We start from the raw sequence: 57,671 nt of genomic DNA on the forward strand, positions 1-57,671 counted from the left end.
CTCAGGGTTTTTTGTTATTTGGGATAAGGCGGGGAAGAGAGAAGAGGGAAGAGGAAACTGGGAGAAAAAAAGTAATAAGGTGATAACAAGGTAGTCATAAAAAGTAGGGTAATGAAGCAGCGTGAAGAGGTGCGGTAGGAAAATTGTTTTTTTATCGCTCTTTTTTTAGGTGATTTATTTTTAGCGATTTGCTTGACGATAAATGATGATCAGCCACTGAACGAGAAGTTACTTCTAGCACAACATTTCAAACAGAATTTTCTCTATAGATTTCATTGATAATATTTCATACCCCGACAAAAAGTCGGGGTATTACGTTTTAAATCAGCAAAGTAGCTGCTTTTATAGCAATTTCAATAGCTTTTTGTTCAGTTTTATGAATGGTTTGTTCGTTTGGAATTTCTTGTTGAGTACGGTTTACGATTACACCTGATACCATACCTGCACGCAGTCCCAAAGCTGAACACATTGTAAATAATGTTGCACTTTCCATTTCATAGTTCATGACATTCAATGCTTGCCATTGTTTTAATGAACCTTGATAATGGCGACAAACTTTTCCGCTATAGGTATCGTAACGTTCTTGTCCTGGATAGAAGGTGTCTGATGAGGCGGTAATGCCGATGTGAACACTATCTCTAGGTTCATTTGAAACAGCATGATGTAAAGCGGACATGCAATCAAAATGGGCAACAGCAGGATATTCTAGTGGAGCAAAATGACGGCTTGCACCATCAAGACGTACCGCTCCTGTGGTAATAAGAATATCTCCTACGTTGATGTGCGGTTGAATTGCACCCGTTGTACCGATTCTGAGGAAAGTTCGGATCCCCAGTTGTGCTAATTCTTCTACCGCAATAGAAACGGAAGGACCACCAATTCCAGTTGAGCAAACAACGACGGCTTTTTGACCTATATAACCCAACCAAGAAGTAAATTCTCGAGTTGAAGCTAAAAATTTCGGATTATCCAATAGACGAGCAATACGTTCTACCCTTTCAGGTGCACCTGGTACGATGGCTAACTCTGCTCCATCCAATAAGGCTTTTGTTAAGCCAAGATGAAAGACATCAGACATAAAATATTCCTTTTGTTTGTTGTAATATCTCTCAGTATAAAGCACCTCTGCAATTTCATCAATTCTTTCCTGTTGGTATAAAATATGGGAAGGTACAATATGAGTGTTAAGGTTGGACTCTAATCTTCTATAAGATTAGAATATTCCTTGAAATATAATTCCACCTGTTGGTAGAAAAATTGATTTTTTCACTGCTCTTTTTATTAGTATTTATTTTTAAAATATCGGTAAATGAGTATATCATTAGAGTATGTTTTTATATATTTTTCATATTATTTTGGACTATGGATATAAAATTACATTTAAATGCAACTACGACACCAAAAATTCGAGCTTATTTACAAAAATCAGATAAATCAGATCTTGAGTTAGCAGAACAGTTAGGCATTTCGGTTCAAACGGTACGTCGTTGGAGAAATAGGCAAGATGTTAATGATCGTTCTCATAGACCGAAAAAAATTAATAGAACTCTTTCTTTTGAACAGGAATATTTGATTTGCTACCTACGAAAATATTTCGCTTTATCTTTAGATGAACTTCTTGAAGCTGGAAGAAATCTAATCAATCAAAGAGTATCTCGAGCAGTTATTAGTCGTTGTTTAAAAAAATATGGTCTAAATATTGCTAATAAGAAAGATTTACCATCTCAAGTTGGTTGTACTTTTTTGGCAATGTTTCCCCTGCCTAAAGAGATTTCTAAAGAGGAAGATTATCTTTTTATTCTAATAGAGAAATTGACAGGATATATCAGTTGTGCTTGCTTGGACAGAAAACTACAGCGTCAACAAAGTATTATCAATTACTTTAAATCTAGTTTACCTTATGAAATTCAAGAAATTGAGTTAGCCGAAGATATTACTCATCATGCCATAGTACAGGCTTTTGCCAAAAAGACTAAAGTAGTTACGTCTACCTTAATTTTGCAAAGTGCGGTGAATTTTGAACAAGATTTTATACGGTTAGTATCAGGTTATTACACTGATAGCAGATTAGGATTTGATGCACAACTATTAAGATATGAAGAGTATCTGAATAAGCATCTTAAACGAAATCGCTTAAAAAAACTGTCCCCTTATGATTATCTTATGAAATATCGCCGGTAGGACAGTTAGTTTTTTTATTTTTTTCGATATAGCTCAATAAATTCTTTGATGATGTCCATTAACAAAACAGCATTCATTACATGATCTTGTGCATGCACCATAATAATAGTGACGGGTAGTTTCCCCTTACCTTCATCCTGTCCGATGAGTTCTGTTTGAGCGTGATGTGCTGCTAACAAAGCATCATCCGCCTGTTTAAGTAATCTATCTACTTCCTCAAACTGCTGTTTTTTAGCATGTTGTAGTGCTTCCATTAAAGCACTACGACATATTCCCGCTTGAAGAATTAAATTCATCAATTGCATTTCAAGTTGCTCACTCATTTTTCCTCCAATAAAGATAGTGCTTGTGCTAAAATTTTTTCTCCATCGGTCATGCCATAACTCATCATATCAATACAAGCGACAGGTTTGCCGAATTCTGCACCAATAGTTTGGCATTCTTGCAGCTTATAGGAAATTTGAGGACCTAATAGGACACAGTCAAAATCTTGTATTAATGAACGAAAGCTTTGCATACCCTTAGCTTCAATTTCAACGGGTAAACCCTGTGCTTCAGCTGCTTGTTTCATACGTTTAACTACTAAGCTGGTGGACATGCCTAAATCACAAATAAGTAAAATTCTTTTCATTTTTTCTCCCTATTTTGAAACATTATTTTTCAGAAATTGATAAAGTAGATGTAATGGTTTACCGCTTGAATAGATTCCTTGATCTCTAAATAAGGTTGTGCCGCTAATATCTAAATGAGCCCAAGTGCAGTCATTAACAAACCGACTAAGGAAATATCCTGCGGAAACACAAATCGCCGCATTATTTGGCGGAGTGTTGCAATAATCTGCAATATGGCTTTCCACTTGGCCGAGAAATCTATCATCACAAGGTAGTTGCCATATCGCCTCTTGTGTTTGTATTGCGGCTAAATTAAGTTGATGTAGAATTTCTGTATTATTTGTCATCACACCGGAAATATCATAACCAAGTGCTTTTACAACAGCTCCTGTTAAAGTTGCAACATCAATAATTACTGAGGGTTTTTGTTCAGCTGCGAATGATAATAAATCAGCTAAAATTAACCGCCCTTCTGCGTCTGTATTAATAATTTCAATAGTTTTTCCTGAATAAGATCGGACAATCTCTCCGGGGCGCATCGCTTTTTCATTTATCATATTTTCTGCTACACCGACAATAATACGTATGTTAATAGGCAATGAATTTTCTACAACGGTTTCAAGTAAGCCAATTAATAAGGCAGCACCACACATATCATATTTCATGGTTTTCATACCATTGCCTGTTTTTAACCATAATCCTCCTGTATCAAAAGTGATACCTTTACCAACGAAACAATAGGTCTGATTACAATCAGGGGAGCCTTGGTAATCGACTTGAATTAAAAAAGGGGGATGTAAACCGCTTTTACCTACCGCATATAGAGTATTCAAGCCGTAGTTTTGCAGATCTTCTGCATCTAAGCATCGTATGGAAAGTTGAGATTTATATGCATAACTGCTTAATTTTGTTGCAATATATTCAGGTGTCGCAATATCGCTGGGCAGATCTGAAATTTTCCTGGCTGTTAGCATACCTAATACTATTTTGCATAGTTCTAAATAATTATTCGATAGTTGCCGCTTTTGCTCCGGTGTTTCCACTATAACACCAAATTCAGGCGATGTGGCGGTCTCTTTAAAACCTAAATATTTTGGAAAGTAAGAAAGGTTGAGATAACTAATAATCAATTGTTCATTGATCTGCCGTTCTAATTTTACGGTTTCTTTTCCCCAATGTAATAAGATTCTTTGTGCATCTGAGTGTGCCATTTTTTCCATCAAAAAATGACGTATTTTCCCCATTAAGTGTGGGTTTTCAGCCACTTCTTTTTTAGAAAAAGGTAAGCTATATAAGCCGGCATTCGATATATTTCTGCCTATCTCGATTTTGCTTTCCATGTCCAGTATAGAAAGCAGAGGTTTCAAGCAGGGTTGTTGCTGTAAAAAATCTCGATCTTCTTTCCAAAAAAACAACAAAGCGTTTTTTATCTCTAATTGGGTTTGCCAATCATAAAGCGGAAATTCAATGTTCATTTTAACTCTCCATGAATGCGGTCAAGATAAGCTTGTAGCCAACTTTCTGAGGCCGGTTCATATTGTGTAATTCCATTTTCTCGTTTAGCCAGATAAATGATAGGGTTATATTGCTCTGTTGATACGACAAAGGAAAAATTATCAATATTAGTTGATACACCGAACTCTCCTTGCATATTCATACATACAACCGACAAATCTCCTGCTGTTCCGTAACGTTCTAATAATCGTATTTCTAATTCATTGATTGTCGTATCAGCAGCTTGTTGTGGTGTCATCCCCTCTTTCATTTTTCGTACAATTTCATAACTGGTGCAGCCTTTCATTAAGTCTTCCCCCAGACCTGTAGCTGTTGCCGCACCTATATGGGAATCAGCATAGAACCCTGAACCTGAGATAGGCGAATCTCCAACTCGCCCATGACGTTTCATAAATAACCCACTGGTAGAGGTACCCACACAAATATTATTATTTTTATCAAGTGCAATAATGCCCACTGTATCATGCCCGGAATATGGACTTAATCCACGACCGAGAGTCTCTTGATAGCGTTTTTCATAAAATGTTTTAACACGGGGCGTTAGCATATCTTTAGCAGGAAAGCCTTTCTTTAATGCCCATTTTTCAGCACCGTGACCTACCAAAAAACTATTAAAACGTTCATGACTTAATGCTTCGGCAACGAGAATTGGATTTGCGATATTACGCAAGCCGGCTACAGCTCCCAATGCCAGAGAAGTTCCATCCATAAAGGCAGCGTCCAATTCGACATCTCCCTCTTCATTGGGTAACCCGCCATAACCAACAGATTTATATAGAGGGTAATTTTCTACTTGTGTAACCGCAGTTAAAATTGCATCTCTTGCACTTCCTTTGTTTTTAAGTAATTCAACTGCCTGACAAAGTCCTTCAAATGCCATACGCCAAGTTGCAATCATCCCCCATCTTGAATTATTCATTTATACTTGTCCTTCTTTCATTCGATATTGCTTATCAATAATACGGAAGAATGGTAAATAAATCATTGCAGCAATGAATAAGTTGATTACTTGTATAAGTGCGCCGGAAATATGCCCAGTTACAATAAAACCACTTAAAACAGGCGGTAATGTCCAAGGGATATAAACTCCGGTTGTCGTCGCAACAATATCCAAATACATTGCAACATACTGTACTGTAGTAATAACTAAAGGTGCAAGATTGAATGGGATAAGCATAATTGGATTTAAAATAACGGGCAGACCAAATAAGACAGGTTCGTTGATGTTAAATACCGATGAGCCGGCAGCTAAACGTGACACTTTTTTAGCATGTTGGCTACGGGCAAAAATAAGCATTGCCAAGACTAAGGCGAGAGTTGAACCTGAACCTCCCATAAAGATCATATCAAAGAATTGTTCGGTAATCACATGAGGAGGTGTTAATCCATTTTGCATTGCTGCCAGGTTTTCAGCTTGATTATCTAACCAGAACGGTCGTAAGATTCCATTAACCATTGAACCTGAATTGATTCCTACTGACCATAAAATATCAATCATGAATACGGTCAGTAATGCACCGATATAAGAAGTACCAAAATGGCGAATTGGTGTAGCCAGCACGGTATATACAAATTCATGAATAGTATTATATTCAGTTTTCGAGAATAAAATCCGAATGCCTAATACTAAAATCATAATCAATAAAGCCGGTATGAGAGCTGAGAATGACTGTTGTACTGCCGGCGGTACGCCGTCAGGCATTTTGATCACAATATTTTTGCGAATGAGAAAGGCGAATAATTCGGTCCAAATGATTGCCCCAAGCATAGCAATAAATAACCCTTTTGATCCTAACCATTGTGTTGAAATAACTGAACCGATGTTTTCAACTTTAACAAAAGGAGTCAAAATAAGGAAAGCTGAGAGAGATAATATACCGGAGGAAAGTTTATCTATATTTAGACGTTCAGCGAGTCTATAGGCAACCAGAAAAGCAATAAATATAGACATTGTAGAAAAAACAGCATTAAAGGGAATTTCTATGATATTATCCCAACCCTTTCCAAAGGTTGCGCTCATGAAATCTTTATAGCTTTGAGATGGAAATGAACTAATTACCAGTAAAATAGAACCAACAATGATAAAAGGCATAAACGAAATATAAGCATCTCGAATTGCTCCTAAATGACGCTGTTGGGCTAATTTACCGGCAGTCGCCATCAATTTATTTTCAATTTGTTTAAACAAGGACATAATAACCTCCAGTAAGTAAGAAATTACAAAACTTATTGTAGGTGATTTTTGTTTGAAAAAAGTTGATAAAGATCACAAAATTAAAAAAGTATCATATGATTAATTTTATTTTAATGTAAATATTATTAGAATATATTTAATTTTTTAAATGTTTAATGATGTGATACATTTTTTGAGGTTTGTATGGATATAGAAATATGTATTGATAATATTGAGTCAGCATTAATTGCACAAAATTCAGGTGCGGATCGTTTAGAAGTATGTGGATGTTTAGCGTTAGGAGGGGTAACTCCTCCTTATAGCTTAATCAAAGAAGTATTGAGTTTATGTAAAATTCCTTGTTATGTAATGATTCGTCCCAGATCCGGAGATTTTTTATTTAATGCACATGAAATAAAAATGATGGAGCAGGACATCCACATTGCGAAACAGTTAGGAGCTCAAGGTGTTGTTATTGGAGCATTAACCGAAAACGGTGAAATTGATTTATCAATTTGCCATCGTCTAATAAGTGCGGCTGAAGGTTTGGGGGTTACTTTTCATCGTGCGTTTGATCTTTGTAGCGATCCTTATCATGGTTTAGAACAGCTTATTGAATTGGGGTGTGAGCGAGTTTTAACTTCAGGACAGCAAAGGACGGCATTTGAGGGGAGATATGTTTTAAAGACCTTGGTACAACAGGCAAAAGGACGAATTAAGATTATGGCTGGTGCCGGCGTTAATCCAAATAATGCCTTGGAATTGGTAAAAATCAGTAAAGTTGATGAATTACATTTATCAGCCAAAACTTTTCGTCAGAGTTCAATGAAAGGTAATTCCAGTGTGACGATGGGAAATAAAGCAGAAGATGATTACAAAATTTGGACAACAGATCGAAATCAAATTATTGCCATAAAGAAACTTTTCCAAGAATAGAGGGGCATAAATTTTATCTGGAGAGCGGTGAAAAAAACAAAATTTTCACCGCTCTTTTTTCATTATTCAACCAACTAATTTTGCCGTGAAAATATTACTAATAACCACAACATTTTTAGAGAAATAAGGTAGAATACGCCCCTATTTATTTTTATAAAGAGCTTTGTTTTATTTATGTTATTTGCAATTGGTCAGCGTTGGATAAGTGAAAGTGAGAATAGTCTTGGTTTGGGTATTATTACGGGACAAGATAATCGTACCGTTACCATTTCTTTTCCCGCCTCGGATGAAATGCGTATTTATGCTTTAGCAAGTGCCCCTTTAACTCGAGTATTGTTTCAAAAAGGTGATGAGATTACACACCAATTAGGTTGGAAAGCAAAAGTTGTTGATGTCATGATTCGCAATGAGTTGGCTTTTTATCTTGTGCAACGACTTGATAATAACGAAGAGATTGCCGTACAAGAAATGGAATTAGCTCACCAAATTTCTTTTAGTAAACCGCAGGATCGCTTATTTAGTACACAAATTGACCGCAATGAGCATTTTGTATTGCGTTACAAGGCACTAAAACACCAACAAGAACAATTTCAGTCCTCTTTAAGAGGATTAAGAGGAAATCGAGCCGGTCTGATTCCTCATCAATTACATATTGCACAAGAGGTAGGGCGACGTATCGCACCGAGGGTATTATTAGCCGATGAAGTCGGTTTGGGTAAAACGATTGAAGCGGGTATGATTTTACAGCAACAATTGCTTGCTGAAAAAGTTCAGCGAGTGCTAATTTTGGTGCCTGAAACTTTACAGCATCAGTGGCTTGTTGAAATGCTACGTCGTTTTAACTTGCATTTCTCTTTATTTGATGAAGAACGGTGTGCTGATTTTGATAATCCGGAAGATCATGTTGAAGCAAATCCTTTTGTTGCTGAAAACCTAATTATTTGTGCTTTAGATTGGCTTGTTCAACAACCGAAACGTGCAAAACAAGCCTTGGCGGGTGAGTTTGATTTATTGATTGTTGATGAGGCTCATCATCTCACTTGGTCGGAAGATTCGCCAAGCGTAGCTTATGAATTGGTTATGCAATTAAGTGCGGTGATTCCTGCCGTATTATTATTAACGGCGACACCAGAGCAATTGGGGCAACAAAGTCATTTTGCCCGTTTGCATTTATTGGATCCTAATCGTTTTTATAGTTATCGGGCTTTTGAAAAAGAACAGCAACAATATCAACCTGTTGCTAAAGCAGTACAAAGTCTGTTATCAGAGCATATTTTAACAGTTGAAGAACAAAATCATTTAGCAGAATTACTTAGCGAGCAAGATATCGAGCCAATGCTCAAAGTGATTAATTCTCAAGCTGATACGGAACAAAAGCAGGTTGCTCGAGGAGAATTAATGAGTAATCTAATTGATCGTCATGGAACCGGTCGCTTGTTATTTCGCAATACAAGACAAGGTGTGCAAGGGTTTCCTCATCGTATTTATCATCAAATCAAATTAGATTTACCAACACAATATCAAAATGCGATTAATGTGTTGAAGATGTTGGGGGAAATAAAAGATCCTGAGTTATTTTATCCTGAGCAAATTTTCCAAAAAATGAATGCGGATGCAACTTGGTGGCGTTTTGATCCTAGAGTGGATTGGTTAATTCATTTAGTTAAGAGTTTACGTGAAGAAAAAATCTTAGTGATTTGTCAAGATGCGATAACAGCCATACAATTGGAGCAGGCATTGCGAGAGAAGGAAGGAATTCGTAGTGCGGTATTTCATGAGAATATGTCGATTATTGAACGAGATCGTGCCTCTGCATATTTTGCACAGCAAGAAGAGGGTGCACAGGTATTACTAACTTCTTCAATCGGTTCGGAAGGTCGAAATTTTCAGTTTGCTTGTCATTTAGTGTTATTCCATTTGCCGAATAATCCCGATTTATTGGAACAATGTATTGGGCGGTTGGATCGTATAGGTCAACGTCGAGATATTCAAATTTATGTCCCTTGTTTTGCTGATACACCGCAAATTCGCTTGGCTCAATGGTACCATGAAGGTTTGAACGCATTTGAGGAAACCTGTCCAATGGGGGCTATTTTGCATGAAAAGTGCGGTGAAAAATTGACAGAATTTTTAACTTCGGACACAACGGACGATTTTCAGGCTTTTATTCAACAGACTCATCAGCAACAATTACAGCTAAAATCCGAATTGGAGCAAGGTCGAGATCGTTTATTGGAACTTAATTCCAATGGCGGTGAGCAGGCTCAACAATTAGCGAATGACATTGCGATACAAGACGGTTCAACAGAGCTCATTGATTTCACATTGAACTTATTCGATATTATTGGTGTTGAGCAAGAAGATCTTGGCGAAAAATCTATTGTCATTAGCCCGACAGGAACGATGCTTGTCCCTGATTTTCCGGGTTTAAAAGAAGAAGGGGTTACTGTTACTTTTGATCGTGATTTAGCGTTGGCTCGTGAAGATCTTGAGTTTCTTACTTGGGATCACCCAATTGTGCGTAATGGGATTGATTTAATCGTCAGTGGTGATATAGGTAAAAGTGCGGTAGCTTTATTGGTAAATAAACAATTACCTACCGGTACATTGCTACTTGAATTAGTTTATATAATTGAGAGCCAATCACCACGTGGATTACAGTTGACTCGCTTTTTACCTCCAACACCGCTACGTTTACTTCTTGATATTAAAGGGAATGATTTAAGTCATCAAATTTCTTTTCAGGGCTTGCAAAAACAACTGAAACCAATGGGTAAAAATATGGCAACAAAAGTCATTAAAATAATGCGTCCAGCGATTGAGCAATTAATTAAGCAAAGTGCAAAAAATGTAGTTGAGCAAGCTAAAATGATAATTGAACAAGCTAAACAACTGGCGGATCAATCATTGAGTGCGGAAATAAATCGATTATATGCGTTGCAGGCGGTCAATAAAAATATTCGTCCAGAGGAAATTGAACAGTTAGAAAATCAGCGTACGTTATCTCTTGAATTGCTTAATCAAGCAAATTGGCGTTTAGACAGTTTACGGGTAATTGTGAGTAATAAGGAATAACATGGCATTAATTGATTATCGTCCCCCTTTAGAACCTTATTTGGACATTGTATATCGTGATGATCATATTCTCGTGGTGAATAAACCGAGCGGCTTGCTTTCTGTATCCGGTAATCAACCGCAATATTATGATAGTGCAATGTCGAGGGTGAAAGAAAAATATGGGTTTTGTGAGCCGGCACATCGTCTAGATATGGCAACAAGCGGCATTTTGCTTTTTGCAATGAGTAAAATGGCAGATCGAGAGCTAAAACGCCAATTTCGTGAGCGTGAGCCTAAAAAACATTATCAAGCATTGATTTGGGGACATTTAGCACAAGATACCGGCTCAGTGAATTTGCCGTTGATTTGTGATTGGGAGAATCGCCCAAGACAAAAAATTTGTTTTGTTCATGGAAAAAGTGCGGTAACAAATTTTGAGGTTTTACAAAGATTCAAAAATAATATCACTCAAGTCAGATTAACGCCTATTACCGGAAGATCACATCAATTACGCTTACATATGCTTGCATTAGGACATCCAATTTTAGGCGATAAATTCTATGCACCCCCACAAGCAAAATCGCTTGCTCCACGTTTGTGTTTGCATGCGGAATTTTTACAAATAACTCACCCGCTGACAAAAGAAGTGATGCAATTTAGCACACCGGCGGATTTTCCGATTTGAGTTGCTAGCATAAATAATCAGCCCTTAATCTATATGATTACGGGCTGATTATTTGTGTTTATAAGGAACTATTGTCTATTTTTATAATACTCAATAGCTTGTGGCATTAATTTTAATAAATTCGCTTGGCGAGCATCATCGGTGGGGTGAGTTGAGATGAGCTTATCCAGCAAACCTTTTGAACCCCCGGAGGCTTTTTTCATTTTTTCCCACAATTGTGGTGCTGCTTTAGGATTGTAGCCTGATTTTGCCATCAGGAATAAGCCTACTTCATCCGCCTCTTCTTCGGCACTACGTGAATAAGGTTTATTTAAGCCCCAATCCGCAGCAAGTCCGACAATCAGTCCACTTGCGTCAGTGCCAAATTTTGTTGATAAAGCAACATGAGCAACTTGTGCAACTACATTAGTGAACGTACCCAAATTCGCTTTTTTCTTACCATGTTCTTTTAACGCATGTGCCATTTCATGCCCCATTACTGTAGCAATTTCATCATCAGTTAATTTTAAGTTGTCAACTAACCCCGTATAAAACACCATTTTGCCTCCCGGCATCGCCCAAGCATTCATTTCTTTTGATTTGATAACATTTAATTGCCATGTAAAAACTTGCCCGGTGTTGTTTTCTTTATCTGCATAAGGGCGCATTTTTTTAAAAATTTTATGTATACGTTTTGCCGTCGGTGAGCTTTTATCAACCACTCCTTTTGCTTCAGCTTGCCCGATTATCTGCACATAACTTGAGGCAGACTGTTGATTAATTGAAGATGAATCTGCACAAGCATTGAGCAGTAACACAGTAAATATGACAAAAATAATTTTTTTAATCGACATAATGATATTTAAACTATTAATAAAAAACCGCTCTTTGAGTAAGAGCGGTTTTTAGAGATTATTTTTTAGCGCGCTCGAATGATTCTAAAATTTCTTGGCGAGCCGATTCAACACCTTCCCAACCGTCAACTTTAACCCATTTACCTGCTTCCAATGCTTTATAGCTTTCAAAGAAGTGCTGGATTTGTGCTTTTAATAAAGCCGGTAGATCATCAACATCTTTAATATGATCATATTCTTTACTTAATTTTGTGTGTGGAACAGCTACAACTTTCGCATCGCCTCCCGCCTCATCTGTCATTTTTAATACACCAACTGGACGACAACGGATTACAGAACCCGGTTGTAACGGATATGGCGTTGGTACTAATACATCCACAGGATCACCATCAGAAGAAAGTGTATTATTTACATAACCATAGTTCGCCGGATAGAACATAGCGGTCGCCATAAAACGATCGACAAATAATGCCCCACTTTCTTTATCTACTTCGTACTTGATTGGATCTGAGTTTGCCGGAATTTCAATGACAACATAAATATCATCCGGTAACGCTTTACCGGCAGGTACATTTTCTAAACCCATTTTTCTTTTCCTTTTACATGTTATTGATGAATCAGATTGCGGAATTATAGCGTTATTTCTAGGGAATTGTCGAGTTATCAACAAAGAATCTTCTTACTGAAAAAAGTATTGTAAAAAAGTTTTGAACTATTATAATAGTGCAAAATTCAATTTTCAAAATGAGGATCTATTATGACAAAAAAAATCCCTTCTTTATTTGGTGGTGCAATGATTATTGCCGGAGGAACTATCGGTGCAGGAATGTTAGCCAATCCTACTTCAACTGCGGGTGTATGGTTTTTAGGTTCAACATTAATCTTAATTTATACTTGGTTTTGTATGACAACATCAGGATTGATGTTACTTGAGGCAAATCTACATTATCCTACGGGTGCCAGTTTTGATACTATTGTCAAAGATTTATTAGGGAAAGGTTGGAATTTGATTAATGGTGTGTCTGTCGCATTTGTACTTTATATTTTAACCTATGCTTATATCACTTCAGGCGGTGGGATTACGCAAGGTTTTTTTAATCAATTGTTAAGTAGTACAGAAAGTGCGGTAGATATTGGGCGTAGTTCCGGATCGCTTATCTTTTGTATTGTGCTGGCAGGGTTTGTATGGTTTTCCACGAAAGCTGTTGATCGTTTCAGTGTGGTATTAATTGCAGGAATGGTCATTTCCTTTTTCCTCTCTATAACCAATCTGGTCGGTTCGGTAAATACAGAAGTATTGCTAAATGCTGTACAAGGTGAACAACAATATTTGCCTTATGCGTTGGTGGCGTTACCTGTTTGTTTGGTTTCTTTTGGCTTTCATCAAAATGTTCCCAGTTTGGTGAAGTATTATGATCGCAATGCAAGTCAGGTTTTAAAAGCGATTTTCATAGGTACAGGCATTGCATTAGTGATTTATATCTTGTGGCAGTTGGCTATTCAGGGAAATTTACCAAGAGCTGAATTTATGCCAGTCATTGAAAAGGGCGGTGATATTTCAGCATTATTAGACGCATTAAGTAAATACTTACAAACAGATTATATAGCACTTACACTGAAATTTTTTGCTTATATGGCAATTGCAAGTTCATTCTTAGGTGTAACGTTAGGGTTATTTGATTATATCGCTGATTTATTTAAATTTGATGATAGTGTTGCTGGACGCACTAAAACAGCGTTAATTACGTTTTTACCGCCATTATTATTGAGCTTACAATTTCCTTACGGCTTTGTATTAGCCATTGGTTATGCTGGTTTAGCAGCAACAATCTGGGCGGTAATTGTACCGGCTTTATTAGCGAAAGCCAGTCGTAAGAAATTCAAAAGTAGCAGTTTTACCGCTTACGGTGGAAATTTTATGATATATTTCGTCATCGCATTTGGTTTATTAAATATCTTCGCACAACTTGCAATGCAGTTCGGTTTTTTACCGGAGTTTAGAGGCTAAATAGCTTGAAAAAGTAAGAAAAATAATTATCTTGTTAATGTATGCTTTATTTGGCACCCACTGTAGATACGTGGGTGCTTTTCTGTAAATTTTCCTAGTATTAGCTTTGATTTGTTTGCTATAGTAGGCACAATTTTTAGGGAGTATTGTAGGATAAAAATGGCAGAAAAAATCATTATTGCTGAACATCAGTTTATGCGTACGATTTCTCGTATTTCCCATGAGATTATCGAAAAACATCAGTCGCTTGATGATATTGTGATTGTTGGCATTAAACGCCGAGGTGCTGAACTTGCCGAGTTAATAAAGCGAAAAATTATAGAGTTCAGTGGAATTGAATTGCCCTCTATTGATTTAGATATCACTTTTTACCGTGATGATTTAGAGTATGTGGATCAACAGCACCAGTTGCCTGTTTATAGTGGAGCATCCAATTATATTAATATCCAGAATAAAACGGTGATTTTAGTTGATGATGTATTGTTTACTGGTCGTACCATTCGAGCCGCACTTGATGCTTTAGTTGATTTTGGTCGAGCGGCTAAAGTGGAATTAGTGATTTTTGTCGATCGTGGGCATAGAGAATTACCAATTCGTGCCGATTACGTCGGGAAAAATATTCCCACAAGTCGTAGTGAGCAAGTTCAGGTTCGCACAATGCAATTTGATGATCGTTATGAAGTTGCCTTGGTCACAAAATAACATTTGTGAACCTTTTGCAAAATTGCTACTCTAATGAACAAATTTACAAACGTCTTACAGAATGAAAAAGCGGAATAAAAAAATGAAAGTATTTAATTTCAAAGCAGTGTTGTTTTCAATAATTGGTCTACTTAGCATTACGATAACAGCACAGGCGGCTGAAAGGGTAGTGGCTACCGTTGATGGGAATCCTATTTTAGAAAGCCAAGTAAAAAAGGTGTTGGGAAAACGAGCAAATAATGAGGAAAATCGTCAAATAGCTTTGAATAGTATTATTGATGATTTACTAGTACAAAAAGCTATTCAAGAGTTAGGAATCAAGGTTGCTCCAGCACATGTAGATAGTGTTATCGAAAATATTGCCGCACAAAATGGATTAACCTTTGGACAGTTTCTTGATGTCTTAGATTATCAGGGCATTAATTATCAGGCGTATCGTCAACAGATTGCCTATCAGATTTTAATATCTGAAGTGCGTAATCAAGCCATTGGCAGTAGTGTGAATGTTACTCGTGAAGAAATTCAAGACTTAGGACTAAAACTATTTAAACAAGCGAAAAAACAAGGAAAAGAGAAAAAAGTAACCGCACCTGAATATAATGTACGGCATATTTTGTTAAAATTGAATCCTCTGCTGAATGATGCACAAGCCAAAGCAAAATTAACTCAAATTCGTGCAGATATTTTGGCGAATAAGATAACTTTTGCGGATGCCGCCTTGAAATATTCTAAAGATTATCTTTCCGGTGCAGATGGTGGAAGTTTAGGTTTTATGTTCCCTGAAGCCTATGTTCCAGAGTTTGCCAAGGTTATCAGAACATCTAAAAAAGGTGTGATTTCGACACCATTCAAAACAGAGTTTGGTTGGCATATTTTAGAAGTAACGGATATTCGCAATGCGGATATAACGAGAGAAGCTTATATGCAAGAAGCATATCAACAAATTGTGAATCAACAATTGCAAGAGGCATCAGGCGACTGGATAAAGGCTTTGCGTAAACGAGCACATATTCAATATTTTAATTAATTATGAGATCCCGACGCAAAGTCGGGATTTTTGTTTTATAATACCGCCAATTTTTTAGCATTCACACTTTCACTTATGAAGTCAAAAACACATTTAGGACATACTGCTCGTAAACGTTTTGGGCAAAATTTCTTGCATGACAATAATATTATTCAAAATATTGTGATGGCAATTTATCCACAAAAAGAACAATTTCTTGTTGAGATTGGTCCCGGTTTAGGTGCGTTGACTGAACCGGTTGCCGAAAAAGTAGAGCGTTTAACGGTTATTGAGTTGGATCGTGATCTTGCTGAACGTTTACGCCATCATCCATTTTTACATCAAAAATTAAATGTGATTGAATATGATGCAATGCAATTTAATTTTGAACAGCTTTATATTGATGAAAACTTGGCTGAGAAAAATCAGAAGTTACGTGTATTTGGTAACTTACCTTACAATATTTCAACACCTTTGATGTTTCATCTTTTCAAATATCATGCAATTATTCAAGATATGCACTTTATGTTGCAAAAAGAGGTCGTTAAACGTCTTTGTGCAGCACCAAACAGTAAAGCTTATGGTCGTTTAACTATCATGGCACAATATTTTTGCCAAGTATTACCGGTTTTAGAAGTTCCTCCGACCGCATTTAAACCTGCACCTAAAGTTGAATCGGCTGTTGTGCGTTTAATACCACATAAAGAATTACCTTATCCGGTGAAAGATTTGTACTGGTTAAATCGTGTGACTACACAAGCCTTTAACCAGCGTCGTAAAACTTTACGTAATGCTTTATCAACCTTATTTTCGGCGGAAAAATTAACCGCACTTGCAATTGATTTAGAGGCACGAGCCGAAAATTTATCTATTGCTGATTATGCAAGATTGGCAAATTATTTAGCGGATAATCCGCCAACAGAAGATCTGCAATCGGAGTAAAAATCCAAGACAAAACTGCAAGAGTTAAGATAATAATCAATGACAACATTATGGCAACTTATTTAGTCGGTGATTTACAAGGCTGTTATGACGAATTACAGCTTTTGTTAGAGACGGTTCAATTTAATCCTGTACAAGATAAACTTTATCTTGTTGGTGACTTAGTAGCACGAGGCGATAAATCCTTAGAATGTTTGCGTTTTGTAAAATCTTTAGGGGCGGCGGCACAAATGGTGTTGGGCAATCACGATTTGCATCTGATTTCAACCGCACTTGGTATTAAAAAAGTAAGTTTACAAGACCATGTCGAAGCGATTTTTACAGCACCGGATTTTGTTGAATTAATTGATTGGTTGCGACATCAGCCTTTGCTTGTCCATGATGAAAAATGTGATTTTGTCATGAGTCATGCGGGCATTTCGCCTGACTGGGATTTGGATACCGCAAAATCTTGTGCAAGAGAAGTTGAAAATGAATTACAACATGGTGATTACCATTATTTAATCAGCAATATGTATGATAACCAACCTGATCGTTGGTCTGCCGATCTGCAAGGTTTGCAACGTTTACGTTATAGTATCAATGTATTTACTCGAATGCGTTTTTGCTACAGGGATCATCGCTTAGATTTCGCTTGTAAAGCGTCAGTAGAAAAAGCACCGCAAGAACTTATCCCTTGGTTTAACTTGAATAATCCGTTGTTTAAAGTACAAAATTTGGTTTTCGGACATTGGGCAAGTTTAGTGGATACACCGACACCGGCGAATATTTATGCCCTTGATACAGGTTGTGTTTGGGGTAACCGTATGACGATGTTACGATGGGAAGATAAACAGTATTTTGTTCAAGGAGCATTGAAAGATTATTTTTAGAGTGGCAACAGTGCAATATTATGTCGTGTGCAATAATCTGAATAACAGAGAACTGTAGTGCGGTGCGGTTCATATAACAATATATGCTAAGTGTGCGGTTGTATTGTGAGTAACGATTTTTCCTTGTCGCCGCTCAAGAATTTCCCTGTTCATTTCTCCGGTTTTAGGCTATCCTATAGCACATTTTCTATATCCAATTTGCACCGCACTTTCCATTATGAATAAGTCTTTTAGTAAGGGGTTTAGCGGAAAAAGTGCGGTAATTTTTCATATAAAAGGTAATATTATGCAAGAACAATATCGTCCTGATCTTATCGAAGCAGACGTACAGAAATATTGGGCTGAAAAGAAAACATTCAAAGCCGTTAAAGATCCTTCCAAAGAAAAATATTATTGTCTTTCCATGTTTCCTTATCCTTCCGGTCGTTTACACATGGGGCATGTTCGTAACTATACCATTGGCGATGTTATCTCCCGTTATCAACGAATGAACGGTAAAAATGTTTTACAGCCTATGGGCTGGGATGCTTTTGGGTTGCCAGCAGAAGGTGCGGCAATTAAAAATAAAACCGCACCGGCAAAATGGACTTATGAAAATATCGAATACATGAAAAATCAGCTTAAAGTGTTGGGCTTCGGATTTGACTGGGATCGTGAAATTACCACTTGTAAACCTGAATATTATAAATGGGAGCAATGGTTTTTTACTGAGTTGTACAAAAAAGGATTGGTTTATAAAAAAACCTCAACAGTAAACTGGTGTCCGAATGATGAAACCGTTTTGGCAAATGAGCAAGTACATGAGGGGTGTTGTTGGCGTTGCGATACCCCTGTGGAGCAAAAAGAAATTCCGCAATGGTTTATTAAAATTACGGACTATGCTGAACAATTATTAAGTGATTTAGATCAGCTTCCTGAATGGCCGGATATGGTAAAAACTATGCAACGTAACTGGATAGGTCGCTCCGAAGGGGTTGAAATTACCTTTAACGTTGATCATTCAGATCAAACCTTAACAGTTTATACAACCCGCCCGGATACTTTCTATGGTGTTTCTTATTTAGCGGTTGCGGCGGCACATCCGTTAGCTGAAAGTGCGGCAAAAAATAATCCTGAATTGGCTGCTTTTATTCACGAGGCAAAAAATACCAAAGTGGCTGAAGCGGAACTTGCCACAATGGAGAAAAAAGGCATGGCAACAGGATTGTATGCCGTTCATCCGATGACAGGTAAACAGTTACCGATTTGGGTAGCAAATTTTGTGTTAATGCACTACGGTACAGGTGCGGTTATGGCAGTTCCTGCACATGATCAACGTGATTATGAATTTGCACAAAAATATCAATTGCCTTTATTCCCCGTGATTAAGCCGGCGGATAATTCTGCATGGGATTTTTCAAAACAGGCTTATACTGAGCATGGTATCACTATTAATTCTGCTGAGTTTGACGGTTTGGATTTTGAGGCAACCTTTAACGGTATTGCGGATAAACTTGAAAAAATCGGTGTAGGAAAACGTCAAGTAAACTATCGTTTACGTGACTGGGGAGTTTCCCGTCAACGTTATTGGGGAGCACCAATTCCAATGCTGACACTGGAAAATGGTGATGTCGTAGTTGCCCCATTACAGGACTTACCAATTGTTTTGCCGGAAGATGTAGTCATGGACGGAGTAAAAAGTCCGATTAAGGCTGATCCTGAATGGGCAAAAACCACTTATAACGGACAAGTAGCATTAAAAGAAACGGATACCTTTGATACTTTCATGGAATCTTCTTGGTACTATGCACGCTATACCTCTCCACAATATCAACAAGCGATGTTAGATGCAGATGAAGCGAATTATTGGCTACCGGTGGATCAATATATTGGTGGCATTGAACATGCAACCATGCACCTATTATATTTCCGTTTCTTTCACAAATTGTTGCGAGATGCCGGTTTCGTAACTTCTGATGAGCCAAGCAAAAAATTACTGTGTCAAGGTATGGTACTTGCAGACGCATTTTATTACACCAGCCCAACCAATGAGCGTATTTGGGTATCGCCGACAAAAGTAACGTTAGAGCGTGATGAGAAAGGTCGTATTATCAAAGCTGTTGATGATGAAGGTCACGAGCTTGTTCACAGCGGTATGACCAAAATGTCTAAGTCCAAAAATAATGGTATTGATCCGCAAGAAATGGTGGAGAAATACGGTGCAGATACAGTCCGTTTATTTATGATGTTTGCTTCACCGGCAGAAATGACACTCGAATGGCAAGAGTCAGGAGTAGAGGGGGCAAATCGTTTCTTACGCCGCCTATGGAATTTAGTTTTTGAATACAATCAAAATCCGGCACAAACCGCATTAGATCCTACCGCTCTTTCAGTCGAGCAAAAAGCATTGCGTCGTGATGTACATAAAACTATTGCAAAAGTGAGCGATGATATTGGTCGTCGCCAAACATTCAATACTGCAATTGCGGCAATCATGGAATTAATGAATAAACTCACCAAAGCATCATTATCCAATGAGCAAGATCGTGCAGTAATGGCAGAAGCATTGAATGCCGTTGTGCGTATGCTTTATCCGATTACACCACATATTTGTTTCCAACTTTGGCAAGACTTAGGTAACGAAAGTGCGATTGATTTTGCACCTTGGGTGATAGCCGATGCTGAAGCTATGGTTGAAGATGAAAAATTGGTTGTGATACAAGTAAATGGTAAAGTTCGTGCTAAAGTAACCGTTCCTGCTGATATGTCGGAAGATGAAATTAAACAAGTTGCTTTAGCAGAAGAAAATGTACAAAAATTCTTGAATGGTTTAACTGTAGTTAAGACCATTTATGTACCGGGTAAATTATTTAGCTTTGTAGCAAAATAAGAAAACATAACCGCACGTGAAAGTGCGGTTCAATTTAGGGGAGTTTTTATGTTCAAAAAAATTAAAATAGCATTACTGGGCGTTGGCATTTTGCTTATTAGTGCTTGTGGATTTCATTTTCAAAATGGTGAATTAATTCCATATGAATTAAGAACATTGGTACTGGAAAGCAACGACCCTCACAGTAAAATGTCAATTGCACTACGTCGTCAATTACAAGCTAACAATGTGAGTATCGTTGATAATCAAAATAATGTCACTGTTTTGCGTCTAAATAGCACAAAAAATACTGAGCAGGTAGCCTCAGTTTTCAAGCGAGGTTATGAAGCAGAGAAAATTTTAACCTTAGAAGTATGGGCAACAGTGAGTTTACCGAATAAACAAAGCTATCCGATTTTTGCTAATGTCAACCGCACTTTCTTTGATAATTCTCGTGCCGCATTAGCAAAATCAGCAGAGAAGGAGATTATTTGGAATGATATGCGTGAACAGGCAGCCCGCCAATTAATTGGCAAAATGATTGCATTACAAACGCAACTTCAAGGTAAATAATGAACCGCATCTTTTCCGAACAGCTCCAATTATCACTCAATAAACGGTTGTCCACTGTGTATTATTTGGTTGGACAAGATCCTTTATTGCTGACTGAGAGCCGAGATGCAATTGTACAGACTGCGATATTACAAGGGTTTGATGAAAAGTTAGAAATTACTGTAGATAATACCACTAACTGGCGTTCTATTTTGGAACAGGCTCAATCTATCGGGTTATTCTTTAAGCGTCAAATGCTGATTTTAACTTTACCTGAAAATCCGACCGCACTTATACAGCGGAATTTACAAGAACTGATAACGTTACTTCATACCGATATCTTACTGATTTTACAGATGGCGAAACTTACTAAGCCAATGGAAAAACAAACGTGGTTTGAATTAGCAGGACAAAAAGAGCCTCAAGCTGTGTTAGTGAATTGCCAAACACCGACTGTCGACCAATTGCCTCGTTGGATCAGTCAGCGTGCATACAGTATGAAATTAGAGATTGTGCCGGAGGCGATAAATCTGCTTTGTTATAGCTATGAGAACAATTTACTTGCTTTAAAGCAGGTTTTACAATTGCTTGATTTGCTTTATCCGGATCATAAATTGACCTTTAATCGAGTGAATTCGGTCATAGAGCAATCTTCCGTATTTACCGTATTTCAATGGATTGATACGTTGTTAGAGGGAAAATTAGAGCGGGCAGTGCGAATTTTACAAGGGTTAAAAGCAGAAGATGTACAACCGATAATTTTGTTACGTGCTTTACAACGAGAGCTACTCACGATTTTACAATTGACCCAACCACAACAGCATATCGCTAATATTGACATTCCGCTGGTGAGTTCACAATTAAAAGAACGGTTTGATCGCTTAAAAGTATGGCAAAATCGACGTCCTTTTTTTATCCAAGCGATACAACGTATGACTTACCGAAAGTTGTATATGATAATTCAGCAACTTGCTGATTTAGAAAGAAAAACCAAGGCGGATTTTAGTCATGATATTTGGAATGAATTAGATAATTTATCTGCAAAAATTTGCTGTTTTTAGTTGAATTCACAAAAAATTTAGGTTTATTCCATATCTCTACTAACGCTTTTTCTTGGATTCATCATTTTTTGTACAAAATATCCGTTATAATTCGTCAATTAAAAAAGTTAATACATAGGAAGAAAAATGATACGTTTTGAAAATGTGAGTAAAGCCTATTTGGGCGGTAATCCTGCTTTGCAAGGACTCAATTTTCATTTACCTATAGGGAGCATGACTTACGTTGTGGGGCATTCCGGTGCAGGGAAAAGTACCCTATTAAAGTTAATTATGGGCATGGAACGAGCAAATGGCGGTAAAATTTGGTTCAATGGGCATAATATTACACGTTTATCTAAATATGAAATTCCTTTTCTACGCCGTCAAATTGGCATGGTTCATCAGGATTATCGTTTAATCACGGAGTATACCATTGCTGAAAATGTTGCACTTCCTTTAATTATTAGTGGTATTCATCCTAAAGAGGCTGAAACTCGAGCATTGGCTGCTTTAGATCGTGTTGGTTTGCGTGAGCGTGCGAAACATTACCCTGTTTATTTATCGGGTGGTGAACAGCAACGAGTGGATATTGCTCGTGCTATTGTGCATAAACCTCAATTATTATTAGCCGATGAACCGACGGGAAATTTAGATATCAAATTATCGCTGGGTATTTTTAATTTATTTGAAGAACTTAATCAATTAGGCATGACGGTGTTAATTGCTACTCATGATTTAACACTTGTCCAGCAGAAACCGAAGCCTTGTTTGGTTTTGGAAAATGGTTATTTACGTTAAGGAAAGGTTATGGCTCATCGTCCTATTTATGCCTCTTGGTGCGTGCAGGTACATTATGTACTGAAAGCAGTGTTGGCAGGGTTAATCAAGAAAAAGTATTCAACTTTAATGACTATTTTAGTTATTGCGGTTTCGTTAACTATTCCAACCGTTAGCTATTTGTTGTGGAAAAATTTATATCATGCAACGACAAAATTTTCTCCTAAAACTGAATTCACGCTATTTTTGCATAAAAATCTATCGGAAACAGATGCCAATATTGTTGTAGAGAAAATACGTCAGCAAGAGGGCGTAGAAAGTTTAAATTATATTTCTCGAAAGGAAAGTTTAAACGAATTTCGTCATTTTTCCGGCTTTTCTGAAGGATTGGATATTCTGGATGATAACCCGCTTCCTGCTGTTGTAATGATTAAACTTACTCAAGAATACAATGAAAATACTAAACGCCATCAACTGCGTGAAAATCTTTTTAAGATTAAGGGAGTGGATGATATACGTTTAGATAATGAATGGTTAGAAAAATTGACCGCACTTTCTTGGCTAATCGCACATATTGCGATATTTTGTGCCGTATTGATGGTGTGTTCAGTATTTTTAGTAATTGGAAATAGTATCCGATCTGATGTATATAGCAGCCAAGCGAATATTGAAATTATGAAATTACTAGGTGCAACAGATCAGTTTATTTTACGTCCTTATCTTTACACCGGCATGATTTATGCAATATTAGGTGCGTTATTTGCCGGTATATTTAGTGCCGCACTCATTGGTTATTTTACAAGTGCGGTTAAATATGTCACTGATATTTTTGCAGTCAGTTTTACGTTGCAAGGAATTACTATCATTGAGTTATTGTTTTTATTTGTTTGCTGTACATTAATGGGCTATTTAAGTGCTTGGCTCTCAGCAAGTCGTTATATGAATTTGTTACATAAAAATATTAGATAAAAAGCAGAAAATTTAAAATTCTTCGCTTTTTTATTAAAAAAACTTGATTTTATCTTAAATGTTCTGTAATTAACTGAGATATTCTTTTTACAATTCAACACAACATTAACTAATAAGGGAGATTATATGAAAAATGTAGGTTTTATCGGTTGGCGTGGTATGGTTGGCTCTGTACTCATGGATCGCATGGTACAAGAAAATGACTTTACGAATATTAATCCAGTATTTTTTACCACTTCTCAGGTAGGACAAAAAGCCCCTGTTTTTGCGGGTAAAGATGCAGGTGAATTAAAAAATGCGTTTGATATTGCAGAGTTACAAAAACTCGACATTATCGTTACTTGTCAAGGCGGTGATTATACCAATGAAGTTTATCCGAAATTAAAAGCAACAGGTTGGAATGGCTATTGGGTTGATGCGGCATCGGCATTACGCATGAAAGATGATGCGATTATTGTATTAGATCCGGTAAACCAACATGTGATTAGTGAAGGCTTACAGAAAGGGATCAAAACCTTTGTTGGAGGAAATTGTACTGTTAGCTTAATGTTGATGGCAATTGGGGGGCTGTTTGAACGTGATTTAGTGGAATGGGTTTCTGTTGCAACTTATCAGGCTGCTTCCGGAGCAGGTGCAAAGAATATGCACGAGTTATTAGTACAAATGGGACAGCTGGAAGATAGTGTCAAGGACGAATTGGCAAATCCTGCCACATCAATTCTTGATATTGAACGTAAAGTTACCGCCAAAATGCGTGCAGAGGACTTCTCAACAACCAATTTTGGTGCTGCATTAGCAGGCAGCTTAATTCCTTGGATTGATAAATTATTACCGGAAACAGGACAAACTAAAGAAGAATGGAAAGGCTATGCAGAAACCAACAAAATCTTAGGACTAAGTAATAATCCAATTCCAGTTGACGGTTTATGTGTACGTATCGGTGCATTACGTTGCCACAGTCAAGCTTTCACGATCAAACTGAAAAAAGATTTACCTTTAGATGAAATTGAACAGATTATTGCAAGTCACAATGAATGGGTAAAAGTTATCCCTAATGATAAAGAAGTAACCTTGCGTGAATTAACGCCGGCGAAAGTAACAGGCACATTAAGTATTCCTGTAGGACGATTACGCAAATTAGCAATGGGACCTGAATACTTAGCGGCATTTACAGTTGGAGATCAATTATTATGGGGGGCAGCTGAACCGGTTCGCCGTATTTTGAAACAGTTAGTGGCTTAATTTAATAGCAGATTAGGGTATCGATATTAATATTGATACTCTTTTTAATGACGTTTGATTTTTGAAAAAGAGGTATAATTCATGAAAAAATTAACTAAATTTATATTTTTTATTGGTCTATTAAATGTTTTAACAACTGTTAAAGCTATTGATATTCAGGATCAAAAAGGCAAATTTTCTATTAGCTACATTCCTAATCGTATTGTAGCATTAGAATATTCTTATGTTGATGCCTTGGCTCAAATTGGCGTAAGTCCCATAGGTGTAGCTGATGATAATGATCCTAGTCGAATTTTGCAGCAAGTGAGAGATAAAGTTAAACCTTGGCAATCTGTAGGAACACGTGCTCAACCAAGTTTGGAAGCAATTGCAGCATTGAAACCAGACTTAATTATTGCTGATAATAATCGTCATTCATCAGTTTATGAGGAGCTGAAAAAAATTGCACCAACAGTAGTATTCAATTCCCGTAACGAAAATTATCAAGAAAATCTAGAAACTGCACAAAAAATCGGAGATCTTTTAGGCAAATCTGTTGAAATGCAAAATCGTATTAAGGCACACAACAAAAAAATAGAAGATATTGCTCAATTTTTTAAGAAAAAAGAGCAAAAAGTTGTTTTTGGCGTTTCAAGAGAGAACCAATTTAATCTCTACAATAATGAGTCTTATGCCGGCGGGCTATTGGAAACTTTGGGATTCAACGTCACGAAAGCGACATCACCTAACAAACCGAAGACAACTATTGGCTTAGAACAATTGGTTGCCGAAAAGCCTGATTTTATGATTTTGACGCATTATCGTGAAGAAAGTATTGCTCGAAAATGGGAAAATGAAGTGCTTTGGAAGATTATTCCAGCTGTGAAGTCTAATTTGATTTTAAATGTAGACAGTAACCTTTGGGCAAGAGCAAGAGGAATGGAAGCAGCAGAAATAATGGCACAACAAGTCCAAGACTTTATTTTACAAAACGAAAAATAATGACCGCACTTTTTCGCCGGATAATACTAATATTAGTTTTATTATTTCTATTTTTGGGGAGTTTGTTTCTATTTTATCCCATTACTTTCTCCCCATTTGAAATCCTACAAACTATTATTACCGGAGAAAATGAATTAGTAAAAACAGTTATTCAGTTACGCTTGCCTCGAACGCTGATTGCGACCATGATGGGAGCAAATCTTGCCGTTGCCGGTTATATACTACAATGTATTACACGAAATCCCCTTGCTTCTCCTACTTTGTTGAGCGTAAATGCTGGTGCCGGATTAGCTATGGTAATCGCAACTGCAATCCTGCCTACTTTTTTCTCAAATTACAGCATTACAATAGTAGCTTCAATTGGTGGAGGATTAAGTTGGCTATTGGTGGTAATAATCAGCGGTCAAAGAGCGGTTCAAGATCGTAATAGATTAATTTTAGCGGGACTTGCCGTTTCGTTATTTTGCACAGCCTTAACCAAATTGGTGATTTTGCTTGCTGAAGAGCATACAGCAAACATTGTAAATTGGTTAGCGGGAGGTATTTCACATACAAATTGGTTAGATTTACAAATAATTTTTCCTTTTTTTATTTTAAGTCTCCTATTTTGTCTATTCTATGCAAGAAAATTCAATTTACTGGCTTTAAACGATGAATCAGTACGATCCTTAGGTGTAAACCTTATCACTCTTCGCCGTGTAGGAACTTTAACCACACTTTTAATTGTCGGCTCAAGTGTTAGCGTTGCAGGCCCCATTTCATTTATTGGCTTGCTTGTACCGCACTTTGCTCGCTATATGGTTGGTTATGATTTGCGTAAATCATTGCCGATAGCGATGCTATTAGGGGCTTGTCTAATGTTAATCGCAGATATTTTATCTCGTGCGGCAGATTTTCCAAACGAAATTCCAGCAGGTGCAGTACTTGCTTTAATTGGTTCACCGATATTTATTTTGCTTGCTATAGGAAAACGTTGATGAAACAATTGGGAAAACGACTTTTCTTAAAAGTATCGCATAATTTCACTGTATTTATTTTGTTTTGTGCATTATGTTTGCTGTTTTTTATTAGTTTAAATTTAGGAACTTATTCACTCTCTTGGTTGCAAATTCAGCAGACTTTCGCAAATCCGCATAGTGAACATTATTTTACATTGGTAGAATATCGTCTTCCTCGAGCATTGCTTGCAATTTTAATTGGAGGTGCGTTAGCTGTTTCAGGTGTGTTGGTTCAAACTCTAGTGAAGAATCCTCTTTCCTCTCCTGATATTTTGGGGATTAATAATGCTGCTGGATTAGCGTCCATCATCTGTGTTATTTTTTTACCCAATTTAACATTTTATTGGTTACCATTATTTGCTTTTATTGGAGGATTGCTTTCATTTATTATTTTATGGTTACTGTGTGGATTGCATTTCCATCGAATAAAAATAGCTATTGTTGGCATCGCACTTTCAACATTTTGGGCAGCACTAAGTCACTATATAATGCTGTCTAATCCAATTAACATCAATTCGGCAATATTATGGCTTACCGGAAGTCTATGGGGTAGAAGTTGGTCTTATTTAACGGTAGCTTTCCCCTATCTAGTTACGTTACTTATCTTATCTCTTTTATTATGTCGTCAACTTGACGCATTAGCATTAGGTGAACCTAAAGCGATAACTTTAGGCATACCCACTACAAAAATTCAAATTATCGTACTATTCATTGCAGTGGCACTTTCATCAATTGCTGTTGCAATTTGTGGTCCAATTTCCTTTTTAGGTTTGATGTCGCCACATTTAGCGAGACATTTAGTTGGAGGTAAGCATCGTATTTTATTACCGACTGCATTTTTGATTGGTGCATTATTGCTGTTATTGTCGGACATCTTAGCAAGAGCATTTGCACCGCCATTAGAACTTCCAGCAGGTTTACTTACCGCAATATTAGGAGCACCTTATTTCTTCTATTTATTAATGAGAACAAAATCATGACATTGGTAACTCAAAATCTTCATTTAGCTTATCAAAAAAAAATTGTTGTGGAAAATTTAACCCTCACAATTCCACATAATAAGATCATCGCACTTATTGGTCCCAATGGTTGTGGCAAATCAACTTTATTAAAATCATTAGCTCGTCTGCATAAACCTAAAATAGGTAAAATTACTTACCAACAGACTGATATTTGGCAAAAAAATGCAAAAGATTATGCCCAAATATTGTCTTTTCTTCCTCAACAGCATTTTATTCCGGAAGGTATCCGTGTAAAAGAATTAGTTGCTTATGGTCGCACACCTTACCTTAATTTATGGGGTGGTTTAAGCTCAAAAGACAAGAAAATTATTGCTCAGGCGATGGAAATAACAAAAATAACATCGTTAGCGGATTGCTTTGTGACAGACCTTTCTGGAGGGCAACAACAGCGAGTATTTCTTGCAATGACGTTAACACAGAACACAGAAATAGTCTTACTTGATGAGCCTACAACTTATTTAGATCTTAGTTATCAAGCAGAATTAATGTTAATTATGCGGAAATTGCAACAACAAGGTAAAACATTGATCACGGTTTTGCATGATCTTAACCAAGCTTGTCGTTATTGTGATCATCTCATTGTTTTAAAACAAGGCAAATATGTTACACAAGGCTCCCCAAAAGAAGTAATGACCTCTGATTTATTGCAACAGGTTTTTGACTTAAATGCAGAAATTCACCTCGATCCTATCAGTAAAACGCCTATGTTTATTTTGAGGTAGGAAAAAGCTTTTAATATTTAATACCAACTTAGCTTAAAAATAGTGATAGATTACCTTTCGTAAAAAAGTGCGGTGTTTTAAAACATTGCAACAAACACCACCAATGACTTGCCTGTGTGCCGATAAGAATGGAGCATTCGAAAATCACAAAAAACATCTGCCCCAAAAAATGCCTTGATTGAATCAAGTTACAAGTCGGTTTTTTGGGCAGATCATTTCATCAACAAATCACAACTTTTTCTTCATCAGCATTCGCATGTTCGATTTTACCGATTACCCATGCTTTTTCGCCGACTTGTTGTAATAATGCCAATGCGGTTTCCACATCTTCCTGTGGGAGAGCGATAATCATGCCTACGCCACAGTTAAAGGTTCTATACATTTCATAGCGATCAATATTTCCTTGTTCTTGTAACCATTTGAAAATAGGATGCCATTCCCAACTCTTTTCATTAATTACCGCTTTAACGGAAGACGGTAAAACACGCGGAATATTTTCCCAAAAACCGCCGCCTGTTAAATGGCAAATAGCATGAACGTCAGTATGTTTAATTAATTGCAACACCGGTTTTACATAAATTTTTGTCGGTGCAAGAACTTGTTCAGCGAATGAATGCTCGGCTAATTGTGCTGTTGTCGGATCAATACCTGAAACTTCAATGACTTTGCGAATTAATGAATATCCATTTGAATGAGGACCGCTTGAAGCTAAGGCAAGTAATGCATCGCCTGCTTTAACGTTGGAACCGTCAATAATTTCCGATTTCTCAACTACACCCACACAAAAACCTGCCAAATCATAATCACCGGTATGATACATTCCCGGCATTTCTGCGGTTTCACCCCCTACTAAAGCACAACCGGCTTGCACACAACCATCAGCAATACCTTTGATGACATCTGCTGCAACGTCCACATCCAATTTACCTGTTGCATAATAGTCGAGAAAAAATAACGGTTCTGCACCTTGCACTACAAGATCATTGACACACATTGCGACCAAATCAACACCAATTGTGTCATGTTTTTTTAGGTCAATCGCAAGGCGTAACTTAGTCCCAACACCATCAGTTCCGGATACAAGAATAGGATCCTTATATTTACTTGGCAATGCACATAGTGCACCGAAGCCCCCTAACCCACCAATAACCTCGGGTCTGGTTGTACGTTTTACATCAGATTTAATACGTTCTACTAATGTATTCCCCGCATTAATATCTACACCTGCGTCTTTATAACTTAATGATTGTTTACTCACAATTGAATCCTAAAATTAGTATCGTTATTAAAATAAGCGATATTGTAACACGCTCAGGCAATCGTTTTCGATGAATTTTGTAAAGAAATTTTATCTTTTATTCAGCAAAGCGTGTTGAAAAATAACCGCACTTTTCCTCGTCTAAAAACGCAGAAATGATTATCTAACGAATTTTCCTGAAAATGATTTAATCCATTAGAAAATCATGCAAAATCTCTGCGGTAAATTCTTTCCGCAAATAAAATCCTAAAGGCAAAGTATCGATTATTTCGCCATTTTTACCGATTCCTTTGGTTAACGCTCGACTATTTGCCCCTTTGGGACGGAGTTGCAGGACCTCACCAATACGGGCTGTAATTTCTGTGAGCTTACCCAGCACAATATAATCCATCAATTCTTCCCAATCTTGACGCAGACGTTGTTCTTGAGAACTTGATGGCTGCCACAAAATTGGTACACCGACATGGCGTTCAGCAAGCGGAATTTGACGTTCACCCTCAATAGGAATCCAAAGCACTTTGGATAATTTATATCTGACATGAGAAGAGTGCCACGTTACACCGCTATTTTGGGCTAAAGGTGCCAAACTTACAAAAGTGGTTTCCAGAGGATAACCTTGTTGATTAACAGGAATTGTTTTTAGCTCAATACCTAAATGGCTAAAATCTTGTTCCGCTTTGCTTCCGGCAGTTGCACCCAGTGCGGTTTCAATAAGCATTCCGACCCAGCCTTTATCTCGCTTCAAATCGGGAGGCACAACCAAATTTAACTCTTCTGCTAATTCAGCAAAGGTTAAACCTGCAATAGATTTTGCACGTTGTAACAGTTCAGCTTCGTGTTGAGGGGGAGTAAGTGCGGTCATGATTGATGATATTTTTGTAATAACTTTGGTTTCACGTATTCAATGCCTCGATCAATATAATCAATTTTTTCCAATTGCAATAAATAGCGTTTTGCCGGCAAGCCTCCGCCAAAACCGGTAAGTTGCTTTTGTTTTCCTAAAATACGATGGCAAGGAATAATAATGCTAATCGGATTACGTCCTACGGCACCGCCCACTGCTCTTACGGCTTTCGGATGATCAATGAAACGTGCCAATTCTCCGTAACTGGCGGAATGCCCATATGGAATTTGGCGTAAAGCCTGCCATATTTTTTGTTGAAATTCCGTGCCTTGCGGATGTAAAGGAAGATCGGAAAAATCTTCCGCTTCCCCGTTAAAATAACGATCTAATGCCGATGTTACCTGCAAAAAGAGCGGTAGATTTTGATTAAAAATCCAACGGGAATTTGGCTCAATTTGTTCTAATTCAAAATCAAGATTTGTCAGCTGATTATTTTGCGACAACATCAGCAATCGTCCAATTGGCGAATGATAATAACAATAAAAAGTAGGTTGCATAAAAGAAAAAAGGCGTATTAACAAAATACGCCTGATTATAACGAATAGCCGTTAGAAACGGTAGCTAAGATTTAAACCGTACAAATTGGCACGTGCTGTTGATTTATAGTTTGCATCTATACTGCCGAACTCAATACCTGTACTTCCAATCTTATGCTTTTCCTTAAATTGCTGTTTTTTACCACGTAAATGAGCAAAACCTACATCAACAGAAAGATTAGGCGTAAAGTTATAGGTTGCACCCAAGCTATACCAAGTGCGGTCGGTATCGGGGATTGAAGCACTCGGATGGTCGGCAGACTCATCATAAGCAATACCTGCACGCAGGGTTAATTTATCATTCACATTATAAGTCGCCCCTAGAGCTACACGTGAACTGTCATGAAATTTTTCATCTTTATGGAAAGCGACCTTACCGTTATCATAAGTGGCATGTAAACTTTGTAAACGGCTCCATTTAGTATATTTATAGCTGTAGTGCATGGCGAATTTTTCCGTTAATTGGTGGAAACCGGAAATTTCGAAATAATCCGGCAAATGTAGCGTTAACCCACCTTTCTCTTTAACAGGACTAATTTTTCCTGCTTCAAATTGATAACTCAACGCATCATCATCTTTAAAATTAATATCTACTTTAGAATGGTAGGCAATACCGATACGGTTACCTTGATTAAATTCATAAACCGCACCGATATTCCAACCGAATCCCCATGCATTATTATCTTGTAATTGTGTTAAGAGAGTATCCGTATTCACTCTATCTTTTAACTGGGAGAAAATTGGGACTAACGATGTTAATGAAGGAATATTGATACTCCCAGCCATTCCCTTAGAATCGGCAATAGTATCAATTGCCTTATCTAGAACCCCCGCATGACGCTCAATTTTTGCTTTAGCATAAACCGCATTTAACCCCGCACCAACGCTTAATCCTTTGCTGACACGATATGAACCGCTTAAATTTAAATTAATGGAATTCAGCTCAGTAGTCCCGCCAAAAACACCGGCATCATAATCCTTTTTATATTTGCTTTGTAATCCAAAGTTGACATTCATACCCGCACCGATAGCAAATTTGTCATTAATAGGTGCCACAAAATACAAATTGGGAACTAATGCACCGGGTACAACCTTTTTCTGATCTGCTTTTTCATCTGCAACTTGTACAATTCCCTTCCCTACATTAACATTAACCTCACCATTTATATTAATTCTAGATTGAACGTATACCCCCCCCATTGAGAATTGTTTCGTTTTAAACAAACTCATTAACGCTGGGTTGGTTGCCACAACAGCGGCATTATCAGCAATCGCTGCCTCACCCGCATAAGCTCGTCCTAAACCGGAACTGGACACCTCGGCGAGTTGGAAAGCTGCCGCATTGGCATAAGTTGTGGATAATGCTAGTGCTGACGCAATAAGCGTTGGCGTAAAAAAGTTTTTTGTGAATTTCATTTTTTTCATAAGCAATATAGATAATCTTAGTTGTTAAAAGTCCATCGAATTCTAAAACATGGTTATGACATGAGCAAATAAGTTTACGCCATTAGGTAAGAGGTCAGATCAGTTAAATAGGGTTTATCTTTTTTAACCTGTTACATTTTATGACAAAAAGAGCGGTCCAAATTGGCTTGGAAGTTGGAGCAAAATTAAAATGATGTTAAAATTTCACCAATTTTTTAATTTTAAATCAAGGAAATAACGATGTCAGAAAATGTATTGAAATGTACTCCGGAGGAAACTAAGGCTTGTTGTTGTGCAGATGTGGGAACGATTATAGATAATTCGGAACTCAGCGTAGACTTTTCTCAAGTCTATGAAAATGAAACAACAGCTCAAGAGGCATTGGCATATTTAACGGAAAAAGCCAGAAAAGCGGAAACGGAATCTTGTGACATTCGTAGCGAGATTAAGGAAGTAAACGGCAATTATCAGCTTAATGCAACGTTTACTTTTAGCTGTCAAGCAGAAACGCTGATTTTTCAATTATCTATAAGATGATTGAACAATAATGAGGAATCGAAAAAGGATCATGTTGCCCGTAGCACGAGTTAAGGCAATATGTAACGGTCAAGAATTGTAACTTGTTGAGAACGTGTTCAGAATAGGAAAATGTTCAAATAATGAACACCCCATATTATGTCGAGGAAAATAAATGTTTTATATTAGAAAATCCAATGAACGTGGTCATGCCAATCATGGTTGGCTAGACAGTTACCATACTTTTTCATTCGCCGGCTACTATGATCCTACATTTATGGGATTTTCATCATTGCGGGTCATTAATGAAGATCGAGTCAAAGCAGGGTTCGGTTTTGGTACACACCCACATAAAAATATGGAAATTCTTTCTTATGTTTTGGAGGGAACGATTGCACATCAAGATAGTATGGGAAATGTGCAAACAATTTCAGCAGGTGAATGTCAAATTATGTCTGCGGGTACGGGCATAACGCATTCAGAATTTAATCCAAGCAGTACGGAAAATTTACATTTTTACCAAATTTGGATTCAGCCGAATGAGTTAAATATTGCTCCACGTTATGAACAAAAAGCGTTTGCTCATCACGAAGGTGCAACTTTGATTTTGTCACCTCATGCGGAAAATGGGGCATTCAAAATTTATCAAGATATGAAATTATGGCGTTATCAATTAAGAGCAGGTACTCAAACTGATATTACGTTGGATAGTAACCGCTCTTATTGGATACAAGTTGTTAAAGGCACTTTCTTTATTAATGGTCAAACAGTTTCAACAAGTGATGGTGTGGCAATTAACCAAGAACGTTTAGCGAAGATTGAGACGGAAAATGATATTGAGTTTTTGATATTTGATTTGGCTTAAAAATTTTTGGGATTCAATGTTGAGCAAATTCAATGTTCAAGCAAAATAAAAATGCCTGTCTTTGATATAATTTCAAAAGCAGGCATTTCCACAATGTTCGAGTAATGCTTAAAAACTCACCGCACTTTTCAGTTTTTTCAACGCATTTGTTTCAAGCTGACGTACACGTTCAGCAGAAATGTTATATTTTGCTGCAAGATCATGTAGTGTTGCTTTTTCATCATCTAACCAGCGTGATTTAATAATATCTTGACTACGTTCATCCAGTTCAGCTAAGGCGTTGGCAACCTGATCTGCTGCTTGTGTCTCAAAATTTTCGTTTTCTAGCTCAGCCGCAAAATTTGAGCTTTTATCTTCTAAATAGAGTGCTGGTGCGTAACTTTCATCATCATCAACGGGTAAATCAAAACCGACGTCAGATCCTGTCATTCGACTTTCCATCTCAAGGACATCTTCTTTGGAAACGCCCAATTCATTTGCAACCATATCAACTTCTTTATCACTGAACCAACCTAAGCGTTGTTTAGTTTTACGTAGATTAAAGAATAATTTACGTTGTGCTTTAGTTGTTGCGACTTTAACAATACGCCAATTACGTAATACATATTCATGGATTTCAGCCTTAATCCAATGTACTGCAAAAGAAACCAGACGAACACCAACTTCAGGATTAAAACGTTTCACCGCTTTCATCAAGCCGATATTACCCTCTTGAATAAGATCGGCTTGCGGTAAACCATAACCGGAATATCCACGTGCGACATGAATAACAAAACGTAAATGGGACAAAATCAATGTTTTTGCCGCATCTAAATCTTGGTGATAGTACAAACGTTCCGCCAATTCCTTTTCTTCTTCTGCAGTCAACATTGGGTAATCATAGGCTGCGTGGATATAACCTTCGATACTGCCTTGCGGAACTAACATCATTGCTTGTGTTTCTTTATTCATTCTATTCCTTTTTGTTTATAAAAGACTTATTTTCTCTATACTTTAAGACTTTTAATTGTTTTAATCAATTAATATCTTAAATTCTAATAGTTAGACCATAAATACATTAAAAAGTTTTCGTGTTATTTTAAAATTGGCACAAGAACATATTCTACATTTTGTTCAATTACTTGCAATAATAAATCAATATTTGGGTGCTTCCCCGGATTTTCTTTAGCATCTAAAACATGTTCGGCAAATAGTTGCACGCCTTTTTCCGCACAAGTGCGGTCTAATTTACCGTTAAATTTTTGAGCCAACGCATTATAAACACGCAAAGAACCTAATTTTCCCTGCTCGGCAGGAATATGATGCACGACTTGATCGTTTGCTAATATATCTAAACCGGACAAGTGTTCAATACTGGGTAAGCTCGTTAAAATTGTTTGGAAATCCATTTTATTTCTCCATTATTATGAAATATAAGCAGTACTATCCACTTCACCGTTTTCCCCAATAAAGCGTACTTCCGGTCGTAAATAGACGTTAAATTTTAGTATTACCGTTTGGTGAATATGCTGTGCTAATTTAACCACATCCGCACTACTTGCATTATCTTTATTAATAATGACGAGTGCTTGTTGCTGATGAACAGCGGCACCGCCGATTTGATAGCCTTTAAGTCCGGCTTGGTCAATTAACCAACCTGCTGCTAACTTAATTGTGCCGTCCGGCTGTGGAAAAAAAGGTATAGTTGGGTAATCTTGTTGTAAAAGCGAAAATGCTTGTGCTGAAATAATCGGATTTTTAAAAAAACTACCGCTATTACCAAACTCATCGGGATTGGGTAATTTGCTTTGGCGAATATGACAAATTTCAGTAAAAATTTCTTGTGCATTGACTTGATGTGTATCGAATTCAGTTAATGTGCCGTATTTTAATACCGGTTGCCAATTTTTTGCTAATTTTAGACCAACTGCGGTAATAAAATACCCTTCTCTGTATTGCCTTTTAAAAATACTTTCTCGATAAGCAAACGCACATTCTTCATTGCTTAAACGAAATATTGTATTTTTTTGTAAATCCAATACGTCCACATAATCACAAACATCTTTAAATTCTACGCCATAAGCACCGATATTTTGAATGGGTGCTGATCCTGCACAACCCGGAATCAAAGCGAGGTTTTCTAAACCATAAATGCCTTGTGTTAAGGACCATTGCACTAAATTATGCCAATTTTCTCCGCCATTAACATGTAAATAATGAAAGTTTGCATCTTGCTTATGTTCAATCCCCATAAGCTGATTAATAAATACAATGCCTTTAAAATCGTCCACAAATAAAACGTTACTTCCTTGTCCCAAAAATAAGATCGGCAAAGCGTTCTTTTTCGCTAATTTCCATTGCTCAATTAACTCGGAAAGTGCGGTGATTTTTATAATTTTTTTTGCTTTAGACGGAAGATGAAATGTATGAAAGTCTTGTAAATTTTCCATTAATATTCCTTAAAATGTATTCGGTAAAGTTAATTTCACTTCGGTACCGCCTGTCGAATGATTTTGAATAGACAAGCGTGCATTTAATTGGTTACTGCGTTCTAACATAATATTTAATCCATAATGCCCGGTTGGTTCCTTTAAACTTGGAATACCAATGCCATTATCACGCACAGCCAATTCATATTCACCATCATCATTAGTATAAGCCAGCACTTCAATTTCTGTGCCTTGTGAATGTTTAATCGCATTTAATGTCGCCTCTCGCACAATTTGTAACGCATGAACTAGTTGTTGGGCGTTAAATATTTGTGAAGGCAAAGAACAATCCACTCGCATTCTCATTGAGGTTTGATTGCGTAATGAATCTATCACTTGTTCTAAAGCAACCTGTAAATTTGCCTCTTGTATGGTTAAACGGAATGTGGCGAGAAGTTCACGCAACTGTAGATAACCGCCGGTAACTGCTTGCTCAAAATCTTGAATAATTTCTTGGCTTTTGGCTTTGGCATCTTGAGTTTCTTGTTGTAGGGTATGTTTTAATAAAGTGAGTTGAATTTTCAAATAAGACAATACTTGAGCCAAAGAATCATGTAATTCTCTTGCGATAATTGACCGCTCTTCCATAAGTAATAAATGCTGTTGTTGTCGTTGCATTTGGTAAAAATATAGCGTGCGACTGAGCATTTGCGAGACATTGTGCATTGTGCGTAAATCCGGACAAGGTAAGCCGGCTTGCCAACGCATAATCCCAAGTTGATTATTTTCGATTTCTAAATCCATACTTTGTAAATCAACGGGGTCTTGTTTTGTTCCTAAAGAAATATGCCAATGCTCTGCACCATGAACAATTAATTCTAAATACCGCAAATGTTCATTAATCATCACTTGTTTTAGCATTTGTTGAAATAGTTTAGGTTCAATGGCTTTTGTAGTAACAAGTTGAGAACAATGATAAAGCATGGTTAAAGAGCGGTTAGCTTGACTTAACTTTTGTGTTTTCTCATTCACTTTTTCCTCCAACGTGGCATAAAGTTTTTTTAACTCGGCTGCCATTTGGGTAAAAACTAAAGCTAATCGACCAATTTCATCATCACTTTTGGTGTCTAACGGAATATGGTTAAATTGTCCAATTTGAACTTGAGAACTTGCCAACGCTAATTTTTCCAATGGGGTAACAACTCTTTTGCGTGTAAAATAAATGACATAGGATACCATAGCTAAAATCACAATCATTGCTACTAAAATACTGAGTACGGCGATTTTAAGTTTCAGCTCCGCAAAATACTGTAAAGTATTTACAAATTGATCTACTTGATCGACATAGCTGGCGATTTCTGCACGGTAAGCATCCTTGTTGTTTTCTTTTGCATGCTTTTCCATGATCTCCCAACGCTTGATTAAATTACGATAGGATTGCCTTACATCATTAGGTACAAGAAAATGCCGACTGATTTTGAGTAATGGTTCTGAATGCAAACTTAAACGATATTGACGTAATGCCCTCTCTACATTGTCCGGTTCATATTCCATTTCATAAAAAAGTCGGTAACTTTGCATACGTAATGAGCTGGAAACATTGATTAACTCTGCATCAGATTTATTACTTTGCATAATAGCTAAACTCATTATGCTAATTAACGATACAAAAATAATGATGAGCAATAAATAGTTGGCAATTTTAGTTGAAACAGAATGATTTTTTATATTCATATAAACGTTTTTAAGCAAAAATCTCACCCTATCATACAACAGAATGTATTGAATACCGCTATACTTTATTATTTATCAACTACTATTGTGTTGATGAACGCTGTAAGCACAGAGAAACCTATAGTTCCACGTTTATTAACTTTCTCATCTTGTGTATAAATTTGATCTACCTCAACAAACTTGCATTTTGTCGAGCAAATACTCATTTTTGGTTATTAAAAATCAGCGGTAAGGTTTGGACAATAAAAATCTATAAAAGAATAGTGTGGTTTTTAGGCATAACGTTGGTGGAAGAACAGTTATCCGGCAACGATAACAACCTCAAAATAAGAAAGAATATGAAAGAAAATAAAAACGCAAAAAATCATGCTGAGGAGTGGCATGTTTGTGGCTTGATTATTCAAGTAAACCCACAAAAAATAGCACAAGTTAAGACCGCTCTTTTGACGATTCCGCATACGGAAATTCCAGCAGAGGATGAAAAAGGAAAATTGGTTGTGGTTATGCAATCGGACGATCCACAGGTTTTACTGAATCATATGGAAAATTCACGCAATATTGATGGCGTGATTGATTTGTCGCTGATTTATCATCAACAAGATGACAATGTTGAGCAATAATTTAAAAATGAATAGTGGGGGAGACTATGAATTTAAGTCGTCGTGATTTTATGAAAGCAAATGCTGCTTTAGCTGCCGCTTCAGTGGCTGGCTTAATTATTCCGGTAAAAAATGTAAATGCAGCTGACACAAGTATTACTTGGGATAAAGCCGTATGTCGCTTTTGCGGTACAGGATGTGCGGTATTAGTGGGGACAAAAGATGGACGTGTTGTTGCTTCGCAAGGTGATCCTGATGCAGAAGTTAATCGAGGGTTAAACTGTATTAAAGGTTATTTCCTACCCAAAATTATGTATGGGAAAGACCGTTTAACGCACCCTATGTTACGTATGAAAAACGGTCAATATGACAAAGAAGGGGAATTTACCCCCGTAACTTGGGATTTTGCCTTTAAAACAATGGCGGAAAAATTTAAGTCTGCATTAAAAGCAAAAGGACCGAACGGTGTAGGTATGTTCACTTCCGGACAATCCACTATTTTTGAAGGTGTGGCAAAATCGAAATTATTCAAAGCAGGATTACTTTCAAACAATATTGATCCGAATGCTCGTCACTGCATGGCATCGGCAGCTGTTGCTTTTGTACGTACCTTTGGTATAGATGAACCCATGGGCTGTTATGATGATATTGAGCATGCCGATGCTTTCGTGCTTTGGGGTTCAAATATGGCGGAAATGCATCCGATTTTATGGTCTCGTATCTCGGATCGCCGGTTAGCTAATCCTGATATGGTTAGTGTAAATGTCCTTTCTACCTTTGAGCACCGCTCTTTTGAACTTGCCGATTTAGGTATTCTTCTCAAACCTCAGTCTGATTTGGCTATTTTGAACTATATTGCAAATTATCTCATTGAAAATAATGCAATTAATCGAGAGTTCATCGAAAAACATACCAAATTTAAACGTGGCGAAACTGATATTGGTTATGGCTTACGTCCACAAGATCCTCGTGAGCAAATAGCGAAAAATGTTAAAACTGCGGGCAAGATGTATGATAGTTCTTTTGAGGAATTCAAAAAATTAGTTGCACCGTACACCTTAGAAAAAGCACATGAAATTTCCGGAGTACCGAAGGAGCAATTAGAAAAACTGGCAAAACTTTATGCCGATCCAAATAAAAAAGTTGTTTCTTATTGGACAATGGGCATAAACCAACACACACGTGGTGTATGGGCAAACCATTTAATTTATAACATTCATTTATTAACCGGAAAAATTTCATTACCGGGGTGTGGTCCTTTCTCATTAACAGGTCAACCCTCTGCTTGTGGTACTGCACGTGAGGTGGGTACTTTTATTCATCGGTTACCGGCGGACTTAGTAGTTATTAAACCGGAACATCGTAAAATCGCAGAAAAAATTTGGAAACTACCGGAAGGTTTGATTTCAGATAAATTAGGCTTCCACGCTGTTGCACAAAGTCGTGCATTAAAAGACGGCAAAATGCAGGTGTTATGGCAAATGTGTAATAACAATATGCAGGCAGGTCCAAATATCAATGAGGAAACTTACCCAGGGTGGCGTAATCCGGATAACTTTATTGTCGTTTCAGATCCCTATCCAACCGTATCCGCACTTTCAGCCGATTTGATCTTACCAACAGCAATGTGGGTTGAAAAAGAAGGGGCTTATGGAAATGCGGAACGTCGCACTCAATTTTGGCGTCAACAAGTGAAAGCACCGGGTGAAGCAAAATCTGATTTATGGCAATTAGTTGAATTTTCTAAATATTTTACGACTGATGAAGTATGGCCGGCAGAAATTTTAGCGAAAAATCCGGCATACCAAGGTAAAACACTTTATGAGGTGCTTTATCTCAATGGACAAGTAAATCAATACTCAAATGATGAACTGAAAGGTCGCCTAAATGATGAGGCTTACCATTTTGGTTTCTATATACAAAAAGGGTTATTTGAAGAATACGCAAGTTTTGGTCGAGGACATGGTCATGATTTAGCTGATTTTGACACTTACCATAAAGCTCGAGGCTTGCGTTGGCCTGTAGTTGACGGTAAAGAAACTTTATGGCGTTATCGTGAAGGTTATGATCCTTATGTAAAAGCAGGGGAGGGTGTTTCTTTTTATGGTCAGGCGGATAAAAGAGCGGTGATTTTAGCGGTACCATATGAACCGCCGGCAGAGGTTCCGGATAGAGAATATGATTTATGGCTGACCACAGGTCGCATTCTTGAGCATTGGCATACAGGCTCCATGACACGTCGTGTACCAGAATTACACCGTTCTTTCCCGAATAACCTTGTTTGGATGAATCCGAATGATGCGAAAAAACGTGGTTTGAAACATGGGGATAAGATTAAGGTTATTTCTCGCCGAGGTGAAATAACGTCTTATATAGATACTCGTGGACGTAATAAATGTCCTGAAGGTTTGATTTATACGACTTTCTTTGATGCCGGACAGCTGGCAAATAAACTGATATTAGATGCAACAGATCCGATTTCGAAAGAAACTGACTTCAAAAAATGTGCAGTAAAAGTGGTGAAAGCGTAACAATCAACAAAAGGCACCGCACTTTACTTGCTAAAGTGCGATGAATACTCATGAAGAAAATTGCTTTTACACCGGAACGCCGAAAATTTTTAAGAGATACCGTCCGAACCTGTGGCGGACTTGCCGGATTAGGCGTATTACTTGGCTTACAACAACATCAAAGTCTGGCTAGACAGGGTGTGGCATTACGTCCGCCCGGTGCTTTGGCTAATGACCAAGATTTTACAGCGGCTTGTATTCGTTGCGGTCAATGTGTACAGGCTTGTCCTTATAAAATGCTGCATTTAGCCTCATTATTATCTTCCATAGAGGCTGGAACTCCCTATTTTATTGCGAGAGAGAAGGCTTGTGAAATGTGTGAGGATATTCCTTGTGTTAAGGCTTGTCCGAGCGGTGCATTGGATAATCAACTTGATGATATTAGTAAAGCAACAATGGGATTAGCCGTTTTGCTTGATCACGAAACCTGTTTAAACTGGCAGGGTTTACGTTGTGATGTTTGTTATCGTGTTTGCCCTTTAATTGATAAAGCGATTACGTTGGAAACTCATCGCAATGAGAGAACAGGAAAGCATGCTGTGTTTATTCCAACTGTTCACTCCAATGCTTGTACAGGATGTGGTAAATGTGAAGAGGCTTGTGTATTGGAAGAAGCCGCTATCAAGGTTCTTCCTAATACATTAGCAAAAGGTATGTTGGGAGAACATTATCGTTTGGGCTGGCAAGAGAAAGATAAAGTAGGGCATTCTCTTGCACCAAAAGACTTAATATCCTTACCAATTCGTCAACCGGAGAGTAAATAATGGCAAATTCTCCTAAACACAGCGGTAAAGAATCAAGAGAAAAATTAGGTTTTTGGCGTGCAAACCGGTTCCTCATTTTACGTCGAGTAACTCAATTCAGCATTCTCACCATGTTCTTGAGCGGACCTTATTTAAACTTTTGGATTCTAAAGGGTAATTATAGTGGTGGTTTATTATTCGACACTATCCCATTAACCGATCCGCTTATTGTCGCCGAAAGCCTTGCAACAGGTTATTTACCGAACAGTTCAACGATTATTGGAACAATTATTGTTGTATCAATATATGCTTTACTTGGTAGCAAAGTTTTTTGTGGCTGGGTTTGTCCTCTTAATGTTGTAACGGATTGTGCCGCTTGGTTACGTCGAAAATTAGGTATTCGTCAAAGTGCCAAACTTCCTCGTGGCTTGCGTTATGGTATTTTGCTGATGATTTTAATGGGGAGTGCAGTAAGTGGCGTATTGTTATGGGAATGGATAAATCCTGTTTCCGCTTTGGGACGTGCGTTAATTTATGGGGTTGGTGCAACAACTTTGTTGATATTGGCAGTTTTCTTATTTGACTTATTTATTGTGGAACATGGCTGGTGCGGTCATCTTTGTCCTATTGGTGCAATTTATGGTGTGATTGGGGCAAAAAGTTTATTGCGTATTAAAGTAGTTGAGCAACAAAAATGTGATCACTGTATGGATTGTTACCATATTTGTCCGGAGCCGCAAGTTTTACGTGCACCGCTACACGGTAAAAATAATGAAAGTCGGTTTGTACTTTCAAAAGATTGTATCAGTTGCGGACGTTGTATTGATGTCTGTGCTGAAAAAGTATTTATATTTAGCAATAGATTTAATTATTCTGGGAGTGATCAAAAATGATGAAAAAAACACTATTATTTATTACCGCACTTTTTGTGTCTTCTGCTTTTGCAACGCAGAAAGTGGGAAAAAACTACCAAGATGCTGTTGAAAATGTGCCAGCTGCATTTCATAACCATATAAAAGAAAGTACAACGCCCGCATTAAACTATGTAAATCAACCACCTATGATCCCGCATAGCGTTGCAAATTATCAAGTAACAAAAAATACAAACCAGTGTTTAAATTGCCATAGTCCGGAAAACTCGAGAATTACCGGAGCAACAAGAATTAGTCCAACGCATTTTACAGATCGTGACGGCAATGTTACCGGTCAAACTGCACCACGACGCTATTTCTGTTTACATTGCCACGTATCGCAAGCAGATGTTGCTCCTATTGTGCCAAATGAATTTAAGCCAATGAAAGGCTATGGTAACTAGATGAGGATAGATGTATGGCAAATGAAAAATCAAATATCATCGTTCGTTTAAGTAAAAGCGGTTGGAAATGGTTTAGGAAGCCAAGTCGTGCTGTCAGTGTATTGATTTTATTATCATTTATTGCAGGTATTATTTTTTGGGGAGGGTTTAACACCGCATTTGAATACACGAATACGGAAGAATTTTGTTCCAGTTGTCATATGAATGACGTTGTACCTGAATATCGTCATTCTGTTCACTATATGAATCGCAGTGGAGTAAAAGCCGACTGTGCCGACTGTCATTTACCGCACGAATTTATTCCGAAATGGACACGTAAAATCGGAGCGGCAAAAGAAGTTTATGCGTATATTACAGGCAAGGTAGATACCAAAGAGAAATTTGAGGCACATCGCTTAGAAATGGCACAACGTGAATGGGCTAGAATGAAAGCCAATGACTCACAAGAATGTCGTCATTGCCATAATTTCAATGATATGGATACTACTCAGCAAAAAAATGTCGCACAAAAAATGCACAGAATGGCACAAGAACAAGGAAAAACCTGTATTGATTGTCATAAAGGTATTGCTCACCAATTACCGAATATGAAAGACGTGCAATCCGGTTTTTTACCTGAGCAATAGTGAAAAAATTGACCGCACGTTGAGTTGCACCTCCAACGTTGGATACATCCGACTGATTGAGGTGCAACATTGTGACTATTTGATTTTAAATTATTTATCCTAATGCAACTCTCGCATTTTGGAATAAACGCATCCAAGCCCCGTCTTCTTGCCAATTTTCAGGATACCAAGAATTGTTTACTGCTCTAAATACACGCTCAGGGTGTGGCATCATAATAGCGACTCGTCCGTTGGAATTAGAAAGTGCGGTAATTCCCTCCACAGATCCGTTCGGATTTGCCGGATACATTTCTGTCGGATTTAACTGACTATCGATATATTGTGCAGCAATCAAATTCTGTGCTTTTAATGCTTGCAACTGCTGATCATGCTTAAATTCAATTCGTCCTTCACCATGAGAAACCGCAATCGGCATATGTGATCCCGACATTCCGTTAAACCATACGGAATGAGTATCGTTAATGCGAACCATTGCAACACGAGCTTCAAAACGTTCTGATTTATTTCGTACAAATCGTCCCCAGTTTTCCGTACCGGGTATAATTTCTGCTAAATTGGATAACATTTGACAACCGTTACAAACACCTAAGGCTAATGTGTCCTGACGATGGAAAAATGCACTGAATTGATCACGAAGTGCAGTGTTAAACAGAATAGATTTAGCCCAACCGCCACCGGCTCCCAAGACATCGCCATAAGAAAATCCACCGCAAGCAACGAGTGCGTTGAAATCCTGAAGATGATGACGTCCTTTTTGCAAATCATTCATATGAACATCAATGGCATTAAATCCGGCACGATCAAAAGCTGCCGCCATTTCATAATGGCTGTTTACCCCTTGTTCACGTAAAATAGCAATACGAGGTTTTGTTCCTTTTTGGATATAAGGTGCGGTGATTTTTTCATTTAGATCATAGGTCAAATAAGCGGAAAGTCCTTTATCATTCGGATCTTTTTTCATCTCAAATTCTTGATCGGCACAATCCGGATTATCACGTAAACGTTGCATTTGATGTGTTAATTCAGCCCAAATCCCACGTAATACGGAACGTTTTTCACTCAATAAGACTCTGGTACTGCGAGTAATCTCGATATGATCATCTGCGGTAACAATACCGAGTTCTTTGGTTAAATGAATTAATCCATGTTCGGTCAATACGGCACGCACCGCTTTAAGGTCACTTTCTTTGACTTGAATTACGGCACCTAATTCTTCATTGAATAAAACACCGAGATCATTGTCACCCAATGCACTGATGTCTATGGAAATACCGCAATGACCGGCAAAAGCCATTTCCGCAAGCGTAACAATCAAACCACCGTCCGAACGATCATGATAGGCCAGCAATTTCTCTTGTTTCACGAGAGCTTGCATTGCATTAAAAAAGCCTTTCAGCAAAGACACATTTACTACATCTGCCGGTACATCGCCCAATTGCTTATACACTTGAGCAAGTGCGGTTGCACCTAAACGATTTTTTCCCTCACCTAAATCAATTAATAGTAATCGGCTATCTCCTTTGTCCATACGTAATTGAGGTGTAACCGTCTTACGCACATCTTCTACACGAGCAAACGCACTGATAATTACGGAAAGCGGTGCGGTTACGGATTTTTGATATCCTTCTTCCTGCCAAGTGGTTTTCATAGACATGGAATCTTTTCCAACCGGAATGGTTAAACCTAATTGAGGGCATAATTCCTCACCGATTGCTTTTACAGCCTCATAAAGTCCGGCATCTTCGCCGCCATGACCTGCGGCAGCCATCCAGTTAGCGGATAATTTAATCCGTCTAATATCGCCGATATCCGTTGCGGCAATATTGGTAATGCTTTCTGCGACAGCTAAACGTGCAGAGGCGGCAAAATCCAACAAGGCAACAGGAGTTCGTTCTCCGATAGACATTGCTTCACCGTGATAACTGTCTAAACTTGCTGTTGTTACCGCACAATCCGCCACAGGTACTTGCCACGGACCGACCATTTGATCCCGTGCTACCATACCTGTTACTGAGCGGTCGCCGATAGTGATTAAAAATGTTTTCTCTGCTACGGCAGGTAACCGCAATACCCTGAACAATGCTTCTTTAATTTGGATCATAGACTGATCCAATTGGGGATTATTGACTTTTGCGGATTTCACATTACGTATCATTTTAGGGGTTTTACCTAACAAGATGTTCATTGGTAAATCAATAGGATTGTTATTAAAATGGCTATCTTGCAAAGTTAACTGCTGTTGTTCCGTTGCCTCACCAATCACCGCAAAAGATGCTCGCTCACGCTGACAAATCGCTTCAAAGAGCGGTAATTTTTCTGGTGAAACGGCTAAAACATAACGTTCTTGTGATTCATTGCACCAAATTTCTAACGGCGACATTCCTTTTTCATCGCATAAAATTTTTCGCAACTCGAATCGACCACCTCGACCACCATCATGAACTAATTCAGGCATCGCATTAGATAACCCGCCGGCACCGACATCATGAATAAAAAGAATGGGGTTTTCTGAACCTAATTGCCAACAACGGTCTATTACTTCCTGACAGCGACGCTCCATTTCCGGATTATCCCGTTGTACAGAAGCAAAATCCAAATCTTCTTTTGACTTTCCTGATGCCATAGACGAGGCTGCACCACCGCCCAGACCAATATTCATTGCCGCTCCGCCTAACACAATTAATTTCGCACCAACAGGAATTTCGCCTTTTTGCACATGTTCATGACGAATATTACCTATCCCGCCTGCCAGCATAATCGGCTTATGATAGCCCCGCACTTCTTCGCCGTTAAAACTGTTGACTTTTTCTTCATAAGTACGGAAATAACCCAATAAAGCAGGACGCCCGAATTCATTATTGAAAGCAGCACCGCCAAGCGGACCTTCAATCATAATATCCAGTGCGGAGGCAATACGGCTCGGTTTACTCAACGCATTTTCCCAAGGTTGCGGAAAATTCGGAATACAAAGATTAGACACGGAGAAACCGACTAAACCGGCTTTCGGTTTTGCACCACGTCCCGTGGCTCCCTCATCACGAATTTCGCCACCTGAACCGGTTGCAGCTCCGGGGAAAGGCGAAATGGCGGTAGGGTGATTATGGGTTTCCACTTTCATCAAAATATGCGTGTCTTCTTGATGATAACGATATTGCCCGTCTTGGTCAGGGAAAAAGCGTCCGACTTTTGAACCTTCCATCACCGCAGCATTATCTTTATAAGCTGACAATACATAATCAGGCGTTTTCTCAAAGGTGTTTTTAATCATTTTAAACAGCGATTTATCCTGTTTTTTTCCATCAATAATCCAATCTGCATTAAAAATCTTATGACGACAATGTTCTGAGTTCGCTTGTGCAAACATATAAAGTTCAACATCCGTAGGATTGCGACCGAGTGCGGTGAAATTTTCCACTAAATAATCAATTTCATCTTTTGCTAATGCCAATCCTAAAGTAACATTCGCCTTTTCCAATGCAACATGCCCACCGGTTAAAATATCTACCGTGGTGAAAGGTTTTGGGTCATGCTGTTCAAATAAAACAGCTGCTTCTTGTGGAGAACGGACAATACTTTCCATCATAGGGTCGTAGATACGGAATACTAATTGTTGTTCTTCTTCAGCCGTTAAAGTGCGGTTAAATTTGAAATAATAAGCGATACCACGTTCCAGACGAAGTACCTTATTTAAATCACAATTATGTGCAATATCAGTTGCTTTTGATGCCCAAGAAGAAATCGTACCTATACGTGGAATCACCACAAAACATTCCCCATAAGGCTCTTGCGATTTCTGAGTCGGACCATAACGCAAAAGCTCCTCTAATTTTTCTCTTTCTATCTCAGTTAATGCTTCACTTAAATGGGCAAAATGCAAAAACTCTGCATAACAAGACACAATGGGTAAATTATCTTGCTGAAAACCACTGAATAACTGATTTAAACGAAAATTGGATAATGCGGGCGTACCACGAAAAATGTGTAACATAGAAAAGATCCATCAAAAAAATAAAAAACGACCACATTATAAAGGAATTTTTATCGGAACGAAAACGTTTGCCTAATGCAATTTTCAAAAAATAGTTAATAAAAAGCTGATAACTGAAATGATCTGCACCCCAAAAGTTGGACTAAACAACTAACTGATGAAGGTGCAGATTTTTTTAGGATTAATTTTTTGGTAAATATCTCATTGGATCTACTGATTGACCTTTATAACGAATTTCAAAATGGAGTTTGATTGTGTTTGTTCCAGAACTTCCCATTTTAGCAATTTGTTGACCCGCTTTAACTTCTTGCTGATCTTTGACGAGTATAGTTTCATTATGTGCATAAGCACTTAAATAACTGTCATTATGTTTAATAATAATTAAATTACCATATCCACGTAAAGCGTCTCCGGCATATACAACTCGTCCAGCAGCAGCTGCATTAACAGCTTGTCCACGAGAACCGCTAATATCAATACCTTTATTGCCTCCATCAGCACTGGAAAATCCTTGAATAATTTTTCCATTTGTTGGCCAAATCCAAGCTATATTTGAGGTGGCTGGAGGTGTTTTATTGATTGGCATTGTTGAATGTGTTGGTGTAGCAACGGGGTTCATTTGTTCATTTGTTGGTTTATTAGCATTCCATGTCTCATTGACTGTATTTTGTGTCACCTCTGATTCATTTATTGTCTGTGTTGGTATCATATTGCTATCGGGAATATTATTTGCAATTTTCAATATTTGTCCAATACTCAGATGATATGGCTCAGACATATTATTTAGTGTGGCCAATTCTTTTATATCCATGCCTGAAATATAAGCAATAAGAAACATGGTATCGCCTTTGCGTACTTTGTAAGTATCACCTTTGTAAAAACCCTTATCAATTTTGCTATAAACAGGCACATTAGTTTTAGGATCTCTTGGAATTTCAAAATTTTGTAGAGCCTGTTTTTTTGCTATCGATTCTGTTTTTTGTTGATTTTGTTGAATGATTTCAGGTTGATAAGTGGAATTTGTTGCTTTCGGCACTCTCATACTTTCGGGCATCTTTTGTTGAATAACTTGAGGTTCCCAAGCGGTTGAGTTTGTACCATTAATCGGTTTGATAATACTTGGTGCTAAATCCTTAGCATTTTCTACCGGAGCCGGAGTGTGTGAACTACAAGCAGCTAGTACAGTGATACTAATAGATAAAGGTAAAAATTTTTTCATGTAAATTCTCCGTTACTTTATATTCATTTTTTATCTTAGATTATTTCAAGACAAGATATACAACTATAGCAATAATGACAACTGACCAACCGATAAATTCAATAGATTGACGTAATTTCGCAGCAAATTTTTTTCCGCTCCAAGCCGCTAAATGGGTAACGAGCAAAAATCTTGCAATACGAGAAATAAAGGCAGTAAGTAAGAAAGGCAAAAATGCCATTTGCATGACGCCTGCACAAATCGTAAAAATTTTATAAGGAATAGGTGAAAAACCTGCAACGAAAACTACCCAAATACCCCATTCTTTGAACCAAGAAAGAGCAGTTTCCCAATGTTGTTGATAACCCCATTGTTGAATATAACTTTGTATGAAATCAAAAGCGTAATAACCTAATCCATAACCAATTGCCCCACCAATGGCTGAAGCCATTGCTGCATAAAATGCAAATTTAGTAGCACATTTAGGTTTATTTATTGACATCGGAATAAGCATGACATCAGGTGGTATCGGGAAGAAAATAGCCTCAATAAAACTAACAAAAGTTAGCCAAAATGTAGCAAAACGGTGATTTGCCCATTGCATAGTTTTATCATATAGCGTACCGAAAATTTTCATGTTTTATTCCTTCGATGAAAAGATTATCGTTATTCCTTATCTAACCATTGTTGTAAAGCTGTCATTGAATGATATGCCGTCATATCCGTTTGAATGGGTGTAATTGACACATAGCCGTTTTTAACGGCATGGAAGTCCGTTCCTTCCGATTCATTTTCTGCCAGTCCTATTGGTCCAATCCAATAAATCTCTTCACCTCTTGGATCTTTTTGTTTGATAATATCCGCTGCAGCTGCACGATACCCAAGATGACAAACTTTAATACCTTTTATTTCTGAATAGGGGAGATCCGGCACATTAATATTAATAATTTCTCGGCTTTTTAATAATCGTCCATATAGTTTAGGAATAAGTTGACTCACAATTATTGCTGCACTTTCATAATGTTGTCGTCCATCTAAAGAAACTGCGATTGCAGGTAAGCTTAAATGGCGCCCTTCCAGTGCAGCTGCAACAGTTCCCGAATAAATAACGTCATCACCTAAATTGACTCCTGCATTAATACCTGAAACGACAAGGTCGATCTGACCGGATAAAAAACCGTTGAGTGCTAAATGTACACAATCTGCGGGAGTGCCATTGATACTATAATCACCATTATCCAATTTCATTGGTCGTAAAGGCTCAACGAGTGTGAGTGAGCTTGAAGCGGCACTACGATTACGGTCTGGTGCAACAACAGTGACTTGTGCAAATTTACGTAATTCTTTAGCAAGAGTTTTGATTCCCTCTGCCTGTATGCCATCATCATTAGAAAGCAGAATATGCATATTGTTTCCTATGTTTTAAATTATTATTCATTAATATTAACCAGTTCTCTTACGAGGGCTGTCGCATAACTTCCTGCTGGTAAATAAAAAGTCAGTTTTAATCCCTCAGGTATAAATGACCAGCTTAAGTGTTGAGCTTGCATAAGTATTGGACGACGTGCCGATTTCATTTTTTCCTGGTGCATTAAGTACAGGAGTTCTTGATGTTTAGCGATAATTTCATTTTCTACATCACTGGCAATTTGTACGTTTTCACCAATTAATGGTGCAGTGATTTGAATATCCTGTTGTGCTAAACGTTGTTGTAATAAATTAAAATCTTCTTTTTGATCAGCATGGAACCAACTGTGTGAGCCGGATAACTGCAAAATATCATTTACTAAGATTTTATGGTGTAGACCTTGTTGAATACGAGCGGATACAATCAAGTTAAAAATTTCACTACGAGCAGCGGAGAGATAAAAACTACGCTTTTTGCGATCTTTAACTTTAATTTCACCTTTAGCCCAGCGTAAAGCCTGAGTTAAATTGTGTCCATCTCGTCCGAAACGTTGCTCGGTAAAATAATTTGGGAACCCATTTTTCTTGATATTTTCTAACCGCACTTTGAGATCTGCATCTTCTTGTGCTTCACGCAGTAAAATTTCAAAATGGTTTCCGTCTAAGCTTCCTGTGCGAATTTTTCGATTGTGACGTGTTACCTCAAGGATTTCCACACCATCAAGTTGAAATTGATTAAAGTCAGGTGTGGGTTGCCCCGGCATCTGTAAACAAAACCATTGTTCTGTAATCGCTTTACGATCTTTGAGTCCTGCATATCCCATATTTTTAGCAGGTATACCGGCAAATTGTGCCAATTTCTCTGCAACAAATAAAGTATTGCAGTCTGTTTTGCGTACCTTAACAGCAACAAATTCGCCATCACCGGACATTTCATAGCCCAGTTGTTCTTTCACAACAAAATCAGCACAGTGTGTTTTTAAAAGTGCGGTCTGTTTTGGCATTGTTTGTAAATAAGCGAGTTCGTTCATTACTTTGTGCCATTTTGTTTTATTAATAGGGCAACAGCTTCACAAGCAATGCCTTCACCACGTCCGGTGAAACCTAATTTTTCTGTTGTAGTTGCTTTTACATTAACCTGTTCAATATCACAATGTAAGTCCTGTGCAATCACAGTACGCATTGAGTCAATATATGGACGCATCTTGGGAGCCTGTGCAATGATAGTTATATCAACATTACCGACTTGATAGCCTTTGTCTAAAATTGCTTGGTAGGCTGTTCTTAATAACCTGCGACTATCAGCACCTTTATATTGTATATCAGTATCTGGGAATAATTTTCCTATATCTCCTAAAGCCATTGCACCCAGTAAAGCATCTGTTAATGCGTGTAATGCCACGTCGCCATCACTATGTGCAACTAAACCTTTTTCATAAGGGATAGCGACACCTCCAATGATAATAGGACCTTCACCACCAAAGGCATGTACATCAAAGCCATGACCAATTCTTATCATATTTTTTCCTAATTAATGCTCTTTTTTCATAATTTGTTGGATTTCAGCCATCATTTCTTGGTCGACATCTAAGGCTATTTGAATTAATTCTTTATTTTCAAAGCGAGAGAGTTTTGGATCATAAACCTCTGCCATCAGTTTCACGCTATGACAATCTTTTCTAAAATACACATCACCAATTTCTGCCACTATATCTTCGTTCATACCTAAAGAGAGTAAGGCTTGTTTACTTGTTCTTAATGCCGAATCAAAGGTTTCACGAATTTGAATATTGGCACCTGCACCATACAGATTGTAAACATGAATACGGTCGTGAGCACGTGCAATAATTTTAATTTGTGGGTTCATTTTACGAGCTTGCTCAACAATTTGTAGAGTTTGTTCGCTGTTATCAATTGCTACAATCAATAATTCGGCATTTTCGACACCGGCAGCATGTAATAGCTCAGGACGAGCAGCATCTCCATAGTAGCATTTAATGCCTAATTTTTTCATACCGGCAATTAGGTTTGCGTCTTTATCAATAATAGTTGGGTGGTGCCCTGTCATCACTAACATTCTATTTACAACCTGTCCAAAACGTCCCAGACCAATTAGTATAGTTGGATGTTGTTCATCAATATGATCCGCTTTTCTTTCCGGTTGAGTCGGTTTGAGACGAGGAATAATGTATTTCTTTTGAGCAATAATAAAGAGCGGTGTTAAAATCATTGAAAGTACAACAATGGCTGTCATATTCGCTTGCATTTCTTTACTAATCACATTTTGGCTGGCTGCTGAAGAAAATAATACAAAGGCGAATTCCCCACCCTGTGCCATAATAAATGCTCGGTCAATAGAATTAGCATTACCGGTTTTTGTGATTAAAGCGATTAAATAAATTATAAATCCTTTCACTAACATGAAAACTAGTACACCAAAAATAATTAAGAACCAATTTTCAGCAACGACGGAAAGGTCGAGTGACATACCGACACCTAGAAAGAACAAGCCTAATAGCAACCCTCTGAAAGGCTCAATATCAGCTTCGAGTTGATGACGAAAACTGGATTCTGAAAGTAGCACTCCGGCTAAAAAAGCACCCATAGCCATAGAGAATCCCCCCTCTTCCATAAGTAAAGCAGAGCCTAGAACAACGAGAAGAGCGGCTGCAGTCATTACTTCTCGAGTTTTGGTTTTAGCTAAAATTTTGAACAATGGATTTAAGAGCCAAAGTCCGGCGGCAACTAAAACAGCGAAAGCACCGCCGGATATAGCAATTTTATGCCAAAGCGGATCAGTTGAAGTAACTTTATCCGGTGATAAAAAAGCCACAAAAGCAAGTAATGGAACAATGAGTAAATCTTCAAAGAGTAAAATCGAAATAATACGCTGTCCTCTTGGAGAGGTCAGATCATTACGCTCACTCAGTTCTTGCATTACAATTGCAGTAGAGGTCAATACAAAACCGGAGGCGGCAACAAAAGCAACTTTCCAATCAAAGCCAAATAAAGTAGCAATATAAGTTAAAGCACTGGTACAAAGGGTAATTTGAAATGCACCTAAGAGAAAGATATGGTTACGTAGTCCCCAGATATGAGAGGGTTTCATTTCGAGTCCAATGATGAATAAAAACATCACCACACCTAATTCTGCTATATGGATTATTCCCTCTGGATCTGTAAAGAGACCGAACCCAAAGGGACCAATAACTAAACCGGCGGCTAAATAGCCCAATACTGAACCTAGTCCTAAGCGTTTGAATAGAGGAACCGCAACTACGGCCGCCGCTAAAAGCGTAACAACGCTAACAAGTGGGTTTGCCCCTTCTGCTACCATAATAATTACCTTTGTTTTCTAGTTAAAAAAAATTCTGCCAATGCCAAGTCTTCAGGACGTGTTACTTTAATATTATCACTATGACCTGCTACTAAGTGCGGTCTAAATCCGGCAAGTTCCATCGCTAATGCTTCATCTGTGACGATAATACCTCGTTTTGCTGCTTGCTCTAGAGCGTGTTGCAATAAGTGTACAGGGAAAAATTGCGGTGTTTGTGCCAACCATAATTGATTACGGTCTTCTGTACATTGAATTTGCAATACTGAATTTGATCGTTTAATAGTATCTACCGCAGGAATAGCTAAAATAGCACCATTTTGATCTTCAACTTGTAGTAATGTATCTAAATCTTCATTGCGTAAACAAGGACGTGCTGCATCATGAACAAGTACCCAGGCTTTTTTATTTTTAATGTGACGTAGGCCGTTTAGCACGGATTCCGCACGATTCTTTCCGCCAATAACCATATTGATACGAGGATTTCGCAATAACTCAATATCAATTAAATAAGGATCATTTTCAGCGACAGATAAAACAATTTGGCTAATTTTTTCGCAACTCAAAAAAATACTTAATGTATGCTCTAAAATTGTTTTGCCCAGTATCTTTAAATATTGTTTTGGGCGATCTGCTTGCATACGGCAACCAATGCCAGCAGCAGGTATTATAGCAACAATTTCTCTATCCATTTATCTATTCTTATTTTTTACTATACGATAAAAAACTTCATTTTGCTTGATCATTTCATGTTCCATTCTGGCTCTTTCCTCGATTGCTTCTATACCATTCTTCAGATCCTGAATTTCAGCAAAAATAGTTTGATTACGTTGTGACAGCTTTTTGTTTTCTTGTTTACGTTGGATAATTTCTGCTTTGATATCTTGATAATCGAGATAGCCATTTTTTCCAAACCAAAAATCATACTGAAACATAACTAACAAAGCGAAAAGACTTAAAATAAATAAACGCATTTTTATCTCTTATTTTTCATACCAAATTTTATTTATGTACAAAGAAACTATACCTGAGGGAGTGGCTACTTTGATTTCGTCATCGACTTCTTTGCCAATTAATGCTCGTGCTACAGGGCTATCAATGGAGATCCAATTCTTTGCGGGATCAAATTCATCACAACCTACAATGCGATATTGTTTTTCCTCTCCTTGCTCATCTTCTAAGGCAACCCATGCACCAAAAAAGACTTTACCTTCTTGCTTTGGGTTATAGTCCACGATTTGCAATACTTCCAAACGTTTCATTAGAAAACGAACTCGGCGATCAATTTCTCTTAAACGACGCTTGCCGTAAATATATTCTGCATTTTCACTACGATCACCCAAGGCGGCTGCATCGGAAACAGCTTGCGTGATTTTAGGTCGTTCGTCTTTCCATAAATATTTTAGCTCTTGATCTAGAATATTCCAGCCGGAACGAGTGATATAATTAGATTTAGGCATTGTATCTTTCCTTTCAAAGAGAGCAAAATTGTAACATAAGATCAATAATAAATATGTGAAGAATAGTTAAAATTACAGTTAATTTTACAATTTTTTCCAATAATTGTTTGAACTATTACGTTAAACTCAGTATGCTACCGCGAATTTTTTAAACAGAATATAATAGAAATAGAGACAAGATGTTAAATCAACAAATCGCCGGTATTATTGCGAAAGAACTAACTGTTCTGCCAAGTCAAATTTTATCGGCTATCCAATTATTAGATGATGGCAATACAATTCCTTTCATTGCTCGTTATCGTAAAGAAATGACCGGTGGATTAGATGATACCCAATTACGTCATTTTGAAACACGTTTAATTTATTTACGTGAGTTAGAAGATCGTCGCCAAACGATTCTCAACTCTATTGAAGAACAAGGGAAATTGACAGATGAATTGCGTAGTCAAATTGAACAAACGCAAAGTAAAACTGAATTAGAAGATCTTTATTTACCGTATAAACCGAAACGTCGCACGAAAGGGCAAATCGCAATTGAGGCAGGAATTGAACCTTTAGCTGATTTGCTTTGGAATGCACCTGAGAATGAACCGGAAATCGTTGCGGCAGATTATATCAATGCGGAACAAGGGTTTGCGGATATAAAATCTGTGCTTGATGGTGCTCGTTATATTTTAATGGAGCGTTTTGCCGAAGATGCACAATTGTTAGCGAAAATCCGCCAATATTTACAGAAAAGTGCGGTACTGGTTTCCAATGTTTTAGAAGGCAAAGAGGCTGAGGGAGAAAAGTTCCGAGATTATTTTGAACATCAGGAATTACTCCGCAATGTTCCTTCTCATCGTGCTTTAGCTATGTTCCGAGGGCGTAATGAAGGCTTTTTGCAATTAAGGTTGAATGCGGATCCTGAGCAAGAAGAAGGTGTTCGTCATAGTTATTGTGAAGAAATTATTCGAGAGCATTTGGGTATTCATTTAACTCAGCAACCAGCGGATAAGTGGCGTGAGCAGGTTATCTCGTGGACTTGGCGGATTAAAATCTCTTTACATCTTGAAACTGAACTGATGAGCAGTTTACGTGAGAAAGCTGAAGATGAGGCAATTGATGTTTTTGCCCAAAATCTAACTTCATTATTAATGGCAGCACCTGCCGGAGCGAAAAATACTATGGGGCTAGATCCCGGTTTAAGGACAGGTGTAAAAGTCGCTGTTGTTGATAATACGGGAAAATTAGTGGCAACAGAGATAGTTTATCCACATACCGGACAAATGAATACGGCAATGTCAGTTATTTATCAATTAATTAAGCAACATAATGTTGAGTTAATTGCCATTGGTAACGGCACAGCTTCAAGAGAAACTGAACGATTTGCTAAAGATGTTATTAAGAAAATTGAGCAAAATAAACCACAAACAGTTGTGGTCAGTGAAGCAGGTGCATCTGTTTATTCCGCATCAGAATTGGCGGCACAAGAGTTTCCTGAACTGGATGTGTCTTTGCGAGGTGCAGTTTCTATTGCTCGCCGTTTACAAGATCCACTGGCGGAGTTAGTGAAAATTGAACCGAAAGCAATTGGCGTTGGGCAATATCAACATGATGTAAACCAAACTCAGCTTGCTCGTAAGCTAGATGCGGTAGTAGAAGATTGTGTAAATGCCGTTGGGGTTGATTTAAATACGGCATCAGCACCTTTACTTGCTAGAGTTGCGGGTATGACTAAACATCTTGCACAAAATATTGTGGCATATCGTGATGAAAATGGGCGTTTTGAAAGCCGTAATCAGTTAAAAAAAGTACCGCGTTTGGGTCCCAAAGCCTTTGAACAATGTGCCGGTTTTATGCGTATTGCACAAGGTAAAAATCCGCTTGATGCCTCCGGTGTTCACCCTGAGGCTTATCCTGTTGTTGAAAAGATTTTACAGGCTACGGAAAAATCTATTCAAGATTTAATGGGAAATGTGAGTGCTGTTCGACAATTAGATGCAAAACAATTTACTGATGAGCAATTTGGAATGCCAACAGTTTTAGACATTTTCAAAGAGTTGGAAAAACCCGGAAGGGATCCTCGAGGTCAATTTAAAACGGCAGTATTTATGGACGGTGTTGAAGAAAT

53 protein-coding genes and 1 pseudogene (1 of these 54 running past the window's edge) are annotated in these 57,671 nt (G+C 37.7%); 28 read left to right on the forward strand and 26 right to left on the reverse strand.

All coding sequences use genetic code 11. From position 1 onward, the window contains the following. Positions 1–319: 319 nt before the first annotated feature. Positions 320–1,078 (reverse strand): uridine phosphorylase, encoded by a 759-nt coding sequence (udp, locus tag HNR69_RS05610; protein WP_075294418.1) that lies wholly within the window; start codon positions 1,076–1,078, stop codon positions 320–322. A 284-nt stretch (positions 1,079–1,362) separates the two neighbouring features. Here udp and HNR69_RS05615 point away from each other — a divergent pair, with 284 nt between their 5' ends. Further along, positions 1,363–2,181, forward strand: a complete 819-nt coding sequence (locus HNR69_RS05615) for a helix-turn-helix domain-containing protein (protein WP_075294419.1) — start codon at positions 1,363–1,365, stop codon at positions 2,179–2,181. A gap of 14 nt (positions 2,182–2,195) precedes the next feature. Here the strand turns inward: HNR69_RS05615 and HNR69_RS05620 are convergent, their stop codons facing one another. Genes HNR69_RS05620 through celB form a run of 5 tightly spaced genes read right to left on the reverse strand, consistent with a single transcriptional unit; the run spans position 2,196 to position 6,501 of the window. After that, positions 2,196–2,504, reverse strand: coding sequence for a PTS lactose/cellobiose transporter subunit IIA (locus HNR69_RS05620; RefSeq protein ID WP_075294420.1), 309 nt, complete (start codon positions 2,502–2,504; stop codon positions 2,196–2,198). Further along, positions 2,501–2,812 (reverse strand): PTS sugar transporter subunit IIB, encoded by a 312-nt coding sequence (locus HNR69_RS05625; RefSeq protein ID WP_012341291.1) that lies wholly within the window; start codon positions 2,810–2,812, stop codon positions 2,501–2,503. The genes HNR69_RS05620 and HNR69_RS05625 overlap by 4 nt, the downstream gene beginning before the upstream one ends. A gap of 9 nt (positions 2,813–2,821) precedes the next feature. Then, on the reverse strand, positions 2,822–4,267 hold the full coding sequence (locus HNR69_RS05630) for a M17 family metallopeptidase (protein WP_075294421.1): 1,446 nt from the start codon (positions 4,265–4,267) through the stop codon (positions 2,822–2,824). Then, positions 4,264–5,226 (reverse strand): glycosylasparaginase, encoded by a 963-nt coding sequence (locus HNR69_RS05635; RefSeq protein WP_075294422.1) that lies wholly within the window; start codon positions 5,224–5,226, stop codon positions 4,264–4,266. The genes HNR69_RS05630 and HNR69_RS05635 overlap by 4 nt, the downstream gene beginning before the upstream one ends. Continuing rightward, on the reverse strand, positions 5,227–6,501 hold the full coding sequence (gene celB, locus HNR69_RS05640; protein ID WP_087437298.1) for a PTS cellobiose transporter subunit IIC: 1,275 nt from the start codon (positions 6,499–6,501) through the stop codon (positions 5,227–5,229). It lies immediately after the preceding gene. A 183-nt stretch (positions 6,502–6,684) separates the two neighbouring features. Here celB and HNR69_RS05645 point away from each other — a divergent pair, with 183 nt between their 5' ends. The 3 genes from HNR69_RS05645 (at position 6,685) to rluA (ending at position 11,158) form a co-directional block, all read left to right on the forward strand. Next, entirely contained in the window at positions 6,685–7,416 is a 732-nt protein-coding gene (locus HNR69_RS05645; RefSeq protein WP_075294424.1) for a copper homeostasis protein CutC, read from the forward strand. A 174-nt stretch (positions 7,417–7,590) separates the two neighbouring features. Next, a complete protein-coding gene (gene rapA / locus HNR69_RS05650) occupies positions 7,591–10,491 on the forward strand; it encodes an RNA polymerase-associated protein RapA (protein WP_075294425.1) in 2,901 nt (966 codons plus the stop codon). A 1-nt stretch (position 10,492) separates the two neighbouring features. Next, positions 10,493–11,158, forward strand: a complete 666-nt coding sequence (gene rluA, locus HNR69_RS05655) for a bifunctional tRNA pseudouridine(32) synthase/23S rRNA pseudouridine(746) synthase RluA (RefSeq protein ID WP_075294426.1) — start codon at positions 10,493–10,495, stop codon at positions 11,156–11,158. A gap of 68 nt (positions 11,159–11,226) precedes the next feature. Here the strand turns inward: rluA and HNR69_RS05660 are convergent, their stop codons facing one another. Further along, positions 11,227–11,991, reverse strand: coding sequence for a M48 family metallopeptidase (locus HNR69_RS05660; RefSeq protein WP_075294427.1), 765 nt, complete (start codon positions 11,989–11,991; stop codon positions 11,227–11,229). A 58-nt stretch (positions 11,992–12,049) separates the two neighbouring features. Next, a complete protein-coding gene (gene ppa / locus HNR69_RS05665; RefSeq protein ID WP_011609664.1) occupies positions 12,050–12,577 on the reverse strand; it encodes an inorganic diphosphatase in 528 nt (175 codons plus the stop codon). Positions 12,578–12,745: 168 nt separating this feature from the next. Here ppa and HNR69_RS05670 point away from each other — a divergent pair, with 168 nt between their 5' ends. From HNR69_RS05670 to fecE, 15 genes are all read left to right on the forward strand, one after another. After that, positions 12,746–13,999 carry an aromatic amino acid transporter gene (locus HNR69_RS05670; RefSeq protein ID WP_178384278.1) on the forward strand — a complete coding sequence of 418 codons (1,254 nt, stop codon included), beginning with the start codon at positions 12,746–12,748 and terminating at the stop codon, positions 13,997–13,999. A 159-nt stretch (positions 14,000–14,158) separates the two neighbouring features. After that, positions 14,159–14,701 carry a bifunctional pyr operon transcriptional regulator/uracil phosphoribosyltransferase PyrR gene (pyrR, locus tag HNR69_RS05675; RefSeq protein WP_075294429.1) on the forward strand — a complete coding sequence of 181 codons (543 nt, stop codon included), beginning with the start codon at positions 14,159–14,161 and terminating at the stop codon, positions 14,699–14,701. Between the two features lie 82 nt (positions 14,702–14,783). Then, a complete protein-coding gene (locus tag HNR69_RS05680; RefSeq protein WP_041604998.1) occupies positions 14,784–15,728 on the forward strand; it encodes a peptidylprolyl isomerase in 945 nt (314 codons plus the stop codon). A gap of 75 nt (positions 15,729–15,803) precedes the next feature. After that, the gene (gene rsmA / locus HNR69_RS05685; RefSeq protein ID WP_011609705.1) at positions 15,804–16,649 is read left to right on the forward strand and encodes a 16S rRNA (adenine(1518)-N(6)/adenine(1519)-N(6))-dimethyltransferase RsmA; all 846 of its coding nucleotides are present in this window, start codon (positions 15,804–15,806) and stop codon (positions 16,647–16,649) included. A gap of 50 nt (positions 16,650–16,699) precedes the next feature. Next, a complete protein-coding gene (gene apaH, locus HNR69_RS05690; protein ID WP_075294430.1) occupies positions 16,700–17,521 on the forward strand; it encodes a bis(5'-nucleosyl)-tetraphosphatase (symmetrical) ApaH in 822 nt (273 codons plus the stop codon). 286 nt (positions 17,522–17,807) lie between these two features. Then, entirely contained in the window at positions 17,808–20,390 is a 2,583-nt protein-coding gene (gene leuS, locus HNR69_RS05695; RefSeq protein WP_075294431.1) for a leucine--tRNA ligase, read from the forward strand. A gap of 48 nt (positions 20,391–20,438) precedes the next feature. After that, positions 20,439–20,942: an LPS-assembly lipoprotein LptE gene (locus HNR69_RS05700; RefSeq protein ID WP_075294432.1), complete on the forward strand. Its 504-nt coding sequence runs from the start codon at positions 20,439–20,441 to the stop codon at positions 20,940–20,942. Beyond that, entirely contained in the window at positions 20,942–21,982 is a 1,041-nt protein-coding gene (holA, locus tag HNR69_RS05705) for a DNA polymerase III subunit delta (protein WP_075294433.1), read from the forward strand. Before HNR69_RS05700 ends, holA begins: the two co-directional genes overlap by 1 nt. 126 nt (positions 21,983–22,108) lie before the next feature. Then, entirely contained in the window at positions 22,109–22,759 is a 651-nt protein-coding gene (ftsE, locus tag HNR69_RS05710; protein WP_012341308.1) for a cell division ATP-binding protein FtsE, read from the forward strand. 9 nt (positions 22,760–22,768) lie between these two features. Then, a complete protein-coding gene (gene ftsX / locus HNR69_RS05715; protein WP_075294434.1) occupies positions 22,769–23,707 on the forward strand; it encodes a permease-like cell division protein FtsX in 939 nt (312 codons plus the stop codon). A 126-nt stretch (positions 23,708–23,833) separates the two neighbouring features. Beyond that, entirely contained in the window at positions 23,834–24,949 is a 1,116-nt protein-coding gene (gene asd, locus HNR69_RS05720; protein WP_075294435.1) for an aspartate-semialdehyde dehydrogenase, read from the forward strand. Positions 24,950–25,030: 81 nt separating this feature from the next. Further along, positions 25,031–25,930 (forward strand): Fe(3+) dicitrate ABC transporter substrate-binding protein, encoded by a 900-nt coding sequence (locus HNR69_RS05725; protein ID WP_075294436.1) that lies wholly within the window; start codon positions 25,031–25,033, stop codon positions 25,928–25,930. Beyond that, the gene (gene fecC, locus HNR69_RS05730; protein ID WP_370505892.1) at positions 25,927–26,907 is read left to right on the forward strand and encodes an iron-dicitrate ABC transporter permease FecC; all 981 of its coding nucleotides are present in this window, start codon (positions 25,927–25,929) and stop codon (positions 26,905–26,907) included. The genes HNR69_RS05725 and fecC overlap by 4 nt, the downstream gene beginning before the upstream one ends. Beyond that, positions 26,907–27,908 carry a Fe(3+) dicitrate ABC transporter permease subunit FecD gene (fecD, locus tag HNR69_RS05735; RefSeq protein WP_081376604.1) on the forward strand — a complete coding sequence of 334 codons (1,002 nt, stop codon included), beginning with the start codon at positions 26,907–26,909 and terminating at the stop codon, positions 27,906–27,908. Before fecC ends, fecD begins: the two co-directional genes overlap by 1 nt. Beyond that, positions 27,905–28,672, forward strand: a complete 768-nt coding sequence (fecE, locus tag HNR69_RS05740; protein ID WP_075294438.1) for a Fe(3+) dicitrate ABC transporter ATP-binding protein FecE — start codon at positions 27,905–27,907, stop codon at positions 28,670–28,672. Before fecD ends, fecE begins: the two co-directional genes overlap by 4 nt. A gap of 220 nt (positions 28,673–28,892) precedes the next feature. On the opposite strand, the gene purM is transcribed toward fecE, so the two are convergent. The 4 genes from purM to HNR69_RS05760 form a co-directional block, all read right to left on the reverse strand. After that, positions 28,893–29,930 (reverse strand): phosphoribosylformylglycinamidine cyclo-ligase, encoded by a 1,038-nt coding sequence (purM, locus tag HNR69_RS05745; protein WP_012341311.1) that lies wholly within the window; start codon positions 29,928–29,930, stop codon positions 28,893–28,895. A 187-nt stretch (positions 29,931–30,117) separates the two neighbouring features. Next, positions 30,118–30,792: a DNA mismatch repair endonuclease MutH gene (gene mutH / locus HNR69_RS05750; RefSeq protein ID WP_012341312.1), complete on the reverse strand. Its 675-nt coding sequence runs from the start codon at positions 30,790–30,792 to the stop codon at positions 30,118–30,120. Then, positions 30,789–31,331, reverse strand: coding sequence for a methylated-DNA--[protein]-cysteine S-methyltransferase (locus HNR69_RS05755; protein ID WP_075294439.1), 543 nt, complete (start codon positions 31,329–31,331; stop codon positions 30,789–30,791). Before HNR69_RS05755 ends, mutH begins: the two co-directional genes overlap by 4 nt. Before the next feature lie 51 nt (positions 31,332–31,382). Continuing rightward, entirely contained in the window at positions 31,383–32,786 is a 1,404-nt protein-coding gene (locus HNR69_RS05760) for a porin (RefSeq protein WP_087449220.1), read from the reverse strand. Between the two features lie 249 nt (positions 32,787–33,035). On the opposite strand from HNR69_RS05760, the gene HNR69_RS05765 reads away from it, so the two are divergent. Both HNR69_RS05765 and HNR69_RS05770 read left to right on the forward strand, forming a co-directional pair. Continuing rightward, positions 33,036–33,332, forward strand: coding sequence for a YfcZ/YiiS family protein (locus tag HNR69_RS05765; protein ID WP_011609693.1), 297 nt, complete (start codon positions 33,036–33,038; stop codon positions 33,330–33,332). A 154-nt stretch (positions 33,333–33,486) separates the two neighbouring features. Then, a complete protein-coding gene (locus HNR69_RS05770) occupies positions 33,487–34,176 on the forward strand; it encodes a pirin family protein (protein ID WP_011609692.1) in 690 nt (229 codons plus the stop codon). Positions 34,177–34,284: 108 nt separating this feature from the next. Here HNR69_RS05770 and rpoH read toward each other — a convergent pair whose 3' ends face one another. From rpoH to narQ, 4 genes are all read right to left on the reverse strand, one after another. Further along, entirely contained in the window at positions 34,285–35,127 is an 843-nt protein-coding gene (gene rpoH / locus HNR69_RS05775) for an RNA polymerase sigma factor RpoH (protein ID WP_011609691.1), read from the reverse strand. Positions 35,128–35,249: 122 nt separating this feature from the next. After that, positions 35,250–35,564, reverse strand: coding sequence for a DUF2322 family protein (locus HNR69_RS05780; RefSeq protein ID WP_011609690.1), 315 nt, complete (start codon positions 35,562–35,564; stop codon positions 35,250–35,252). Positions 35,565–35,579: 15 nt separating this feature from the next. Beyond that, the gene (gene murB / locus HNR69_RS05785) at positions 35,580–36,605 is read right to left on the reverse strand and encodes a UDP-N-acetylmuramate dehydrogenase (protein ID WP_075294440.1); all 1,026 of its coding nucleotides are present in this window, start codon (positions 36,603–36,605) and stop codon (positions 35,580–35,582) included. Positions 36,606–36,614: 9 nt separating this feature from the next. Further along, complete coding sequence (gene narQ, locus HNR69_RS05790) at positions 36,615–38,318, reverse strand: nitrate/nitrite two-component system sensor histidine kinase NarQ (RefSeq protein ID WP_075294441.1); 1,704 nt, start codon at positions 38,316–38,318, stop codon at positions 36,615–36,617. Between the two features lie 338 nt (positions 38,319–38,656). Between narQ and HNR69_RS05795 the strand changes: the two genes are divergently transcribed. The 6 genes from HNR69_RS05795 to HNR69_RS05820 are packed head-to-tail and all read left to right on the forward strand — an operon-like array spanning position 38,657 to position 44,171. Then, entirely contained in the window at positions 38,657–38,938 is a 282-nt protein-coding gene (locus HNR69_RS05795) for a chaperone NapD (RefSeq protein WP_012341328.1), read from the forward strand. A gap of 26 nt (positions 38,939–38,964) precedes the next feature. After that, positions 38,965–41,448, forward strand: a complete 2,484-nt coding sequence (gene napA / locus HNR69_RS05800; protein WP_075294442.1) for a nitrate reductase catalytic subunit NapA — start codon at positions 38,965–38,967, stop codon at positions 41,446–41,448. Between the two features lie 50 nt (positions 41,449–41,498). Beyond that, entirely contained in the window at positions 41,499–42,251 is a 753-nt protein-coding gene (napG, locus tag HNR69_RS05805) for a ferredoxin-type protein NapG (protein WP_075294443.1), read from the forward strand. Further along, a complete protein-coding gene (gene napH, locus HNR69_RS05810; protein ID WP_075294444.1) occupies positions 42,251–43,123 on the forward strand; it encodes a quinol dehydrogenase ferredoxin subunit NapH in 873 nt (290 codons plus the stop codon). The genes napG and napH overlap by 1 nt, the downstream gene beginning before the upstream one ends. Then, positions 43,123–43,545: a nitrate reductase cytochrome c-type subunit gene (locus tag HNR69_RS05815; protein WP_011609656.1), complete on the forward strand. Its 423-nt coding sequence runs from the start codon at positions 43,123–43,125 to the stop codon at positions 43,543–43,545. The genes napH and HNR69_RS05815 overlap by 1 nt, the downstream gene beginning before the upstream one ends. A 14-nt stretch (positions 43,546–43,559) precedes the next feature. Beyond that, positions 43,560–44,171 (forward strand): NapC/NirT family cytochrome c, encoded by a 612-nt coding sequence (locus HNR69_RS05820; RefSeq protein WP_012341333.1) that lies wholly within the window; start codon positions 43,560–43,562, stop codon positions 44,169–44,171. Between the two features lie 94 nt (positions 44,172–44,265). On the opposite strand, the gene purL is transcribed toward HNR69_RS05820, so the two are convergent. The 10 genes from purL to greB all read right to left on the reverse strand — a co-directional run bounded on the left by purL (position 44,266) and on the right by greB (position 55,558). Next, complete coding sequence (gene purL / locus HNR69_RS05825; protein ID WP_075319822.1) at positions 44,266–48,159, reverse strand: phosphoribosylformylglycinamidine synthase; 3,894 nt, start codon at positions 48,157–48,159, stop codon at positions 44,266–44,268. Positions 48,160–48,340: 181 nt separating this feature from the next. Then, positions 48,341–49,378 (reverse strand): peptidoglycan DD-metalloendopeptidase family protein, encoded by a 1,038-nt coding sequence (locus HNR69_RS05830; RefSeq protein ID WP_075294446.1) that lies wholly within the window; start codon positions 49,376–49,378, stop codon positions 48,341–48,343. A 40-nt stretch (positions 49,379–49,418) separates the two neighbouring features. Further along, the gene (locus HNR69_RS05835) at positions 49,419–49,994 is read right to left on the reverse strand and encodes a YqaA family protein (protein WP_011609652.1); all 576 of its coding nucleotides are present in this window, start codon (positions 49,992–49,994) and stop codon (positions 49,419–49,421) included. 29 nt (positions 49,995–50,023) lie between these two features. Then, a complete protein-coding gene (gene surE, locus HNR69_RS05840) occupies positions 50,024–50,764 on the reverse strand; it encodes a 5'/3'-nucleotidase SurE (protein WP_011609651.1) in 741 nt (246 codons plus the stop codon). A 23-nt stretch (positions 50,765–50,787) separates the two neighbouring features. Next, positions 50,788–51,795 carry a tRNA pseudouridine(13) synthase TruD gene (gene truD / locus HNR69_RS05845; RefSeq protein ID WP_075294448.1) on the reverse strand — a complete coding sequence of 336 codons (1,008 nt, stop codon included), beginning with the start codon at positions 51,793–51,795 and terminating at the stop codon, positions 50,788–50,790. After that, a complete protein-coding gene (gene ispF / locus HNR69_RS05850) occupies positions 51,795–52,283 on the reverse strand; it encodes a 2-C-methyl-D-erythritol 2,4-cyclodiphosphate synthase (RefSeq protein WP_075294449.1) in 489 nt (162 codons plus the stop codon). The genes truD and ispF overlap by 1 nt, the downstream gene beginning before the upstream one ends. Positions 52,284–52,295: 12 nt before the next feature. Further along, complete coding sequence (locus tag HNR69_RS05855) at positions 52,296–54,101, reverse strand: monovalent cation:proton antiporter-2 (CPA2) family protein (protein ID WP_136122269.1); 1,806 nt, start codon at positions 54,099–54,101, stop codon at positions 52,296–52,298. A 5-nt stretch (positions 54,102–54,106) separates the two neighbouring features. Next, entirely contained in the window at positions 54,107–54,790 is a 684-nt protein-coding gene (ispD, locus tag HNR69_RS05860) for a 2-C-methyl-D-erythritol 4-phosphate cytidylyltransferase (RefSeq protein ID WP_075294451.1), read from the reverse strand. After that, positions 54,791–55,072, reverse strand: coding sequence for a cell division protein FtsB (ftsB, locus tag HNR69_RS05865; RefSeq protein ID WP_011609646.1), 282 nt, complete (start codon positions 55,070–55,072; stop codon positions 54,791–54,793). Positions 55,073–55,081: 9 nt separating this feature from the next. Continuing rightward, the gene (greB, locus tag HNR69_RS05870) at positions 55,082–55,558 is read right to left on the reverse strand and encodes a transcription elongation factor GreB (protein ID WP_011609645.1); all 477 of its coding nucleotides are present in this window, start codon (positions 55,556–55,558) and stop codon (positions 55,082–55,084) included. Between the two features lie 179 nt (positions 55,559–55,737). Here greB and HNR69_RS05875 point away from each other — a divergent pair. Further along, positions 55,738–57,671 (forward strand): annotated as a pseudogene (locus HNR69_RS05875) (Tex family protein); its annotated part runs 248 nt beyond the window's last position; the annotation flags it as partial.

Origin of the sequence: Histophilus somni, assembly GCF_014202395.1 — a bacterium.
Classification (GTDB): domain Bacteria; phylum Pseudomonadota; class Gammaproteobacteria; order Enterobacterales; family Pasteurellaceae; genus Histophilus; species Histophilus somni.

What these genes read in the sequence shown, in the direction of transcription:
- udp (WP_075294418.1), bottom strand. Translation starts at nt 1,078, where the DNA reads ATGTCTGATGTCTTTCATCTTGGCTTAACAAAAGCCTTATTGGATGGA.
- HNR69_RS05615 (WP_075294419.1), top strand. Translation starts at nt 1,363, where the DNA reads ATGGATATAAAATTACATTTAAATGCAACTACGACACCAAAAATTCGA.
- HNR69_RS05620 (WP_075294420.1), bottom strand. Translation starts at nt 2,504, where the DNA reads ATGAGTGAGCAACTTGAAATGCAATTGATGAATTTAATTCTTCAAGCG.
- HNR69_RS05625 (WP_012341291.1), bottom strand. Translation starts at nt 2,812, where the DNA reads ATGAAAAGAATTTTACTTATTTGTGATTTAGGCATGTCCACCAGCTTA.
- HNR69_RS05630 (WP_075294421.1), bottom strand. Translation starts at nt 4,267, where the DNA reads ATGAACATTGAATTTCCGCTTTATGATTGGCAAACCCAATTAGAGATA.
- HNR69_RS05635 (WP_075294422.1), bottom strand. Translation starts at nt 5,226, where the DNA reads ATGAATAATTCAAGATGGGGGATGATTGCAACTTGGCGTATGGCATTT.
- celB (WP_087437298.1), bottom strand. Translation starts at nt 6,501, where the DNA reads ATGTCCTTGTTTAAACAAATTGAAAATAAATTGATGGCGACTGCCGGT.
- HNR69_RS05645 (WP_075294424.1), top strand. Translation starts at nt 6,685, where the DNA reads ATGGATATAGAAATATGTATTGATAATATTGAGTCAGCATTAATTGCA.
- rapA (WP_075294425.1), top strand. Translation starts at nt 7,591, where the DNA reads ATGTTATTTGCAATTGGTCAGCGTTGGATAAGTGAAAGTGAGAATAGT.
- rluA (WP_075294426.1), top strand. Translation starts at nt 10,493, where the DNA reads ATGGCATTAATTGATTATCGTCCCCCTTTAGAACCTTATTTGGACATT.
- HNR69_RS05660 (WP_075294427.1), bottom strand. Translation starts at nt 11,991, where the DNA reads ATGTCGATTAAAAAAATTATTTTTGTCATATTTACTGTGTTACTGCTC.
- ppa (WP_011609664.1), bottom strand. Translation starts at nt 12,577, where the DNA reads ATGGGTTTAGAAAATGTACCTGCCGGTAAAGCGTTACCGGATGATATT.
- pyrR (WP_075294429.1), top strand. Translation starts at nt 14,159, where the DNA reads ATGGCAGAAAAAATCATTATTGCTGAACATCAGTTTATGCGTACGATT.
- HNR69_RS05680 (WP_041604998.1), top strand. Translation starts at nt 14,784, where the DNA reads ATGAAAGTATTTAATTTCAAAGCAGTGTTGTTTTCAATAATTGGTCTA.
- rsmA (WP_011609705.1), top strand. Translation starts at nt 15,804, where the DNA reads ATGAAGTCAAAAACACATTTAGGACATACTGCTCGTAAACGTTTTGGG.
- apaH (WP_075294430.1), top strand. Translation starts at nt 16,700, where the DNA reads ATGGCAACTTATTTAGTCGGTGATTTACAAGGCTGTTATGACGAATTA.
- leuS (WP_075294431.1), top strand. Translation starts at nt 17,808, where the DNA reads ATGCAAGAACAATATCGTCCTGATCTTATCGAAGCAGACGTACAGAAA.
- HNR69_RS05700 (WP_075294432.1), top strand. Translation starts at nt 20,439, where the DNA reads ATGTTCAAAAAAATTAAAATAGCATTACTGGGCGTTGGCATTTTGCTT.
- holA (WP_075294433.1), top strand. Translation starts at nt 20,942, where the DNA reads ATGAACCGCATCTTTTCCGAACAGCTCCAATTATCACTCAATAAACGG.
- ftsE (WP_012341308.1), top strand. Translation starts at nt 22,109, where the DNA reads ATGATACGTTTTGAAAATGTGAGTAAAGCCTATTTGGGCGGTAATCCT.
- ftsX (WP_075294434.1), top strand. Translation starts at nt 22,769, where the DNA reads ATGGCTCATCGTCCTATTTATGCCTCTTGGTGCGTGCAGGTACATTAT.
- asd (WP_075294435.1), top strand. Translation starts at nt 23,834, where the DNA reads ATGAAAAATGTAGGTTTTATCGGTTGGCGTGGTATGGTTGGCTCTGTA.
- HNR69_RS05725 (WP_075294436.1), top strand. Translation starts at nt 25,031, where the DNA reads ATGAAAAAATTAACTAAATTTATATTTTTTATTGGTCTATTAAATGTT.
- fecD (WP_081376604.1), top strand. Translation starts at nt 26,907, where the DNA reads ATGAAACAATTGGGAAAACGACTTTTCTTAAAAGTATCGCATAATTTC.
- fecE (WP_075294438.1), top strand. Translation starts at nt 27,905, where the DNA reads ATGACATTGGTAACTCAAAATCTTCATTTAGCTTATCAAAAAAAAATT.
- mutH (WP_012341312.1), bottom strand. Translation starts at nt 30,792, where the DNA reads ATGACCGCACTTACTCCCCCTCAACACGAAGCTGAACTGTTACAACGT.
- HNR69_RS05755 (WP_075294439.1), bottom strand. Translation starts at nt 31,331, where the DNA reads ATGCAACCTACTTTTTATTGTTATTATCATTCGCCAATTGGACGATTG.
- HNR69_RS05760 (WP_087449220.1), bottom strand. Translation starts at nt 32,786, where the DNA reads ATGAAATTCACAAAAAACTTTTTTACGCCAACGCTTATTGCGTCAGCA.
- HNR69_RS05765 (WP_011609693.1), top strand. Translation starts at nt 33,036, where the DNA reads ATGTCAGAAAATGTATTGAAATGTACTCCGGAGGAAACTAAGGCTTGT.
- HNR69_RS05770 (WP_011609692.1), top strand. Translation starts at nt 33,487, where the DNA reads ATGTTTTATATTAGAAAATCCAATGAACGTGGTCATGCCAATCATGGT.
- rpoH (WP_011609691.1), bottom strand. Translation starts at nt 35,127, where the DNA reads ATGAATAAAGAAACACAAGCAATGATGTTAGTTCCGCAAGGCAGTATC.
- HNR69_RS05780 (WP_011609690.1), bottom strand. Translation starts at nt 35,564, where the DNA reads ATGGATTTCCAAACAATTTTAACGAGCTTACCCAGTATTGAACACTTG.
- murB (WP_075294440.1), bottom strand. Translation starts at nt 36,605, where the DNA reads ATGGAAAATTTACAAGACTTTCATACATTTCATCTTCCGTCTAAAGCA.
- narQ (WP_075294441.1), bottom strand. Translation starts at nt 38,318, where the DNA reads ATGAATATAAAAAATCATTCTGTTTCAACTAAAATTGCCAACTATTTA.
- HNR69_RS05795 (WP_012341328.1), top strand. Translation starts at nt 38,657, where the DNA reads ATGAAAGAAAATAAAAACGCAAAAAATCATGCTGAGGAGTGGCATGTT.
- napA (WP_075294442.1), top strand. Translation starts at nt 38,965, where the DNA reads ATGAATTTAAGTCGTCGTGATTTTATGAAAGCAAATGCTGCTTTAGCT.
- napG (WP_075294443.1), top strand. Translation starts at nt 41,499, where the DNA reads ATGAAGAAAATTGCTTTTACACCGGAACGCCGAAAATTTTTAAGAGAT.
- napH (WP_075294444.1), top strand. Translation starts at nt 42,251, where the DNA reads ATGGCAAATTCTCCTAAACACAGCGGTAAAGAATCAAGAGAAAAATTA.
- HNR69_RS05815 (WP_011609656.1), top strand. Translation starts at nt 43,123, where the DNA reads ATGAAAAAAACACTATTATTTATTACCGCACTTTTTGTGTCTTCTGCT.
- HNR69_RS05820 (WP_012341333.1), top strand. Translation starts at nt 43,560, where the DNA reads ATGGCAAATGAAAAATCAAATATCATCGTTCGTTTAAGTAAAAGCGGT.
- purL (WP_075319822.1), bottom strand. Translation starts at nt 48,159, where the DNA reads ATGTTACACATTTTTCGTGGTACGCCCGCATTATCCAATTTTCGTTTA.
- HNR69_RS05830 (WP_075294446.1), bottom strand. Translation starts at nt 49,378, where the DNA reads ATGAAAAAATTTTTACCTTTATCTATTAGTATCACTGTACTAGCTGCT.
- HNR69_RS05835 (WP_011609652.1), bottom strand. Translation starts at nt 49,994, where the DNA reads ATGAAAATTTTCGGTACGCTATATGATAAAACTATGCAATGGGCAAAT.
- surE (WP_011609651.1), bottom strand. Translation starts at nt 50,764, where the DNA reads ATGCATATTCTGCTTTCTAATGATGATGGCATACAGGCAGAGGGAATC.
- truD (WP_075294448.1), bottom strand. Translation starts at nt 51,795, where the DNA reads ATGAACGAACTCGCTTATTTACAAACAATGCCAAAACAGACCGCACTT.
- ispF (WP_075294449.1), bottom strand. Translation starts at nt 52,283, where the DNA reads ATGATAAGAATTGGTCATGGCTTTGATGTACATGCCTTTGGTGGTGAA.
- HNR69_RS05855 (WP_136122269.1), bottom strand. Translation starts at nt 54,101, where the DNA reads ATGGTAGCAGAAGGGGCAAACCCACTTGTTAGCGTTGTTACGCTTTTA.
- ispD (WP_075294451.1), bottom strand. Translation starts at nt 54,790, where the DNA reads ATGGATAGAGAAATTGTTGCTATAATACCTGCTGCTGGCATTGGTTGC.
- ftsB (WP_011609646.1), bottom strand. Translation starts at nt 55,072, where the DNA reads ATGCGTTTATTTATTTTAAGTCTTTTCGCTTTGTTAGTTATGTTTCAG.
- greB (WP_011609645.1), bottom strand. Translation starts at nt 55,558, where the DNA reads ATGCCTAAATCTAATTATATCACTCGTTCCGGCTGGAATATTCTAGAT.